The sequence below is a fragment of the Enemella evansiae genome (assembly GCF_002250705.1).
GTDB classification, from domain to species: Bacteria; Actinomycetota; Actinomycetes; order Propionibacteriales; family Propionibacteriaceae; genus Enemella; species Enemella evansiae.
Genome location: NZ_NMVP01000034.1, coordinates 228,721 through 284,948 on the forward strand (window position 1 = coordinate 228,721; position 56,228 = coordinate 284,948).

Annotated in this window: 55 protein-coding genes (2 of these 55 only partly in view); 24 read left to right on the plus strand and 31 right to left on the minus strand. The window is 70.2% G+C overall.

The window, feature by feature from the left end:
• Positions 1 to 233, plus strand: the 3' portion of a protein-coding gene (locus BI335_RS16545; protein ID WP_094432238.1) for a serine/threonine-protein kinase. Its footprint begins 871 nt before the window's first position; only the last 233 of its 1,104 coding nucleotides appear in the window; its start codon lies beyond the left edge, outside the window; its stop codon occupies positions 231 to 233.
• A gap of 18 nt (positions 234 to 251) precedes the next feature.
• Positions 252 to 1,196, plus strand: coding sequence for a formimidoylglutamase (gene hutG, locus BI335_RS16550; RefSeq protein ID WP_094432240.1), 945 nt, complete (start codon positions 252 to 254; stop codon positions 1,194 to 1,196).
• Here the strand turns inward: hutG and BI335_RS16555 are convergent, their stop codons facing one another.
• On the minus strand, positions 1,197 to 3,002 hold the full coding sequence (locus BI335_RS16555) for a DEAD/DEAH box helicase (RefSeq protein WP_094428671.1): 1,806 nt from the start codon (positions 3,000 to 3,002) through the stop codon (positions 1,197 to 1,199).
• A gap of 49 nt (positions 3,003 to 3,051) precedes the next feature.
• Positions 3,052 to 4,365: a helix-turn-helix domain-containing protein gene (locus tag BI335_RS16560; RefSeq protein WP_166646845.1), complete on the minus strand. Its 1,314-nt coding sequence runs from the start codon at positions 4,363 to 4,365 to the stop codon at positions 3,052 to 3,054.
• Between the two features lie 130 nt (positions 4,366 to 4,495).
• On the opposite strand from BI335_RS16560, the gene BI335_RS16565 reads away from it, so the two are divergent.
• The 3 genes from BI335_RS16565 to BI335_RS16575 are packed head-to-tail and all read left to right on the plus strand — an operon-like array spanning position 4,496 to position 6,961.
• Entirely contained in the window at positions 4,496 to 5,302 is an 807-nt protein-coding gene (locus BI335_RS16565; RefSeq protein WP_094432245.1) for an N-acyl homoserine lactonase family protein, read from the plus strand.
• Positions 5,303 to 5,312: 10 nt separating this feature from the next.
• Positions 5,313 to 5,678 carry an FmdB family zinc ribbon protein gene (locus BI335_RS16570; RefSeq protein WP_094432247.1) on the plus strand — a complete coding sequence of 122 codons (366 nt, stop codon included), beginning with the start codon at positions 5,313 to 5,315 and terminating at the stop codon, positions 5,676 to 5,678.
• A complete protein-coding gene (locus BI335_RS16575; protein ID WP_094432250.1) occupies positions 5,675 to 6,961 on the plus strand; it encodes a hydroxyacid-oxoacid transhydrogenase in 1,287 nt (428 codons plus the stop codon). The genes BI335_RS16570 and BI335_RS16575 overlap by 4 nt, the downstream gene beginning before the upstream one ends.
• A 9-nt stretch (positions 6,962 to 6,970) precedes the next feature.
• Here BI335_RS16575 and BI335_RS16580 read toward each other — a convergent pair whose 3' ends face one another.
• Positions 6,971 to 8,356, minus strand: a complete 1,386-nt coding sequence (locus BI335_RS16580) for an MFS transporter (protein ID WP_166646846.1) — start codon at positions 8,354 to 8,356, stop codon at positions 6,971 to 6,973.
• An 88-nt stretch (positions 8,357 to 8,444) separates the two neighbouring features.
• On the opposite strand from BI335_RS16580, the gene BI335_RS16585 reads away from it, so the two are divergent.
• Positions 8,445 to 8,729 (plus strand): DUF3039 domain-containing protein, encoded by a 285-nt coding sequence (locus BI335_RS16585; protein WP_229119651.1) that lies wholly within the window; start codon positions 8,445 to 8,447, stop codon positions 8,727 to 8,729.
• Between the two features lie 96 nt (positions 8,730 to 8,825).
• Complete coding sequence (locus tag BI335_RS16590) at positions 8,826 to 9,317, plus strand: hypothetical protein (RefSeq protein ID WP_094432257.1); 492 nt, start codon at positions 8,826 to 8,828, stop codon at positions 9,315 to 9,317.
• A gap of 66 nt (positions 9,318 to 9,383) precedes the next feature.
• On the opposite strand, the gene ahcY is transcribed toward BI335_RS16590, so the two are convergent.
• The gene (ahcY, locus tag BI335_RS16595) at positions 9,384 to 10,811 is read right to left on the minus strand and encodes an adenosylhomocysteinase (protein WP_407644080.1); all 1,428 of its coding nucleotides are present in this window, start codon (positions 10,809 to 10,811) and stop codon (positions 9,384 to 9,386) included.
• 145 nt (positions 10,812 to 10,956) lie between these two features.
• Between ahcY and BI335_RS16600 the strand changes: the two genes are divergently transcribed.
• Positions 10,957 to 12,231: a hypothetical protein gene (locus BI335_RS16600; RefSeq protein ID WP_094432259.1), complete on the plus strand. Its 1,275-nt coding sequence runs from the start codon at positions 10,957 to 10,959 to the stop codon at positions 12,229 to 12,231.
• Between the two features lie 9 nt (positions 12,232 to 12,240).
• Here the strand turns inward: BI335_RS16600 and BI335_RS16605 are convergent, their stop codons facing one another.
• The 4 genes from BI335_RS16605 to BI335_RS16620 form a co-directional block, all read right to left on the minus strand.
• Positions 12,241 to 13,260 (minus strand): SIS domain-containing protein, encoded by a 1,020-nt coding sequence (locus BI335_RS16605; protein ID WP_094432261.1) that lies wholly within the window; start codon positions 13,258 to 13,260, stop codon positions 12,241 to 12,243.
• Positions 13,261 to 13,275: 15 nt separating this feature from the next.
• Positions 13,276 to 13,467 carry a Trm112 family protein gene (locus BI335_RS16610; protein WP_094355780.1) on the minus strand — a complete coding sequence of 64 codons (192 nt, stop codon included), beginning with the start codon at positions 13,465 to 13,467 and terminating at the stop codon, positions 13,276 to 13,278.
• Entirely contained in the window at positions 13,464 to 14,837 is a 1,374-nt protein-coding gene (locus BI335_RS16615) for a phosphohexomutase domain-containing protein (RefSeq protein WP_094432264.1), read from the minus strand. The genes BI335_RS16610 and BI335_RS16615 overlap by 4 nt, the downstream gene beginning before the upstream one ends.
• Before the next feature lie 84 nt (positions 14,838 to 14,921).
• Complete coding sequence (locus BI335_RS16620) at positions 14,922 to 15,290, minus strand: DUF3499 domain-containing protein (RefSeq protein ID WP_094406812.1); 369 nt, start codon at positions 15,288 to 15,290, stop codon at positions 14,922 to 14,924.
• A 127-nt stretch (positions 15,291 to 15,417) separates the two neighbouring features.
• On the opposite strand from BI335_RS16620, the gene BI335_RS16625 reads away from it, so the two are divergent.
• Positions 15,418 to 15,828: a PPOX class F420-dependent oxidoreductase gene (locus BI335_RS16625; RefSeq protein WP_094432267.1), complete on the plus strand. Its 411-nt coding sequence runs from the start codon at positions 15,418 to 15,420 to the stop codon at positions 15,826 to 15,828.
• Between the two features lie 87 nt (positions 15,829 to 15,915).
• On the opposite strand, the gene BI335_RS16630 is transcribed toward BI335_RS16625, so the two are convergent.
• The 5 genes from BI335_RS16630 to BI335_RS16650 form a co-directional block, all read right to left on the minus strand.
• Positions 15,916 to 16,350 (minus strand): metallopeptidase family protein, encoded by a 435-nt coding sequence (locus BI335_RS16630; RefSeq protein ID WP_094355776.1) that lies wholly within the window; start codon positions 16,348 to 16,350, stop codon positions 15,916 to 15,918.
• A complete protein-coding gene (locus BI335_RS16635) occupies positions 16,347 to 17,768 on the minus strand; it encodes a DUF5719 family protein (protein ID WP_094432269.1) in 1,422 nt (473 codons plus the stop codon). The genes BI335_RS16630 and BI335_RS16635 overlap by 4 nt, the downstream gene beginning before the upstream one ends.
• Positions 17,765 to 20,980, minus strand: coding sequence for a glycosyltransferase family 2 protein (locus BI335_RS16640; RefSeq protein ID WP_094432271.1), 3,216 nt, complete (start codon positions 20,978 to 20,980; stop codon positions 17,765 to 17,767). Before BI335_RS16640 ends, BI335_RS16635 begins: the two co-directional genes overlap by 4 nt.
• Positions 20,981 to 21,093: 113 nt before the next feature.
• Positions 21,094 to 21,357 (minus strand): WhiB family transcriptional regulator, encoded by a 264-nt coding sequence (locus BI335_RS16645; RefSeq protein ID WP_094355773.1) that lies wholly within the window; start codon positions 21,355 to 21,357, stop codon positions 21,094 to 21,096.
• Positions 21,358 to 21,504: 147 nt separating this feature from the next.
• Positions 21,505 to 22,374, minus strand: a complete 870-nt coding sequence (locus BI335_RS16650) for a DUF456 domain-containing protein (RefSeq protein WP_094432273.1) — start codon at positions 22,372 to 22,374, stop codon at positions 21,505 to 21,507.
• A gap of 78 nt (positions 22,375 to 22,452) precedes the next feature.
• Between BI335_RS16650 and cofD the strand changes: the two genes are divergently transcribed.
• The 4 genes from cofD (at position 22,453) to BI335_RS16670 (ending at position 25,306) form a co-directional block, all read left to right on the plus strand.
• The gene (gene cofD / locus BI335_RS16655) at positions 22,453 to 23,559 is read left to right on the plus strand and encodes a 2-phospho-L-lactate transferase (RefSeq protein WP_094432386.1); all 1,107 of its coding nucleotides are present in this window, start codon (positions 22,453 to 22,455) and stop codon (positions 23,557 to 23,559) included.
• Positions 23,556 to 24,401: a coenzyme F420-0:L-glutamate ligase gene (cofE, locus tag BI335_RS16660; protein ID WP_094432276.1), complete on the plus strand. Its 846-nt coding sequence runs from the start codon at positions 23,556 to 23,558 to the stop codon at positions 24,399 to 24,401. Before cofD ends, cofE begins: the two co-directional genes overlap by 4 nt.
• A gap of 105 nt (positions 24,402 to 24,506) precedes the next feature.
• On the plus strand, positions 24,507 to 24,980 hold the full coding sequence (locus BI335_RS16665) for a hypothetical protein (RefSeq protein WP_144009136.1): 474 nt from the start codon (positions 24,507 to 24,509) through the stop codon (positions 24,978 to 24,980).
• Complete coding sequence (locus BI335_RS16670) at positions 24,977 to 25,306, plus strand: transcriptional regulator (protein WP_094432279.1); 330 nt, start codon at positions 24,977 to 24,979, stop codon at positions 25,304 to 25,306. Before BI335_RS16665 ends, BI335_RS16670 begins: the two co-directional genes overlap by 4 nt.
• On the opposite strand, the gene BI335_RS16675 is transcribed toward BI335_RS16670, so the two are convergent.
• Together BI335_RS16675 and BI335_RS16680 are read right to left on the minus strand one after the other, a co-directional pair.
• Positions 25,248 to 26,123, minus strand: a complete 876-nt coding sequence (locus tag BI335_RS16675; protein WP_094432282.1) for an endonuclease domain-containing protein — start codon at positions 26,121 to 26,123, stop codon at positions 25,248 to 25,250. The two genes, BI335_RS16670 and BI335_RS16675, sit on opposite strands and share 59 nt — an antisense overlap.
• Positions 26,124 to 26,305: 182 nt before the next feature.
• Positions 26,306 to 27,391 (minus strand): mannose-1-phosphate guanylyltransferase, encoded by a 1,086-nt coding sequence (locus tag BI335_RS16680; protein ID WP_094432285.1) that lies wholly within the window; start codon positions 27,389 to 27,391, stop codon positions 26,306 to 26,308.
• 94 nt (positions 27,392 to 27,485) lie between these two features.
• Here BI335_RS16680 and BI335_RS16685 point away from each other — a divergent pair, with 94 nt between their 5' ends.
• The 3 genes from BI335_RS16685 (at position 27,486) to BI335_RS16695 (ending at position 29,706) form a co-directional block, all read left to right on the plus strand.
• Positions 27,486 to 28,175, plus strand: coding sequence for a TIGR03089 family protein (locus tag BI335_RS16685; RefSeq protein ID WP_229119668.1), 690 nt, complete (start codon positions 27,486 to 27,488; stop codon positions 28,173 to 28,175).
• Complete coding sequence (locus BI335_RS16690) at positions 28,172 to 29,239, plus strand: glycosyltransferase family 2 protein (protein ID WP_229119652.1); 1,068 nt, start codon at positions 28,172 to 28,174, stop codon at positions 29,237 to 29,239. The genes BI335_RS16685 and BI335_RS16690 overlap by 4 nt, the downstream gene beginning before the upstream one ends.
• Before the next feature lie 98 nt (positions 29,240 to 29,337).
• A complete protein-coding gene (locus tag BI335_RS16695; protein ID WP_094406794.1) occupies positions 29,338 to 29,706 on the plus strand; it encodes a PH domain-containing protein in 369 nt (122 codons plus the stop codon).
• A gap of 81 nt (positions 29,707 to 29,787) precedes the next feature.
• Here the strand turns inward: BI335_RS16695 and BI335_RS16700 are convergent, their stop codons facing one another.
• Positions 29,788 to 31,404 (minus strand): LCP family protein, encoded by a 1,617-nt coding sequence (locus BI335_RS16700; RefSeq protein WP_094432291.1) that lies wholly within the window; start codon positions 31,402 to 31,404, stop codon positions 29,788 to 29,790.
• A 157-nt stretch (positions 31,405 to 31,561) separates the two neighbouring features.
• A complete protein-coding gene (locus BI335_RS16705) occupies positions 31,562 to 32,347 on the minus strand; it encodes a siderophore-interacting protein (RefSeq protein WP_144009137.1) in 786 nt (261 codons plus the stop codon).
• Positions 32,348 to 32,501: 154 nt separating this feature from the next.
• On the opposite strand from BI335_RS16705, the gene BI335_RS16710 reads away from it, so the two are divergent.
• From BI335_RS16710 to BI335_RS16720, 3 genes are read left to right on the plus strand one after another with little or no spacing between them, the layout of a single operon-like run.
• Positions 32,502 to 33,827 (plus strand): LCP family protein, encoded by a 1,326-nt coding sequence (locus tag BI335_RS16710; protein ID WP_229119653.1) that lies wholly within the window; start codon positions 32,502 to 32,504, stop codon positions 33,825 to 33,827.
• A 48-nt stretch (positions 33,828 to 33,875) separates the two neighbouring features.
• On the plus strand, positions 33,876 to 35,165 hold the full coding sequence (locus BI335_RS16715) for a cation:proton antiporter domain-containing protein (RefSeq protein WP_094432294.1): 1,290 nt from the start codon (positions 33,876 to 33,878) through the stop codon (positions 35,163 to 35,165).
• A gap of 31 nt (positions 35,166 to 35,196) precedes the next feature.
• On the plus strand, positions 35,197 to 35,682 hold the full coding sequence (locus BI335_RS16720; RefSeq protein WP_094357941.1) for a hypothetical protein: 486 nt from the start codon (positions 35,197 to 35,199) through the stop codon (positions 35,680 to 35,682).
• 140 nt (positions 35,683 to 35,822) lie between these two features.
• Here the strand turns inward: BI335_RS16720 and BI335_RS16725 are convergent, their stop codons facing one another.
• The gene (locus BI335_RS16725) at positions 35,823 to 36,386 is read right to left on the minus strand and encodes a TetR/AcrR family transcriptional regulator (protein ID WP_094432297.1); all 564 of its coding nucleotides are present in this window, start codon (positions 36,384 to 36,386) and stop codon (positions 35,823 to 35,825) included.
• A 93-nt stretch (positions 36,387 to 36,479) separates the two neighbouring features.
• On the opposite strand from BI335_RS16725, the gene BI335_RS16730 reads away from it, so the two are divergent.
• Complete coding sequence (locus tag BI335_RS16730; protein WP_094426142.1) at positions 36,480 to 36,941, plus strand: nuclear transport factor 2 family protein; 462 nt, start codon at positions 36,480 to 36,482, stop codon at positions 36,939 to 36,941.
• A gap of 76 nt (positions 36,942 to 37,017) precedes the next feature.
• The gene (locus BI335_RS16735) at positions 37,018 to 38,475 is read left to right on the plus strand and encodes an APC family permease (protein ID WP_094432300.1); all 1,458 of its coding nucleotides are present in this window, start codon (positions 37,018 to 37,020) and stop codon (positions 38,473 to 38,475) included.
• A gap of 78 nt (positions 38,476 to 38,553) precedes the next feature.
• Here BI335_RS16735 and BI335_RS16740 read toward each other — a convergent pair whose 3' ends face one another.
• Both BI335_RS16740 and BI335_RS16745 read right to left on the minus strand, forming a co-directional pair.
• The gene (locus BI335_RS16740) at positions 38,554 to 39,177 is read right to left on the minus strand and encodes a protein-L-isoaspartate O-methyltransferase family protein (RefSeq protein ID WP_229119654.1); all 624 of its coding nucleotides are present in this window, start codon (positions 39,175 to 39,177) and stop codon (positions 38,554 to 38,556) included.
• 21 nt (positions 39,178 to 39,198) lie between these two features.
• The gene (locus BI335_RS16745) at positions 39,199 to 40,371 is read right to left on the minus strand and encodes an acyl-CoA dehydrogenase family protein (protein ID WP_166646848.1); all 1,173 of its coding nucleotides are present in this window, start codon (positions 40,369 to 40,371) and stop codon (positions 39,199 to 39,201) included.
• 56 nt (positions 40,372 to 40,427) lie between these two features.
• On the opposite strand from BI335_RS16745, the gene BI335_RS16750 reads away from it, so the two are divergent.
• Complete coding sequence (locus BI335_RS16750) at positions 40,428 to 41,804, plus strand: MFS transporter (protein WP_094432307.1); 1,377 nt, start codon at positions 40,428 to 40,430, stop codon at positions 41,802 to 41,804.
• Here BI335_RS16750 and BI335_RS16755 read toward each other — a convergent pair.
• From BI335_RS16755 to BI335_RS22155, 5 genes are all read right to left on the minus strand, one after another.
• The gene (locus BI335_RS16755; protein WP_094357955.1) at positions 41,782 to 42,435 is read right to left on the minus strand and encodes a DUF1361 domain-containing protein; all 654 of its coding nucleotides are present in this window, start codon (positions 42,433 to 42,435) and stop codon (positions 41,782 to 41,784) included. The genes BI335_RS16750 and BI335_RS16755 overlap by 23 nt on opposite strands.
• 38 nt (positions 42,436 to 42,473) lie before the next feature.
• A complete protein-coding gene (gene purE / locus BI335_RS16760) occupies positions 42,474 to 42,938 on the minus strand; it encodes a 5-(carboxyamino)imidazole ribonucleotide mutase (RefSeq protein ID WP_229119669.1) in 465 nt (154 codons plus the stop codon).
• Positions 42,939 to 43,005: 67 nt separating this feature from the next.
• Positions 43,006 to 44,169, minus strand: coding sequence for a 5-(carboxyamino)imidazole ribonucleotide synthase (locus tag BI335_RS16765; protein ID WP_094432394.1), 1,164 nt, complete (start codon positions 44,167 to 44,169; stop codon positions 43,006 to 43,008).
• Between the two features lie 31 nt (positions 44,170 to 44,200).
• Positions 44,201 to 44,938, minus strand: coding sequence for a GlxA family transcriptional regulator (locus BI335_RS16770; RefSeq protein ID WP_208109330.1), 738 nt, complete (start codon positions 44,936 to 44,938; stop codon positions 44,201 to 44,203).
• The gene (locus tag BI335_RS22155) at positions 44,932 to 45,171 is read right to left on the minus strand and encodes a hypothetical protein (protein WP_208109331.1); all 240 of its coding nucleotides are present in this window, start codon (positions 45,169 to 45,171) and stop codon (positions 44,932 to 44,934) included. The genes BI335_RS16770 and BI335_RS22155 overlap by 7 nt, the downstream gene beginning before the upstream one ends.
• An 82-nt stretch (positions 45,172 to 45,253) precedes the next feature.
• On the opposite strand from BI335_RS22155, the gene BI335_RS16775 reads away from it, so the two are divergent.
• Positions 45,254 to 46,501 (plus strand): APC family permease, encoded by a 1,248-nt coding sequence (locus BI335_RS16775; protein WP_166646849.1) that lies wholly within the window; start codon positions 45,254 to 45,256, stop codon positions 46,499 to 46,501.
• A gap of 2 nt (positions 46,502 to 46,503) precedes the next feature.
• On the opposite strand, the gene BI335_RS16780 is transcribed toward BI335_RS16775, so the two are convergent.
• Positions 46,504 to 48,798 (minus strand): alpha-L-rhamnosidase, encoded by a 2,295-nt coding sequence (locus BI335_RS16780; protein WP_094432315.1) that lies wholly within the window; start codon positions 48,796 to 48,798, stop codon positions 46,504 to 46,506.
• Entirely contained in the window at positions 48,795 to 50,120 is a 1,326-nt protein-coding gene (locus BI335_RS16785) for an MFS transporter (RefSeq protein ID WP_229119655.1), read from the minus strand. Before BI335_RS16785 ends, BI335_RS16780 begins: the two co-directional genes overlap by 4 nt.
• Before the next feature lie 257 nt (positions 50,121 to 50,377).
• Between BI335_RS16785 and BI335_RS16790 the strand changes: the two genes are divergently transcribed.
• On the plus strand, positions 50,378 to 50,809 hold the full coding sequence (locus BI335_RS16790) for a hypothetical protein (protein ID WP_094432318.1): 432 nt from the start codon (positions 50,378 to 50,380) through the stop codon (positions 50,807 to 50,809).
• On the opposite strand, the gene BI335_RS16795 is transcribed toward BI335_RS16790, so the two are convergent.
• The 4 genes from BI335_RS16795 to hglS form a co-directional block, all read right to left on the minus strand.
• Positions 50,810 to 52,831 carry an ATP-dependent helicase gene (locus BI335_RS16795; protein ID WP_094432320.1) on the minus strand — a complete coding sequence of 674 codons (2,022 nt, stop codon included), beginning with the start codon at positions 52,829 to 52,831 and terminating at the stop codon, positions 50,810 to 50,812.
• 146 nt (positions 52,832 to 52,977) lie between these two features.
• The gene (gene amaB, locus BI335_RS16800) at positions 52,978 to 54,525 is read right to left on the minus strand and encodes an L-piperidine-6-carboxylate dehydrogenase (protein WP_229119656.1); all 1,548 of its coding nucleotides are present in this window, start codon (positions 54,523 to 54,525) and stop codon (positions 52,978 to 52,980) included.
• A 30-nt stretch (positions 54,526 to 54,555) separates the two neighbouring features.
• Entirely contained in the window at positions 54,556 to 55,719 is a 1,164-nt protein-coding gene (locus tag BI335_RS16805; RefSeq protein ID WP_094432322.1) for an NAD(P)/FAD-dependent oxidoreductase, read from the minus strand.
• Between the two features lie 31 nt (positions 55,720 to 55,750).
• Positions 55,751 to 56,228: the 3' end of a 2-oxoadipate dioxygenase/decarboxylase gene (gene hglS / locus BI335_RS16810; RefSeq protein ID WP_229119657.1), read on the minus strand. The gene runs 950 nt beyond the window's last position; only the last 478 of its 1,428 coding nucleotides appear in the window; its start codon lies off the right edge, out of view; the stop codon is at positions 55,751 to 55,753.

Here is a 56,228-nt window from a genome sequence, read left to right on the forward strand (position 1 = left end):
GTCAGCTGCCGAGTGGCCCGCCGCCGCACTGGCCGCACTCGGCGTCCATCCCGCCGACCCCGACCAGCCTGCCGCCGACCACCCATCCCTCGGGGATCAGCCAGGTGCACGGCCCGCTGCCGGTGGCAGAGGAGGACGACACCCCGCTGTGGCAGCACTGGACCCTGGTCGGGCTGATCGCCCTGCTGGTCTTCCTCGGGGTGATCGCACTGACGATCGTCGCCCTGGGCTGAGGCCCTAGAGTCCCTTGCATGACAGCGATTCCCGAACCGCTCACCCCCGCCGAATCCTGGACCGGCCGCGACGACGGCCCCGGCACCGGGCCGCGCTGGCACCAGGTCGTGACGGTCGGTGCGGATGCCGGGTCGGGACCGGTGCTGATCGGCTTCCGCAGTGATGAGGGGGTGCGCCGCAACCGGGGCCGCCCGGGTGCGGCCGACGGCCCCGCTGCCCTGCGCCGCGCGCTGGCCCCGCTCGCGGTGCCCGAGGGACTGACGATCACCGATCTCGGCGACGTGGTCGTCGACACCGATCTGGAAACCGGCCAACGGGGGCTCGGCGCCCATACCGGATCGGCGCTGGGCGCGCACCGCCCGGTGGTGGTGCTCGGCGGCGGCCACGAGGTGGCCCGTGCCAGCTATCTGGGCCTGCGGGCGGGCGGGCGGCTGGACGGCCGCCGGCTCGGCGTACTCAATCTCGATGCGCACTTCGATCTGCGTCGGGCTGAGCGGGCGACCTCAGGCACCCCGTTCCGGCAGATCGCCGAGGACGAGCACCGTGCCGGCCGGCGGCTGGACTATCTGGTGCTGGGGATCGCGCGCTCGGCCAACACCAGCGACCTGTTCGCGACCGCGGACCGGATCGGTGCCGAGTACCGCCTGGACGTCGACTGCCAGCAGACCGACCAGGCAGCGATCGCTGAGCAGGTCGGCGGCTTCCTGGACCGGGTGGACGTGGTGCACCTGACCGTCGATCTGGACTGTCTGCCGGCCGCGGTCGCACCCGGAGTGAGCGCCCCGGCCGGCCTCGGCATCCCGCTGACGGTCCTGCTCCAGGTGGTCGCCCAGGTCGCCCGCAGCGGCCGGTTGGCGCTGCTGGACATCGCCGAACTGAACCCGCTGTTCGACCAGGATTCCCGGACCGCGCGGACCGCGGCCCGGATCATCCACGAGGTGGTGACGAACTGGGCGGAGTGATCAGCTCTTCCGACTGATCGCCCACTCGCGGATCAGGTCGATCCGCTGCTGCAGCTGATCCTCGTCGGCGGCGGCGGTCGGCGGGCCGCCGGTGGCCTCGCGGAGCTGGGTGTGGATCACCCCGTGCGGCTGGTTGGTGCGGTGGTGCCAGGCGCCGACCAGGCCGTTGAGCTCCTTGCGCAGGTCGCGGAGTCGGCGGTGGGTGGCCTGCCCGACGGCCCGTTGCTGCTGCTCACCACCGGCGGCCGAGGCGCGGCTGAAGTGCTCGTGCTGGCGGCGCTGCAGCAGGTCGCGGACCTGGTCGGGTTCCAGCAGTCCGGGGATGCCGAGATAGTCCTGCTCCTCGGCGGAGCCGGCCATCGCCTGCAGGCCGAAGTCGGCGCCGTCGAAAACCACCTTGTCGAAGTCGGCCTCGCTGGCCAGCGCGGTGAACTCGCCCTGCTCCTCGACCAGCTCGCTGGAGGCCTCTTCCTCGCGCTGCGCCTCGGCGAGCATCAGCTCCTCCTCGTTGTCCGCGCCCCCGGAGATCTTCAACACGTGGTCGCGCTGCACCTCCATGTCGGCGGCATAGCGCAGCAGATTCGACACACTGGGCACGAACACCGAGGCGGTCTCGCCGCGGGTCCGGGCGCGGACGAACCGGCCGACCGCCTGGGCGAAGAACAGCGGGGTCATCGTGGTGGTGGCGTACACCCCGACCGCCAGCCGCGGCACGTCGACCCCCTCGGAGACCATCCGGACCGCGACCATCCAGCGTTCGTCGGACTCGGCGAACTTCGAGATCTTCTTGCTCGCACCGGCCTCGTCGGAGAGCACCACGGTGGGCTGCTTGCCGGTGATCCGCTTCAGGATGGCGGCGTACGCCCGGGCGCGTTCCTGGTCGGTGGCGATCACCAGTCCCCCGGCGTCCGGGACGTGCCGGCGCACCTCGCTCAACCGGGTGTCCGCGGCCTGCAGCACCGCCGGGATCCAGGCGCCCTGCGGGTCCAGCGCGGTCCGCAGGGCCTGGGATTCCAGGTCCTTGGTGAGCGGGGTCCCGAGCCGGGCGGCGACCTCCTCCCCCGCGCGGGTCTTCCAGCTCATGTCACCGGAATAGGACAGGAACAGCACCGGGCGCACGATGTGGTCGGCGAGCGCCTCCCCATAGCCGTAGGAATAGTCGGCGACCGAGCGCAGCCCACCCCGGCCGTCGGGTTCGTAACGCACGAAGGGAATCGGGTTGGTATCGGAGCGGAACGGGGTGCCGGTCAGCATCAGCCGGCGGCGGGCCGGATCGAAGGCCTCACGCACCGATTCGCCCCAGCTGAGCGCGTCGCCGGCATGGTGCACCTCGTCCAGGATCACCAGCGTGTTCGCCTGCTCGACCCGGATCCGCAGCGCCAGCGGATTGGTGGCCACACCGGCGTAGGTCAGCGCGAACCCGTCGAACTCGCGGGAGCTCTTCCCCTGCTTGCTGCCGAAGTTCGGGTCGATGTTGATGCCGACCCGGTGCGCGGCCTCGGCCCACTGGGTCTTCAGGTGCTCGGTCGGGGCGACCACGATGATCCGCTGGATCACCCGGCGCTGCAGCAGGTCGGCGGCCAGGGTGAGCGCGAAGGAGGTCTTGCCCGCACCCGGGGTGGCGACGGCGAGGAAGTCCCGCGGATTCTCCTCGCGATACTTCGCCAGCGCCGCGGCCTGCCAGGCGCGCAGCGTCTTGACCGTGCCCCAGGCGGCCTTCTGCGGGAACGCCGGGGAGAGGCCCTTGGCCTGCAGATCAGGGACATCGCTGTCGCTGAACAGGTCGGGCTCACTCACTGGCCCCATGTTAGAGCCGCTCCCCCAACCAACTCGAATCGGGCGGGTGGCGGTGAGATCACTCCGATTCGCTGCCCAGCACGCCCTGCAGCCGCCAGATCCGCAGCGCGAACAGCAGGTCGACGCTGCGCGGGGGCGTACGCCAGTCCTCACCGAGCAGGGACCCGATCCGCTCGCAGCGCTGGCCGACGGTGTTCACATGGATGTTCAGGGCCTTCGCGGCCGCCGAGATGCCGTGCTCCAGCACCTCGGCCGCGGTCTCGGTGAGCTGGGTACCGCGGTCGCGGTCGTAGCCGAGCAGCGGTTCGAGGTGGGACTCCAGCAGATCCGCCACGACCTCCGGGGAGACCCCACCGATGAGCAGCGCCGCGATGCCCAGTTCGTCCGCGCCGCGGTGCCCGGGCCCGGTACGCAGGCACTGCTGGACCGCCAGCGCCTGGTGCGCCCGGCGCTGGATCCGGTCGGCCTCGGCGAGCCCGGTGCCGTGCGCCCAGCCGATCTGCGGATGCAGCTCGGCCAGCCGGGACACCAGCAGCCCGGCGATCTCGGCCGGGTCGGCGCCCTGCAGCACCACACAGACCTGCCCCCGGTGCCGGGCCACCACCATCCGGGTGTCGGGGAGCAGCTGCCGCAGCCTGGTCATCGTCTGCTGCTGGCGTTCGGGGGCGACCGCCACCACCAGCACCGCCAACCGCCCCTGGGCGGTGAACCCCATCCGGCGCAACCGGCGCAGCGAGTCCGCCCGGCCGGCGAAGACATCCGCCAGCAGTTCCGGCTCCTGCAGGTGATCCAACCGGTCCCGCAGCCCCTCCACCTGCTCGGTGGCACGGTGCAGCCGCCACGCCATCGCCGCCATCGCGGCCATCGCCTGCACCGCCCGGACCACCCCGGGGCCGAAGATGGTCGGCCGACGCTGGGCGATGAGCAACGCCCCGTGGACCTGACCGTCGAGCCGCAGCGGGGCACCGTGGATGGCCCGGACCCCCTCGCCGCGCACCACGCTGTCGATGTGGGCGAGGTGGTTCAGCTCCGCATCGGCCAGGTAGTCGCGGGTCTGCACCTCGGTCCCGCCGGCGGCGACACTGCCCAGCACTCCGGTCCCCAGCGGCATCCGGATGTTCTGGTAGGCCGGGGTGCGGACGCCGTCCCACAGCTCGATCCAGGTCTCACCGGCGACCAGATCGTTGCGGCTCAGATAGGCCATATCCGCGCCCAGCAGGGTCCGGGTGCGGCGTACCACCGCCTGCAGCACCAACCGGCTGTCGCGGATGCTGGCCATGTCGACCGCGCACCCCTCCAGGGCGGCGGCGAGTGCACCGGGATCCGGGTCGGCCATGGTCGGTTTGCCGACCCGGCTGCGTGTGACGGCCATCACCAGCGATAGTAACCAGTCGGTGTCCGGGGCATACATGGTGCCCGCCCGAAAATGTGTCGCCACCCCATGGTCGGGCCGTCGCCGTTTTCCAAGAATGGAAGGCAACTTCACCGACGAAGGGGGTCCCATGTCAGAGTTCAAGGCACACCTGTTGCGCACCGGGGTGATGGAGGCCGACGCCACCTGGTTGCTGCTGAAACCGGGCAAGGTGATCCGGGATCGCAGCCACAAGAACGATCCGGTGGTCTGGACCGAGGTGCCCACCCACGCGATCCTGATCGACCATCCCGAGGGCAAGATCCTCTGGGACACCGGCGTACCCCGCGACTGGGCCGAACGCTGGGCGCCGACCGGACTGCAGGAGTTCTTCCCGGTGATCGACCCGGTCGACGGCCCGGGCTATCTGGACACCTCACTGGCCGAGATCGGGCTCGGCCCCGACGACATCGACATCCTGGTGCTCTCCCATCTGCACTTCGACCATGCGGCGAACGCGAAGATGTTCCCCAACGCCAAGGTGATCGTGCACGCCGACGAGCTGGCCGGGGTCAAGACCATCGAGGGCGACTTCGCCGGCGCCCACCTGCTCAGCGACTTCCAGGGCCTGCCGATGGACACCGTCAGCGGGGACACCGAACTGGTCGACGGGGTCACCCTGATCTCCACCCCCGGCCACACCTGGGGCACCATGTCGCTGCAGCTGGATCTGCCCGATCAGGGCACCAAGATCTTCACCTCCGATGCGGTCTATCTCAGCGACTCGTGGGGGCCGCCCGCGATCGGCGCGGCCATCGTCTGGGACAACCTGAAGTGGTTGGAATCGGTGGAGAAGCTGCGCGGCATCGCCGAGCGCACGAACGCCGAGGTCATCTTCGGCCACGACGGCGAGCAGGCGAAGACCCTGCCCTTCGCCCCGAACGCCTACTACCACTGAGGCACCGGCGATGATCCTCTACGACTTCCGGTGCAGCACCGGACACGAGTTCGAGGCCGCGGTGGCCTCGATGACCGCCGACAATCCGGCCTGCCCCGCCTGCGATTCCAGTACCAGAAGGGTTTTCTCGCGGATCAACCTCGGCAACTCCGCGTCGGCGGGTCATTCCCGCGAGGAGATGCCGCGCAGTTGGCAGGCCACCGGCGGCGGGGACCGGGACACCATTCGGCACTGGCACAAGCAGGCCAGCCAACGCGAGAAATTGGAACAGAAATATCCCGAGCTGGCCGGGGACCGGCGCCCGGTCCTGGCCCACGAGGGACGCTTCCACGACAAGCCGCTGCGAGCGGGCGACAACCCGGGAGACTGGACATGAGCGAGCAACAGATTCACGAAGAGACCATCTTCACCTGGGGTGCACCGCCCCTGAAGTTCGGCGCCGGGGCGGTCGATGAGATCGGCTTCGACCTCAGCCAGTACGACGTCGGCCGCGTGCTGATCATCACCGACGCCGGGGTCGCCGCCACCGGCATCGCCGACCGGGTGCAGGAGTGCCTGACCCGTTACGACATCAAATCCGAGATCTACGCCGAGTCCCACGTCGAACCGACCGACGAGAGCTTCGAGCGGGCCATCGCGTACGCCAAGGAGAACGGCCCCTTCGACGGTTTCGTCGCCCTGGGCGGCGGCAGTTCCATCGACACCGCCAAGGCGGTGAACCTGCTGACCACCTACCCCGGTGAGCTGATGGACTATGTGAACAAGCCGATCGGGCGGGCCCAGACGCCGCCCGGGCCGCTGAAGCCGCTGATCGCGATCCCGACCACCGCCGGTACGGGGGCCGAGTCGACCGCCGTCTGCATCATGGACATCTTGTCGATGAAGGTGAAGTCGGGGCTCAGCCACTGGCGGCTGCGCCCGACGATGGCGGTGATCGATCCGCTGGTCACCCTCGATCTGCCGCCGATGGTGAGCGCCGCCTCGGGGATGGACATCCTCTGTCACGCGGCCGAGTCCTACACCGCCAAGCCCTACACCCAGGGCCCGCGGAAGAAGCCCGAGGAGCGGGTCACCTACTGCGGGGCCAATCCGGTCTCCGATCTCTGGTCGGAGCGGGCCATGCAGCTGCTGGCCAGCTCGTTCAGGACCGCGGTCCACCACGGCGACGATGTGAATGCCCGCAACGAGATGATGATGGCGGCCACCTTCGCCGGGATGGGGTTCGGCAATGCCGGCGTCCACATCCCGCACGCCAACGCCTACCCGATCGCCGGCATGGTCCGCGACTACACGCCGCCGGACTACCCGCAGGACGAGCCGATGGTGCCGCACGGGATGGCCGTCTCGCTGACCGCGCCGGAGGCATTCCGGTTCTCCTTCGAGGCAGCCCCGGAACGGCATCTGCGGGTGGCCGAGCTGCTGAACCCGGACGCGCCGAAGCAGCAGGATCCGGCCGAGCAGCTGCCGAGCGTGCTGATCGAGCTGATGGCCGACATCGGCATCCCGAACGGCATCGGCGCGGTCGGCTACACCGAGGACGATGTGGCGGACCTGGCGGCCGGCACGATGAAGCAGCAGCGGCTGCTCACCACCTGCGCCCGGACACCCACCGAGGAGGACATCCGCGGCATCCTCAGCCGGTCGATCAGCAACTGGTGAGCGGGGTCGTCAACCGATCGGTGCTGATCCCGGCGCCCTGATCTCACCGATCCGGGAGGAGGTGAGCACGCCGAGCAGGGCGACCAGCACCATCGCGCCGAGGACGGCGGCGAAGGTGGCGTTCGGCAGCGCGGTCAGGTGCAGGGCGGCGAAGATGGTGCCGGCCAGCCCGGTCACGATCGAGTTGCCGAGCGATTCGCCGGAGGTCAGCGCGGAGGCGTTGCGGCCCTGCTCGGCGGGCCGGGAGAGGGTGATCTGGGCGAGCCCGGTGGAGGAGATCAACAGCCCCATGCCGAAGCCGGCGAACGGCCAGATCAGCCAGGCGGTACCGACCCACAGCGACGGCCACCAGGCGACCGCCGCACAGCCGCTCAGGCCCACGGCGACCGAGACGGCGCCCAGGGTGATCATCTGGTGCCGACCCAGTCGGAACCAGCGCCTGGCCTGCAGCCAGGAGCCGACGAACCAGCCGAGCGAGCCGACCGTGAGCATCGCGCCGGCGATCCCGAGCGACTGGCCGCGCAGTTGCACCAGCATCAGCGGGATGAACGATTCGCCGCCGAAGAACGCGCCGGCGACCAGGGCGCGGGAGGAGACCACCGCCGGCAGCCCGCGACCGAGGGTGAGGAAGCCGCGCGGCATCAGCCGGGGCAGGGCGAGGGCCAGGAGCAGTACGCCGGCCAGGGCGGCCACCGCGACCAGCCAGTCGAGGCGGATCGAGACGCGCTGCCCGGCGTACTGCAGCGCGACCGCGGCGGCGGCCAGCACCAGCCCGACCCAGGCCGGTACCGGAGAGCGGTCGCCGGCCTCCCGCGGGCGCCGCTGCAGGCGTACCAGGGGTGGGCCGGCGAGCAGCGCGGCGAGCAGGATCAGCGGCAGGATGCCGAGGAAGACCCAGTGCCAGGACCAGGTGGTGGTCACCCACGCCGAGAGTGGCGGACCGACGAAGGCGGGCAGGATCCAGCAGGCGCTGAACGCGGTCATCATCGCCGGCCGCTGATCCTCGTCGAACGCCTTCGCGATCACCACATAGAGCCCGACGTTCAACGCTCCCCCGCCCAGGCCCTGGATCAGCCGGCCGAGCAGCAGCATCCACATCGCCGGCGCCAGGCCGGCGACCAGCAGCCCGATCGCGAAGCAGGCGGCGCCGAAGGCCAGCGGCGGCAGCGGCCCGCGCCGGTCGGAGAGCCGGCCGGCGGTCACCGACCCGGCGAGCATGCCGACCATGTAGAGGCTGAACGCCCACGCGTACCACTCCACCCGGCCCAGTTGGGTGGCGGCCGCTGGCATCGCCGTGCTGACCGCGATCCCCTCGAAGGCGGTCGCGAACACCCCGGCGAGCATCCCGACCGCCAACGGGCGGCGGTCGATCTCGGTGGTCGGCTGCGGGGGCATGGGGTTCATCCCACCAGTTCGGGCGGGCTCGGCCAAACCGGTTTCCCGCGGCCACGGGGGGCTCGACAGCCCGCGTATGATTCGAGATGTGAGCGAGACCCAGACCGAGACCGAGATCGGCACCGGATCCCAGACGGTGCTCGATGAGCGCACCGAGTATCGCTACGACGAGGGCGATCACGAGCGTTTCTCGCACTATGTGCCCAAGGAGAAGCTGACCGAGGCGATGGTGATGGGTACGCCGGTCGTCGCCCTGTGCGGCAAGATCTGGGTGCCCTCCCGCAACCCGGACCGATTCCCGGTCTGCCCGCAGTGCAAGGAGATCTGGGAATCGATGCGCTCCGGCGACGGTGACGGCGGCGACGCCGAGTAACCACGGTCATCGAGCAGGTCGCGCAGCGACCGTGTCGAGATGACCTCCGGTCGAACAACTGATCAGTGTTGCCCTCCGGGCACGCCACAATGAGGCATGCGCTTCGATGTGCCCGTCGACCACGACCAGCTCCGCCGGACGCGCCGCCGGGCGAAGTACGCGAGCCTGTTCCAGGTGGCCGTCTATCTGATTGCAGCGGTGATCATCGGAACCATGGCCTTGACCATGGATGGGGCGGACGGCTTCCTCGCCCTGGCCCTGCTGTTCCTGACCCTCGGCGTCGCTCTGGCGATGCTGCTGCTCTTCGGCCGATCGAACTGGTACAGCGGCGCGGACGTGCCCCCGGCCGCGCTCACCCTCGATCCGTGGGGCGTCACCGCCTACATCGAGCGCCAGCCGGCCCGACAGATCCCGTGGCCGCAGGCGCGGCTCTCTCTCGGCAGCAAGATGGGCCAACCGATGTTGCGGCTGGACTCCCCCGGCCAGAAGCCGCTGTTCTGGGGTATCAGGATCCTGGCGGTCCCACCGGCGGAGATCGACCGAGCGATCCGTGCGATGACCAACGGGCAGCGCGCCCTCGGTCACTGAGGCGGGGCATCTCGACACGCTCGCTGCGCGAGCTACTCGATGATCGTTGGTGGGATTCGAGCAGCGTCAGTAGCGGTAGCTGTCCGGCTTGAACGGGCCGGCGACGGGTACGCCGAGGTAGTCGGCCTGCTTGGGGGTCAGCTCGGACAGGCGTACGCCCAGCGAGGCCAGGTGCAGCCGGGCGACCTCCTCGTCCAGGTGCTTGGGCAGCACGTAGACACCGACCGGGTACTCCGAGGGCTTGGTGAACAGCTCGATCTGGGCCAGCACCTGGTTGGTGAAGGAGTTGCTCATCACGAAGCTCGGATGCCCCGTCGCGTTGCCCAGATTCAGCAACCGGCCCTCGGAGAGCACGATGATCGAGTGCCCGTCCGCGAAGGTCCACTGGTGCACCTGCGGCTTGATCTCGAGCTTCTCGATACCGGGCAGCTTGGCCAACCCGGCCATGTCGATCTCGTTGTCGAAGTGGCCGATGTTGCCGACGATCGCCTGGTGCTTCATCCGGCTCATCTGCTCGGCGGTGATCACGTCCAGGCAACCGGTGGCGGTGACGAAGATGTCGGCGATCTCGACCACGTCATCGAGGGTCGCGACCTGATAGCCGTCCATGGCGGCCTGCAGGGCGCAGATCGGGTCGACCTCGGTGATGATCACCCGCGCTCCCTGCCCACGCAGGGATTCCGCGCATCCCTTGCCGACATCGCCATAGCCGCAGACGACCGCGACCTTGCCGCCGATCAGCACGTCGGTGGCGCGGTTGATGCCGTCGATCAGCGAGTGCCGGCAGCCGTACTTGTTGTCGAACTTGGACTTGGTGACCGAATCGTTGACGTTGATCGCCGGGAACAGCAGCTGCTGTTCCCGCTCCATCTCATAGAGCCGGTGCACCCCGGTGGTGGTCTCCTCGGTGACACCCTGGAGCGAGTTCGCGAGCGCGATCCAGTCGGTCTTCTGCTCGGCCAGGTTGCGCCTGATCAGCGCGACGATGACCTGCAGCTCCTCGGGATCGTCCTCACCGGCCTCCGGCAGTTCACCGGTCTTGACCGCCTCGACGGCCTTGTGCACCAGCAGGGTCGCGTCGCCACCGTCGTCGAGGATCATGTTCGGCTGCTGGCCGTCGGGCCAGCTGAGGATCTGCTCGGTGCAGTCCCAGTACTCCGCCAGGGTCTCGCCCTTCCAGGCGAAGACCGGTACGCCGGCCGGCTGCTCGGGCGTACCGGAGCCGACCACGATGGCCGCCGCCGCGTGGTCCTGGGTGGAGAAGATGTTGCAGGACGCCCAGCGCACCTCGGCCCCGAGCGCGACCAGGGTCTCGATCAGCACGGCGGTCTGCACGGTCATGTGCAGCGAGCCGGCGATCCGCGCCCCCTTCAGCGGCTGGGAATCGGCGTACCGCTCCCGCATCGCCATCAGCCCGGGCATCTCGTGCTCGGCGAGGGTGATCTCCTTGCGGCCGAAGTCGGCCAGAGACAGGTCTGCTACGCGGTGATCCACGACCAGTGAGCCTATCCGCCGGGTGGTTGGGGTGTCGAAACGTACGCCGCGGTCCCACAAGGCGGAAACTTCCCGGCCCCGGCGCGCGACAAGCGGTCCCCCGGGGCCGCACAGTTGCAGCATCACAGCTTCTCGGGGGAACGACATGAACACCAGGACCAAGCGCATCACCGGCGGGATCGCGGCAGCCGCCGCCCTCACCCTGGTACCGGGCATCTGGTACGCCAGCACCGCCTCGGCGGCGATGAGCCCGGACACCAAGCGACTCTGCGGGCAGAGCTGCTCGATCAACTTTCCGCTGAGCGCCAGCAGCGAGGGTGTGAACGAGGGCAGCGGTGTGAAGACCACCCTGCAGGGCAAGCCCGGTACCTACTCGGTGCGGGTCTTCATCGGTGAGAACCCCGACAAGGAGAACAGGGCGACCAGCCTGCGGGCGGTCGGCCCGGTGACCCGGGTGACCGTGAAGGACAACGGTTATTCGGAGCCGACCGTGGTCAAGGTGGATCCGCTGAAGGCGCCGCTGACCGGCGGCAAGAAGTTCACCGTGCAGCTTGCCGATGCCAAGGACGCCAAGTCGCTCGTCGGCGGGACCGCGGGCAGCAAGGGTGCGGCCCTTTTCACGGTGAACTCGCGCCGGGCGCTGGTGATGGACACCCAGAGTTTCGCCAACGGGTCGAACTTCACCCTGGTGCAGGCGGGGCTGCAGGGCGATCGCTTCCAGATGCAGATCAAGGACCCGAAGAAGGGCTGGGTGTCGATCACCAGGACCGAGTGCGTGATGAACGCCCAGCGCACCTGCAAGATCGAGTGGGCCTACCCCGCCGGCGCCACCCCGGAGTCGGAACTGCGGGTGGTGAACCTGGCGAACCCGAACGACGCGATCTGGAGCTACCGCAAGCAGGGCCCGGGCTCGTCGCCGAAGCCCACCCCGGACAAGACGGCCAAGCCCACCGCGAAGCCGACGCCGGACAAGACCGCGAAGCCCACCGCGAAGCCCACCCCGGACAAGACCGCAAAACCGACCGCGAAGCCCACCCCGGACAGGACCGCGAAACCGACGGCGACCCCGAGCACCGACAAGACGGCCAAGCCGTCGCCGAAGCCGACCACCCCGAAGGGTGGCGAGACGCCGAAGCCGACGACTCCGCCCAAGGGTGGCGAGTCCCCGAAGCCGACCACCCCGCCGAAGGGTGGCGAGACCCCGGCCCCGGAGCCGACGAATCCGCCCGCTCCCGAACCGACCAGCCCGACCGGACCCGACGGCGGCGCCGACCAGGGTGGCGATACCGGCACCCCGGCGGGCGGCACCGACACCGGCACGGATTCCGGAACCGACGCCGGCACGGTGGACGACGGCTTCGGCCCGGACGTCAAGGACAGCAAGGAAACCGTCGGCGGCCTGGCCAGCACCGGGTTCTGACCCGATCGGTCAGCGAGCGCTGCCGTCCAGGCCGACCTCGAGGTATGCCGCGGCGTAGAACCCGGTCTGCAGCAGTGCCGCATACCGGGCCAGTTCGGAACCGTCGTGGTGCTGCACCACGTTGACCCGGACATCGCGGCCCTCGGCCATCGCGACCAGCCGATTGCGGGCCACCTGGACCATCTCGTCGCCGTGGCCGTCATCGAGCACCAGCAGCGTCGGCCGCCGGTCGGTAACGGTCTGCTCGAACGGGTCGGCGAACGGGTCACGGGCCTGCGCGGCGTCGAGCACGATCAGCAGTGCCTCGGCGTCGGCGGCCAGTGCCGGCCGGCCGGACGCGGCCCGGATCGCCTCCGCGACCCGGCGGGAGGCGCGGGCGGCGAGCACCGACCCGCCCCAGACCAGCGGCTGCGCGTCGGCCATGCCGAGCGCCAGATCCTTGCCCGGGTTGGCGGCCAGATCGACGTACGGCGAGCACTCCTCGGCCACCGCATCCATCGCATCGGCCACCGCCAGCAGATCCACCGCCGGCCCCAGCTGCAGCTGCGCGAGCGCGCCGAGGATCAGCGCGGCGGCGGCCAACGGGTCCTCGGTGCTGGTCGGCAGCAGCGTGGTGGCCCGCGAGCCGGCGTACTCGGCGATCGAGGAGACCTGCGGGCAGGCGATCACCAGGCTGCAGCCCCGGCGTACCGCCTCGTGCACAGTGGCAACCAGATCCGGCGTACCGCCCTCGGGCGCCACCACCACGACCAGATCGAGCGGGCCCACCCAGCCGGGCAGGCCGTGCCGCGGCCAGGCGACGAACGGGACCGGGCAGGTCGGCTCCAACATGGCCCGGATCAGCCGCGCCTCCGTCCCGGCGGCGATCACCGCCCGCGGACGCAACGGCTCCAACTGCTGCAACGGCTCGCTCGCCGACCCGTGCTCGATCCGCAACCGGGCACCGGCACCGGCCAACCGGCGCAACAACCCGTCGGACCGCTGCAGGGCCTCGGGATCCTCCAGGCGCGCGTCGTCGAACTCGTCCATCGCTGACTCCCCCGGTTAGCGGTGCCGGGCCTCATCGACCAGCAGCACCGGGATCTGATCGACCACCGGGTACGCCAGCGCGCATTCGGGATTGCTGCAGACCAGCTCGGAGCGCTCGTGGTCGACCGCCAGCCGGGAATGGCAGTTCGGGCAGGCCAGGATCGCCAACAGCTCGGGCGAGAGATGTACGCCGGTCTCCGCGGTCACTGCTGCCCCCTCACCAGCGCGAGCACCTCGTCGCGCAACGCTGCCATCTGCTTCGGATCCTTCGCCTCGACGTTCAGCCGCAGCAGCGGCTCGGTGTTCGACGGGCGCAGGTTGACCCACCAATCGGGCCCGTTGACCATCAGCCCGTCGGGGAAACCGACCTCGCCGCGGCCGGCGAAGGCCTCGGCCACCTTGTCCATCGCCTGCTTGGCGTCGGCGACGGTGGAGTTGATCTCGCCCGAGGAGGCGTACCGGTCGAAACGCTGCACCAGTCTCGACAGCGGCTCATCGCTGCGGCCGAGCATCGCCAGCACGTGCAGGCCGGCGAGCATCCCGGTGTCGGCGCTCCAGAAGTCGCGGAAGTAGTAGTGCGCGGAGTGCTCGCCGCCGAAGATCGCGTCCCGCTCGGCCATCGCGGCCTTCACATAGGTGTGGCCGACCCGGGAGACGACCGTCTCGCCACCCTCCTCGGCGACCACCTCGGCGACCGTGCGGGAGGTGATCGTGTTGATCACGATCGTGCTGCCCGGTTCGCGGCGCAGCTCCTGGCAGGCGATCAGCGCGGTCACCGCGGACGGGTTCACCACCGCACCGGTCTCGTCGATGATGAAGCAGCGGTCCGCGTCGCCGTCGAAGACCAGCGCCAGATCGGCGCCGTTGTCGCGGACCGCGCGCTGCGCGTCGACCAGGTTCTCCGGCTCCAGCGGGTTCGGCTGATGGTTCGGGAAGGAACCGTCGAGATCGAGGAACAGCCCGACCATCTCCACATCCAGGCCGGCCAGCACGCTCGGCACGGTGTGCCCGCCCATCCCGTTGCCGGCGTCCACGACGACCTTGAGCCGGCGCATCCCCTCGGTCGGTACCAACGAGTGCAGGTGGTCCACATAGGCCGGCAGCAGATCCTGCTCGCGCCGGGTACCGGTGACCCGCGCCGCGGGCTTGGTCTCCTTGGCCTCGAAGTCGAACGCCTTGCGGGCGATGTCGATCAACTGCTTCGGGGTGACCGGGCGGGCACCGGAGAGGCAGAACTTGATCCCGTTGTAGGTGGCGGGATTGTGCGAGGCGGTGAACTGTACGCCGGGCAGCTCGAGTCGCCCGGAGGCGAACCAGAGCTCGTCGGTGCTGGCCAGGCCGATGTCGATCACATCGGCACCGCGCGACATCGCCCCCTCGGCGAAGGCCCGGCTCAGCTCCTCACCGGTGACCCGCATGTCGCGGCCGAGTACGAAGGCGCCCTCGGCCTTGGTCAGGTCGAGCGTCTCGACGAAGGCGACCCCCAGGGCGTACGCCCCCTCGGCGTCCCACTGGGCATCCGCACCGCCGGCCAGGCCGCGGATGTCGTTGGCTTTGAAGATCTCTTGGCTCAGCATCACCGGCAGCCTATCGCCCTCACCCAGTCGATTGGGTGTCGCCGCTGGACGTTTCCTCGGAGTTCTCCCGGGGGTTGTTCCGGCTCAGGCGTCCGGATCGGCGAGGACGGTGAGATGGCCCCGCCGGGCGAGTTCGACGACGCGGCCGCCGGCGGTGGCGTCGGCGGGCGGCGGGTCGAGCGCGAACCCCACCTCGCGGACCGCGTTCGCGAGCGCGAGCAGGTCGTCGCTGCTCGGTTCGGCATCGGCGTCCTCGGCGGCCGGCAGCCGGATCACCTCCCAGCCCCGCGGGGCCGACAGGTTGGCCTCATGCCGCTGACAGAGGTCGTAACCGTTCGGGTCGGACTGCAGCGCCAGGGGCCCGAGCACGGCCGTGGAGTCGGCGTACACATAGGTCAGGGTGGCCACGGCGGCGGCCGAGCAGCCGGTGCGGGAACAGACCCTGGATCTCACCCGAAGACGTTAACGCGCAAGTGCAGTGAGCTCACGCGCGGCGCGCCATGACCCCGCTCTTCGGCCCCTTGGCTTCGACTCGCTCGTACCTCGCTCGCTCAGCCGGCGTACCGAGGATGATGGGGGCATGGAGATCTCCGCTGCCCTGTCCTTCGCCGAGAGCAACCACCGAGCCGTGCTGACCACCCGGCGCCGCGACGACGGCGTCCAGTCCTCACCGGTGATCACCGCCGCCCTCGACGGCCGGATCGTGATCTCGAGCCGGGCGTCACTGGCGAAGGTACGCAACCTGCTCCGCGACCCGCGGGCCTCGATCGTCATCACCACCGACGCCTTCTTCGGCCGGTGGGTGCAGATCGACGGCACCGCGACGATCCGCGACCAGTCCGATCCGGCCACCCTGGACCGGCTCGTCGAGATCTATCGCGCGATCGCCGGGGAGCATCCGGACTGGGACGACTACCGGCGCTCGATGGTCGTCGAGGAGCGGGTGGTCATCGAGATCGCCCCGGAGCGGGTCTCCGGTCAACTCGGCTGAGCGGGGCGGGTCGGGTTCATCTCGACACGCCAGCCATTGCTCCGCTTCGCTCCGCATGGCTGGCTACTCGATGAACGTTCTTGGCCGTCAGTCGGCCTCGCCGTATCCCTCGGGGTCGAGTTCGTCCACACCGATACCGGTGAGCGCGGAGAGCTGCTCGATGACCGTGCGGTGCACCAGGATCTTCAACCCGCGCGGGGTGGCGGCACGCAGCTCCAGCGGCCGGCGGTAGATCACCACCCGGGCCGGGCGGTCGTCGGTGGCCTCGACGGCGGCGGCCAGCGGCACCTGGTTGCCGGTCCAGGCGACCTCCAGATGCGGCACCTCTTCCCAGCCGATCTGCACCCGGGCCAGCGCCTCCGGGCGGCGGCGAGCGATCCGCGCCACCGATTCGGCGACCGCGTCGGTGAAGAACGCCTCGCGGTTCCGGGCCCGGTTCAGCGGTACCGGCGGCATCCCGGGCCGGGGCCGGGCCAGCGGTCCGCGCAGGCCGCGGGCATGCCGGTCGCGATGGCTGCTCATCGTCCCACCTCCGGGTCGTGTTCGGGATCGACGTCGACGGTGCCCTCCTCGGGCACCGACAGCGGTGCGGTCGCCAGGCCGGCGAGCGGACCCGATCCGGAGGTCAGCACCACCCCGGCGTACAACTGACTGTCCCGCGGGGTACGCACCTGGACCGCGGCCGGCTGGTCGACCTGCTTGATCTCCCACAGATTGCTGCGGCCCGCCGCCACCGGCAACTCGGTCGCCATCAGCTCCCGGCCGCTGCTGTCCACCAGTCTCAGCGGCACCGTGGCGTCCCGGATCCCGTTGTTGGAGACCACCACCGCGCCGGTGGCCCCGGAGGCGACCGCGATCGCGGCGATGCTGCTGCCGGCCAGCTCCGGCGCCGACGGCTGGACGGCGAGATCGGCCTCGGCGGGGTTGTCGCTGCTGCGCGCCAGCACCGCGGCGACCAGCGGCTGGTCCGCGGTCACCCGGACCGCGCCGATGTCACCGTTGAGCCCGCGGGTGAGCGGCAACCGGACCGTCGACTCGGCGTTCACGTCGACACCCGCCGCATCGGCCGGGGCGAAGGTGCCGTCGGGTCCGATCACCTCGATCTTGGCGGTGGTACGCCGGGCGCCCGGGTTGGTCAGGACGAGTTCGCGCGACCCGGGCCCGTCCGGTACGCCGGGTACGACCTGCAGCGGCGACGGCTCGGTGGAGGCGGTCTGCCAGTCGCTGCCGGCCGGTTGGGCGCCCTCACTGGCGCGCTGGCGTACCGTCGTGAAGACCCGACCACGGCTGGTCCGCACCTCCATCCCGACCGGTTCGACACCGGGGTTCGCGGCACCGGCGAACAGCGATTCCAGCGCGACCTCACGGGTCGAGTGCCCGGGTACGGTCACCCCGCGCCCACCGGCCGCGGCCAGCGGGCCGCTCGGACCGTAGAACCGCAGATCGACCTCGGCCTGCCCGGCGTCGGGGTTGATCAGCGTCAGTTGACTGCGCACGCTCGCCCCGCTCCCCCCGGGATCCCCGGAGAGCCCGGTGAACCAGGCCGAGGTGCTCGGGGCACCGCAGCGCGCCAGGCCGAGTCCCCGATCGGGACCACCGGTCGGGCTCTCGTACGCCGCAGCGGCCGATCCCTGGCTCTGCCGCCCCTCGGCCACCAGCACCATCGGCTGGTCCGCGCTGGCCACGGTCATCCCCTTCCCCGCCGGAATCGGCACCGGATCCCCGGCGGCCAGGGAGCGCAGCCCGAGCGTGCCCCAGCTGGTCGCCGAGACCGCGTTGATGGTCGCCGCGGCCGGGCAGACGGTGACGGTGCGACCCTCGGCCGCCACCGGCGGCAGCGGCCGTGGCTGCTTGACCGGCAGCGCGGCACCGCCGAACACCAGCCCGGCGCCGGCCGCCGCCACGGCGAGCACGGCCAGGGGTCGCAGGACGGTCTTCATCGCTCCTCCTCCGCACGGACCGCCCGGACCGCCCGGGCCGCGACCGGTTCGGGTTCACCGAGCCCGAGCCGCTCCTGGCGCCGCTGCCGGGCCCCGGCGAGCGAGGGCGCCGCGAGCAGCGCGACCAGCACCAGCCCGATCAGCTGGGCCAGCGCCAACCAGCCCCGCCATGGGTCGGCGAGCCGCACCTCGAGCCGGCCCGCCCCGCCCGGTACCTCGAAGCTGGTCCGGTCCACACCGGTCCGGCCGGTCAGTTCGTTGCCGTTGAAGGTGACCCGCCAGCGGGGGTCGGTCGGTTCGCTGAGCACCAGTTGCCGCGGGCCGCCGGCGGCCGGCAGGTCGGCCCCCGCAGCGGCACCGCGGGCGTCCAGCACGACCGGGCGGTCACCGGTGACGACCCAGCGGCCGGCGGTCTGCGGCACGGTCCAGACGGTGGCGGTCTCGTCACCGGAGGCGGTACCCAGGCCGGGGGTGTTGTTGATCCGCGACTTCTGCTCCTCGCTGGCGCCGGTGACCCAGACATGGCCGACGGCCAGCCCGGCCAGATCGTCGGCCACCTGCTCGTCACCGTTGCCGGCGACCAACCGGGCGACGACACCGCGGGTGTGCTGCTGCATGGTGCCGGAGCCGCCGAAGGCGAGCCCCCGGTCGGCGTCACCGAGGCGGAGCTGGTCCCCCGCGATCAGCGACCAGGACATCGACGGGCCCTCGATCCGGATCGCGAGCACCCGGGTCCGGGCCGGGGAGTTCATCGCATTGCGCAGATAGGGCGCCAGCGTGCTGCCGCTCTCCCGATGGACGGGGCCGTGGGCACCCAGCATCGCCCACCAGACCGCGCCGGTACCGACCGCGGCCACCGTCACCGCGACCACCAGCAGGGTGCCCAGGTGCGCCAGCCCGAAGCTGCGCCGCCCGAGCGCCGCCGGCACCAGGTCCAGGCCGAGCGCGCCGGCGTACACCAGTGCCGCGAAGCCGATGAGCAGCAGCGCCACCGGTTCGGGCCGGACCCGGGTGCCCTGCGGCAACGTGGTGGCGAGCTGGCGGGACAGCAGCACCGCCAGCGCGAACGCCGCCAGCGCGGTACCGATCGCGGCCCAGACGGCGGGCGCGGCGGGGCGCAGCGCGACCCCGAGCAGCCCCCACAGCCACAGGGTGCCGAAGAAGATCGCGGCGACCCAGAGGATCGGGGTGCCGGCACCGGGGGTGAGACCGAGCAGCAGCTGCCAGACCGGCCCGACCGCGACGCCGCCGAGGCCGGCATCGGGGCCGACGAACAACCGGGTCCAGCCGTTCAGCACCGCGGGCCACCAGGGCGCCAGCAGCACCAGCGGGACCGCGGCGGCGACCACCAGCCGCAGCACCCGGCCGCGCTCCCGGCGTACCCGGATCGCTGCGATCAGGCCGCCGAGCAACGCCAGCGCCCCCACCGGTGGATAGCAGGCGATCAGCACGGTGAGCAGCAGCCCGCTCGCCCAGGCGGGGCGCCAGGATTCCGGTCCGGTGGTGGGCCGCCGCAGCAGCGCCCGGATGGTGACGGCCAGCAGCGGGAGGAACACCGCGACGGCCAGCGGTGCGATCAACCCGCGGTTCACCGCGCCGAGCAGCGCGACCAGCAGGGCGTAGAGCACGGTGGCGGCGATCCGGACGCGGGTGTCGGCGACGGTACGCCGCAGCAGCGGCTGTGCGGCGAGCGCGGCCGCCGGCACCACGAACAGCAGCCCGAGCGCCACCAGCAGCACCGGGCGGCCGAAGGACAGGGTGGAGAACAGCGCGGTGAACCCCAGCCAGGGCGGCGCCGAGAGCCCCGGGGCACCGACGATCGGGTCGAGATAGGCACGGTAGGCGTCGGTGAGGGTGCTGCGGGCGGGCAGCAGCCATGCCGAGGCGGGACTGCCGGGCCCGATCAGGGTGCGGCCGGCGAACAGCGCGGTCATCGTGAGCAGCAGGGTGAGGACCGCGGTCGGGTTGGTCCACAGGCTGCGGCGATCGGGGTCCGCGCCGGCGGCGAAGTCGTCACCGGTCAGCTCGTCGATCGAGGTACCGGCCTCGGGGCCACGGGCCGGGCCCCGGCCGGGGAGATATTCGCGGACCGCGTCGGCGGCGCTGCGCAGGCCGGCCCAGCGGTCGGGCCGCAACCGGGCCACCTCGGCGGCGGACTCGGCGGAGGCGGCTGCGGGGATCCGGGTGCGCAGCGAGCGGGTCCGCGGGTTGCCGACGAAATCGCCGACCGCGGCCAGTTCGGCGCGGGCCAGGGCGGGCGCCTTGCCGAGCAGATAACCGAGGGCGCGCAGCCAGCCGGCGAGGACGAGTCTGATGCTGGACCAGCCGCCGGCATGGTGGGCGGCCACGGTACGCAGGGCCAGTTCCCGGTCGGTACCGTGCGGGTCGTCACCGATCAGCCCGGATCGGCGCAGCCCGGTACGCCCGGCCTGGCGGTGGGTGATCCGGGCATCGGGGCAGGTCCACACCTGGTAGCCGGCCGCGGTCGCCCGCCAGCCCAGGTCGACCCCGTCGCGGAACAGCGGCAGCTCCGGTGCCAGCCCGCCGAGCTCGGCGTACACCTCCCGGCGGATCAGCAGACCGCAGGTGGAGACCGCCAGCACCCGCCGCGCGGTGTGCTGGCCCTGGTCGATCTCGCCCGGTTCCAGGTCGAGCTCGCGGCGGCCGGAATCGGAGATCGACACGCCGACCTCGCTGAGCCGGGCGGGTCCGTCACCGCGGTGCGGCTGCAGCAGTTTGGGACCCAGCAGGGCCGCATCCGGATGGGCCAGCTGGCCGGCGAGGAGCTGCTGCAGGCTGTCGGGGTCGACGGTGATGTCGTCGTGCAGCAGCCAGAGCCATTCACCGGGTCGGGGTTCGGCGGCTTCCAGTGCCCGCTGCACCGCGGCGCCGAAACCGTCGGTGGTCTCACCGGCAAGGACCTCATCGAACAGGCCGCTGTCGCGGAGCTGGGCCGCGGTGTCGTCATCGGAGCCGGTGTCGACCGCCAGCCAGCGGTCCGGGCGGCGGGTCAGCTGCTGCAGGGAGGTGAGCGCCGGACCCAGCCAGGCCTGCGCGTTGTGGGCGACCAGGATCGCGGTGACCGGGATGCCGGTGGTGTCGACGGGGGTGTCTGCGGGTTCCTCACTGGCCCACGCCCACGGGTCGAGCCGATCCGCATCGAGGGGGGCTCCCAACGATCGCCGGGCGCCGGCCTCGGGCTGCTCAGGCATCGATTCGGAAACCTCACTGCGTACTTGGTGCCGGGGGCGTACGCCACAGACCCCCGAGAACGACGAAGGGGCCGCCGCAGCGCCCCCTCATCGTAACGTCACATCACGGCCGTTCAGACCGCCCGCTTCTTGAGCTTGCGGCGCTCCCGTTCGCTGAGGCCGCCCCAGATCCCGAACCGCTCGTCGTTGCCGAGCGCATAGTCCAGGCACTCGCTGCGCACCTCGCAGGAGAGGCAGACCTTCTTGGCCTCGCGGGTGCTGCCACCCTTCTCGGGGAAGAATGCTTCGGGGTCGGTCTGGGCGCACAGGGCGCGCTCCTGCCAACCCAATGCACCCTCGTCCTCGACGGCCTCCAACACCGTCAGCAGGTCATGCATGTTTCCTCCTCGACCCCTTGGCACACCAAGTTCCATTAGAGGAATTACAACCGTGTAGTTAGCGGGAGTCAAGCCGGAAATTGTCAGATCTCTGCGTTAGAGTAGGAAATTCCGCCCGATCGGGGGGTCTTGACCCCTGAACCGACCTCAGCCGCGGTCCAGCGGCTTCCACTGCGGCGGTTGCCGACGCACCGGTCGATCGGCCTCGCTCTCGACCTGTGGGTCCTCCCGCGGGGCGTCCTCGGCGGCCGGCAGGCGCCGGATCACCGTGGCCTCCTCGTGGTCGTCGTCCACCGTGGCCTCCTCGTGGTCGTCGTCCGGTGACTGGTCGGGCTCGGGAATCTGCTCCATCTCGCGATTGGCCGGCGTCCAGCCACCCCGCTCCCCCGGCCGGCCCCAACCGCTGGCCTGCGCGCCGGCGGCGGCCGCGCCCGCGGTCTGCCAGGCGGCGCCACTGGCCTCATCGGGGCGCCAGGTGGGTTCGGTCTGCGGAGCCTGGTCCGATTCGGCGTCGGCCGGCGCACTGCCCGGGCGGGGCAGTTCGACCGTCATCTCCTGGGCCTCGATCCGGCGGAACTCCTCGCGCCGCAACCCGCCGAGGATCTTGGCCAGTGCGACCACCGCGACCACCGGCAGGATCGTGAAGCCCAGGTAGCCGATCGCGTCGATCACCGCACTGAACACCCCGGCCCGCCGACCGGCGCGCACCAGGCCGATCACGCCGAAGACGAACTGCGCCACGGTACCGATCAGGGCCACCGTCAGGGCGGCGATGGTCAGCTTCCGGGCACCGGGGGTGATCGGTCGCAGCACCGCACACCAGGCCACCGCGAGCAGCAGCACGATGGCGTTCACCGGGCTGAGCAGCGACAGGCCGTGGGCGGCGAAGGCGTCCAACCCGGTCGGCCCGCGGACCGCGAGCACCAGGCGTACGACATCGACGGCCATCAGCACCACGACAGCAACCAGCACCAGCCACGCGGCCGGTTGCCGGAACCGCTTCAACCCCTCGCTCACACCGCCCAGCGTATCCACGCCGGCCGCCGGTCCGATGGACGCCCGCGGTGCGTCGGCACCGGGTGCCAGACTGTGCGCGTGACTGCTTCCCAATCCCCCACCCGGATCGTCGTGCTCGCCGGTGGTGTCGGGGGCTCCCGGTTCGTCCGCGGCGTGCGTGCCGCCTACCCCGATGCCCGGATCGACGTGATCGTGAACACCGCCGACGACATCACCCTGCACGGGCTGCGGGTCTCCCCCGATCTGGACACGATGATGTACGCGCTCGGCGGCGGCATCGACGATGCGAAGGGCTGGGGCCGCGCCGAGGAGACCTGGTCGATCATGGCCGAGTTGAAGGCGTACGCCGTGGAGCCGACCTGGTTCGCCCTCGGTGACCGCGACATCGCGACCCACCTGGTACGCACCCAGCTGATCGCCGCCGGCGCCCGGCCCACCGAGATCACCGCGGCGTTGTGCACGCGCTGGCTGGGTGATGAGCCGGTACGGCTGCTGCCGATGACCGACGACCGGGTGGAGACCCATGTGGTGGTCGCCGACCCCGAGGCGCCGTCGGGTCGGCGGGCGATGCACTTCCAGGAGTTCTGGGTGCGCCACCACGCCGAACCCGAGGTGCTCGAGGTGCTGCAGGTCGGTGGTGAATCGGCGAGCGCGAGCGATGAGGTGCTGGCGGCCATCGGGGCGGCGGAGCTGATCCTGATCGGCCCGTCGAATCCGGTGGTCTCGATCGGCCCGATCCTGGCGACGGGTGGGGTACGCCCGGCGCTGCGGGCGGTGACGGCGCCCGTGGTCGGGGTGTCGGGGATCCTCGGCGGCGCACCGGTGCTCGGGATGGCCGACAAGCTGCTGCCGGCGATCGGGGTCGAGGTGGACGCCGGGGCGGTCGGGTTGCACTACGGCGCGCGGTCCGCTGGGGGCCTGCTCGATGCCTGGCTGGTGGACTCGGGCGATGCGGCCGCGGCCGAGCGGTTGACCGCGGCCGGGTTGCCGACGCTGGCCACGCCGTTGCTGATGACGACGCCGGAGGATACCGCACGGTTCATCCGCGAAGGTGTCGAGCTGGCCGAGCGAGCCGACCCCACGGTGGTTGAGCGAGCGCCCCACCCCACGCCGGCTGAGCGAGCGCCCGACCCCACGCTGGCTGAGCGAGCGCCAGCGAGTCGAAGCCACCAGGACCGCCGGTGATCACCATCGACGCACCGACCGGGATCGGTGAGATCACCCCGGGCTGCGATCTGACCGGCGAACTGCTGCGGGTGCTCGTCCCGCACGATGGCGACATCTGGGTGGTGACCTCCAAGGTCGTCTCGAAGGCCGAGGGCCGTTTCATCGACGAGACCGACAAGGACCGGGCGCGGCGGATCGAGTCGCGGCGGGTGGTCGCGCGGCGCGGCGGCACGACGATCGTGGAGCACCGGCTCGGTCTGGTGCACGCCGCCGCCGGCATCGACTCCTCCAATGTGGAACCGGGGCGCTTGCTGCTGCTGCCGCTCGATCCAGATGCCTCGGCGCGCCGGATCCGGGCCGAGGTGGCCGAGCGCACCGGCGTGCGGATCGGCGTCCTGATCTCCGATACGTCCGGGCGGGCCTGGCGGACCGGGCAGACCGATCTGGCGATCGGGGTGGCCGGGGTGCTCCCGATCGACTCGCACATCGGGCGTACCGATCCGCACGGCAACGACCTCAGGGTCACCGAGATCGCGGTCGCCGACGAGCTCTGCGGTGCCGCCGATCTCGCCAAGACCAAGCTCGGCGGGCGACCGGTCGCGGTGATCCGGGGGCTGGCGACGCTGGTCACCGTCGACGACGGTTCCTCGGCCGGGCTGCTGCGGCCCGCGGCCCAGGACTTCTTCCGGCTCGGCCGGCGGGAGGCGGTGCTCGACGCGGTGCTGCGCGCCACCGGCCAGGCCGATCGCTACGACGAGCTGGTCGAGTTGGACGGCGACGAACTGGTGGCGGCCGTGACCGCCGGCGCCCCCGACGACGCGGACTGGATCACCCGGATCCTCGGGCAATACGCCGGCTGAGCGAGCCTCGGGCACCACGCCGGCTGAGCGAGCGAGGTACGAGCGAGTCGAAGCCCAGGTGACTTTCCGTTGCCGCAACGGAAAGTCATTGCTAGAGTTTCCGTCATGGAAAGAGATGTGTACCCCGCGAGCCAGGCCCTGAACGACATCACCGCCAGCAGGCAGGCAGTCGCCGACCGGCTGATCACTCCCCGTTGGTACCACCCGGTGCTCGCGCTCGGTATCGCCGGCTTCATCCTTGGCGTCGGGCTGCTGCCGGTGCCGTGGTCGGTGCTGCCGTCGCTGCTCCTCGCGATCCTGTGTGGCTGGTTGATCGGCGCCTACAGCAGGCTGACCGGGATCTGGGTGCGGCCGACGATGGGCCAGTGGTCTGGTCGGCTCTGGATCATGCACTCGGTGATCCTCGTCGCGTGCGTCCTGCCGGCGATCCTGGCGCTGTCCCGCCTCGTCCAACCGCCGATCTGGCTGCTGATCGCGGCCGCCGTGGTGGCTGCGGGGGCCACGATGATCATCGGCCCGCGCATCGACGCCGCGATGCGCGCCGAGCTGCGGGCCGGGGTCGCGCGGAGCCGTCGATGAGCGGCTTCGACGAGGTGATCCATGCCCCACACCGGCTCCGGATCACCGCCCGGCTGGCCCAGGTGGATTCGATGGAGTTCGGGGCGCTGCGCGATGACCTCCAGGTCGCCGATTCGGTGCTCTCCAAACAACTCAAGGTGCTCACCGACGCCGGTTACGTGACGCTGGACAAGCCCACCGGCAAGGGCCGGGTGAAGACCTGGGCGAGGCTGACCCCGGCCGGTCGCCGCGCCTTCGAGGGCCACGTCGCCGCCCTGCAGGAGCTGGTCAGCGTTGACCCATCGCCCGCAGCACCGTCCGGACGAACCCGGCCGGATCGTCGGTGACCATCCGCCAGGTGAACTCCAGCACCAACCAGCCGTCGAGGTTGACCTCGTTGCGCCGCTGGTGGTCCTTCTCGAAGGCCTCCCGCCTGCTGTGCCATTCGTACCCGTTGATCTCGATGCCGAGCCTGAGCTCGGGGAACGCCAGGTCGAGGAAGAAGGTCCGGCCGTCGATCTGCACCTCGTGATTGGTGCACCAACCGGTGACGCCCGCCTCCCGGAGCGCACGGTGGGCCATCCGCTCGGCCTCGGACCAGGGCCGATCGCGGGAGTCGGTGAGGATCTCCCGACGGGCGTTGTTGCCGGGCCGATTGGGGTGATCGCTGAAGGCCTGCCAGAGCTGGGCCAGTGCCCAGGCGCCGCGGCGCGGGTGCTCGCGCAGCACGTCGTCGACCAGCTCGCCACCGAGCTCGGGGATCAGGTCGACCGCGGTGAGGAACTTGTTGGTGCAGCGGATGCCGTCGATGGTGGTGATCCACTCCGGGTCGATGCGGTCGTTGGTGAAGAGGAATCCGGGCTGCGGCCTCAGCCGGACAGCGGCCGAGACGATCGTGGGTTCAAGCCGCGACCAACCAAGCAGTCCAGCAGCCGACCGCCCGGTGAGGACCGCGTCAGGTGCATGCCTGGCCAGTGCCAGCACCTTGGTCCGGTGGCTGGTGGCGGTCTCCGCGGGCGCGAACCATCCGGGCAGCACCCTGACCAGATCACCGGATCGAATCATGTGGTGCAGCACGCCAGCGAGCTCACCGGCGTCGCGTCGACCGATGACGCCGCCGTTGTCTTCGATCAGCTGTCGGCCCCGCCGATTCGCACGCTCCATGCGGGCAACATGGTGCGAATCGGGCGATTCGAGCGCCGTGGCGGCCGGCCTGTGGAGAACTCGGCCCGACCGCTCCCCTGTGGGTAAGTCCAGAACGTGTAGCGCGTGGAGCGCCACGGGTCGCTGGCCCGCATTCCATCGTCACCCCCAGAACACCCGCGACACGTTCTGGACTTAAGCCCTCAGGCGTAGGACTCGCCGAGCTCCTCGGCGACCTGCGCGACCAGCGCCTTCACCTGCTCGGCGCGGCCCGACGGGCAGACCAGGGTGATGTCGTCGGTCTGCACCACGATCGTGTCGGTCATCCCGAGCACCGCCACCAGCTTGCCGTCACCACCCTTGTTGATCACCAGGTTGTGCGAAGCGTCCATCACCACGGTGCAGCCCTCGCGGGCGTTGCCGTCGTCGTCGTGCTTCAGGTGTTCGGCCAGCGCGGGGAACCCGCCGACGTCGTGCCAGGTGATCGGCAACCGGACCGCTACCACGTGCGACCCCTCGGTACCGCGGCCCAGGGACACCGGCTCCATCACCGCATAGTCCACCGAGATCTTCGGCAGCTTGGGGAACAGCTCGGCCAGCTTCTCCGGCTCGGCGGCCAGGGTCTGCACGATCTCATAGCAGTCGGGCACCAGCTTCTCCAGCTGCCCGAGCAGCGTCGTCGCCTGCCAGACGAACATGCCGGCGTTCCACCAGTACTCCCCCGAGGCCACATAGCGCTCGGCCGTCTCGCGGTCCGGCTTCTCGGAGAACTCCACCACATGGCGGACGTTCTGATCGCCGTTCACGGCCTTGCCCTGGTGCAGATAGCCGTACCCGGTGTGCGGGGTGTTCGGCACCACGCCGAAGGTGACCAGCGCGGTCGCATCGGATTCGGCGACCTCGAAACCGGTGCGGAGCGCCTGCTGGAAGACATCCACCGGCTGCATGATCTGGTCCGCGGTGACCATCGCGACCACGGCCTCGGGATCCTTCGCGGCCAGCACCGCGGCCGGCCAGGCGACGGCGTTCAGCGAATCCCGGCCGACGGGCTCGCCGAGCACCTGGTCGGCGGGCATCTCGGGCAGCTCGCTCCGCACGGTGTCGGCGTATTCGCCGCCGGTGCACACCCAGACCTGCTCGGCGCCGACCACGTCGACCACCCGCTCGAAGGCCATCCGGAGCAGGCTCCGGTCCCCCACCAGATGCAGCATCTGCTTCGGCATGCCCTGCCGCGACAGCGGCCACAGGCGCTTGCCCGAACCGCCAGCCATGATCACCACGTAACGCATGGCCCACACCCTAACGGCAGATACGCCCACCCGGTTCCTCCCGACACGGGCAGCACAGGCGCCGCTCAGGGAACCTCCCTAGGATGGCCGCGTGATGCAGCTGACCGACCACCTGGCCCGCCGCTCCCGGACCGAGGGTTCGGCTCCCTTCCTGACCCACTATTCCCCCGCCGGGCGGACCGAACTCTCGGTGCGCTCCTACGCGAACTGGGTCGACAAGACCGCGAACCTGATCGTCGACGAGTTCGATCTCACCGAGGGTGACCGGGTACGCCTCGCCGTGACCGAGGAGCATCCCGGGCACTGGATGACGCTGGTCTGGGTGCTGGCCTGCTGGCGGGCCGGAGTGACCGTGACCGACGGCGATGGCGAGTTGACCGTGATCGGCCCAGCGACGGCCACGACCGATGCGGACGGTCCGACGATCTCCTGTTCGCTGCATCCGCTGGCGCTGCCGCAGCGCGATCTGCCCGCGGGGGTGCGCGACTTCTCCACCGAGGCGCTGGCCCAGCCGGACGCCTGGCTCGGTACCGACCCCGACCCCGGTACGCCGGCGGTCGACCTGCCCGAGCACCGGCACACGCTGGCCGAGCTCGCCGAACTGGCCGAGCTGGAACCGATCGGCGGCCGGCTGCTGCTCGCCGATCCGCCGAGCCTGTGGGTCGCGCTGCTCGAGGGTCTGATCCAACCACTGCCGACCGATGGCTCCCGGGTGATCACCGAGGGCATCGAGCACGACGAGCTCACCCGGATCGTGGCCAGCGAGAGGGTGGAGCGCCCGTGACCGATACCCAGACCCCGATGCCGACCTGGCCGGAGGGCAGCTGGCCGGCGGTGTCCTATGTGATGCCGGTGCTGAACGAGGAGAGCTATCTGGCCGACGCGGTCGCCACCGTGCTCGACCAGGACTATCCCGGGGAGACCGAGCTGGTGATCGCGCTCGGCCCCTCCCGGGACAACACCACCGCGCTGGCCGAGCAGCTCGCCGCCCACGACCCGCAGGTCCGGATCGTGCACAACCCCGGTACCGACATCCCGAAGGGCCTCAACCTGGCGATCGCCGCGGCCCGGCACCCGATCGTGATCCGGGTCGACGCCCACTCCGAGCTCCCGCTGGACTACACCCGGATCGGGGTCGAGACACTCCGCCGCACCGGGGCCGCGAACGTCGGCGGGTTGATGGCCGCGGCCGGGCGGACCGACTTCCAGCAGGCCGTCGCGACGGCGTACAACTCCCCGCTGGGACTCGGCGGCGGCACCTATCACAGCGGCACCGAGGCGGGGCCGTGCGAGTCGGCCTATCTGGGCATCTTCCGGCGCGAGGCGCTCGCCGAGGTCGGCGGCTACGACGAGACGGTACGCCGCGGTGAGGACTGGGAGCTGAACCTGCGGATCCGCGAGGCCGGGCATCTGGTCTGGTTCACCCCCGAGCTGAAGGTCACCTACTGGCCCAGGGATTCCCGCGAGCGGCTGGCTCGGCAGTTCTGGTCCACCGGCGTCTGGCGCGGTGCACTGGTCCGCGAGATCGCCGACCGTACCCCGCTGCGCTACTTCGCCCCGCCGGCCCTGGTCGCCGGATTCGCTGCCAGTGCAGCGATCGCGGCGATCGATGCGGTACGCCCGCTGCGCGGCCCGGCGAAGCTGCTGCGCGCCGCCCATCTGGCCCCGGCGGCCTACGCCACCTTCCTGGCCTCGGTGCTGGTCCGCGGCAACGGCACGCTGCGCGAGCGGGCGAACCTCGCCCAGGCGCTGGCCATCATGCACACCAGCTGGGGCGCCGGTTTCCTCTCCGGCCTGCTCAAGGGCGGCGGCGACACCGTCGACACCTCCCGGCACTCTGGCGACTGATCTGCGTTTCAGTCCGATAACAAGGTTCCGGATCCTCGGCGCTCCGCTCGCGCTGGTGCCACACTCATCGCGCACCACCCCGTGACCAGGAGGACATCGTGGAAACCGCTGCCATCACTGCTTGGACCTTCATGGCTGAGTGCCCGATCCCGCAGGACATCGGCTCCGTTCTCGCCCAAGGAGAGCGCCCCGTCGCCGCATTCAAGACCTTCCGTGACACCGCGGTTTTCACCAACAAGCGGCTGATCGTCAGGGACGCTCAGGGCCTGACAGGGAAAAAGGTCGAAATGTACTCGCTGCCGTACTCGGCCATCAACATGTGGTCTTCCGAGAATGCAGGGGCGCTTGACCACAATGCCGAGCTCGAGATGTGGACCCGCGCAGGTCACATCAAGATCAAGATCGGCAAGGGCGTCGACATCCGCCGCCTGGATCAGCTGATCGCCAACGTGGTCCTCACCCACTGAAGTTCGGACCCCACTGTCCCGAGTGAGGGCACGTGGACAGGTCATGTAGACATTACGCCGCCATCCAACGGCCAACTGAACTCAGGTCGCGGTGCACACCTCGACCAGGTCATCGGCACCGGGGATGGCTACCGGAGTCGGACCGGCGGTCGGGGTCGGGGTGGCCTTCGAGGTCGCCTTGCCGGTCGCGCGCCGGGTCGGCGTACTGGTCCCGCCCGGGGCGTTGCCGACCGGCAGCTTGGTCGCCTTCGGCGCCGGGGCACCGGCGGTGGGCTGCCCCTGGGACTGGGCGATCTTGTCGCGGACGGCCTGCCGCATCAGGTCGTAGTCGGGCGCACCGGGTTGGATCATCGGCGGGACGAAGGAGACCGAGGCGATCTTGGTCTGCCGGGCCTTCAGCGCCAGGTCCATCAGCCGGTTCATCTCGCTGGTGGGCACGTTGGTCTCCACGACCTGCTTGCCGGCCGAGGCGATGGCGTTGAACTTGGTGACCACGGTGACCGGGTCGAGCTGGTTCAGCATCGCGCTCATCACGCACTTCTGCCGCGCCATCCGGTCATAGTCGGAGGTCTCCACCCGGGAGCGGGCGAACCACAGCGCATCCTGCCCGTTGAGCCGCTGGGCCTTGCCGGCCGGGATGTGCCGCTTGACCGAGGTCTCCTCACCCCCGACGGCGACCGGCTTGTTGACGTCGATGGTGATCCCGCCGACCGCGTCGATCAGCGCCTTGAAGCCGTTCAGGTCGATCAGCGCGTAGTAGTTGATGTCCAGCCCGGTGGCCCACTCGATGGCCTCGGTGGTGGCCTGCGCGCCCGGATCCTTGACCCCGGGATAGAGGTCCTTGTTCTCCATCGCCTTGGTGTAGACGGCGTTCAGCAGGCACTCGTGGTTGGGGCAGGTGAACCCGTTGGGATACAGCTTCTTCATCGGCGATTCGTCGGGGAAGCCCACGTCCTCGAGGTTCCGCGGCAGCGAGAAGAGCACGGTACGCCCGGTGGTCGCGTCGATGCTGGCGACGGTCATCGAATCCGGGCGCAGCCCCTCGCGGCCCTTGCCGGCATCCCCGCCCAGCAGCAGCACGTTGTAGCGGCCGGCCTTGGCCTCGGTCTCACCACCGCCGGAGAAGACGCTGCCGATCAGGTCACCCTCGGCGTTCACCGCGGAGGCCGAGGCGATCATCCCGCCGCCGAGCCCGAGCGCGAGCACGATGCTGAGCAGGCCGAAACCGAGCCGGTGCCGGCGGGCCAGCGAGGGCGGGTTGGCGATCCGCCAGGCGTCCAGCATCAGCGCCGCCCAACCGATCCCGGCCAGCCCGAGGACCAGCGAGATCAGGATGGTCAGCGGCCGGAAGGTGATGATCGCGATGGCGGCTCCCCGGTCCACCAGCAGCAGCACCACGAAGGCCACCAGCAGGGCGATCAGCGCCGCCCACACGCGTACCGCCCAGCGCCCGACCCGCCGGTCCCCGGCCCGCAGCTGCGCCGACCCCGGCACGACCAGGGTCAGGCCCAGAAAACCGAGCCCACGACGCAGCCGCAACCGGTCGCTGCGCAGCTGTGCAGCCGGCCGGTAGGCGGTGCTCGATCCCTTGTCGGGTGCGGTCGGGGAAGGCTTGCGTCGCTCGTCCACGCTGTCGCCGAGGTTGCCGCTGCCGCGGCGATCGTCGAGGTTGCCGCTGCCGCGGCGTGCATCAGACACGGATGGGCCTTTCGATGCTGTTGTCGGGGAAGGAGACCCCGGAGGGTCCGCGACCAGAGTGCCATCGGCGCCTTCCGGCCGGTCGGTCCGCCACGCCGTCGGTGACCGATTACGACCTTGGGATTTCCTCACCCGGGGGCATCACCCGGAGCCATCGTCAGGCGACGGCGCCCTCCTCGGCCCTGCGCAGTTCGGACTTCCAGACCCGGAAGCCGTCCTCGGTCGCGCCGCGGCGCCAGTAGCCGGAGATCGAGCACCATTCGGCCGGCACCTCACGCTCCTTGCGGATGTAACCGCGGAGGTTCTTCATCACCGCCTGGGCCTCACCGTGGATGAACACCTGCGGCGTACCGGGCAGCCATTCGACCTCGCGGACGGCCGCGATCAGCGGGGCGTTGTCACCGGCGCGATCCTCCCCCACCTGATCGGCCGTACCGCCGCGGTGCACCCAGACCAGGTCGAGGATCGCGTCGGTGGCGATGGTGACCTCGTCCTCCGGGCCGGCGACCTCGACGACGGCCTTGACCGGTGCACCGGCGGGCATCGCCTCGATGGCGGCGGCGATCGCCGGCAGCGCGGACTCGTCCCCGGCGAGCAGGTGCCAGTCGGCGTCGGCGCGCGGGGCATAACCGCTACCCGGTCCGCGCAGCGAGATGGTGTCCCCGATCCTGGCGGCGGCGGCCCACGGGGCGGCGATGCCACTGTCGCCGTGCACCACGAAGTCGACGGCGAGGCACTGCCGCTGCGGGTCGTTCCAGCGCACACTGTAGGTGCGCATCACCTCCCCGTCGTCGGTCGGGAAGATCAGCTTGACGTAGGCATCGGTCATGCCGGGGTCCTGGTAATCGGCGTACCCGGGGCCGCCCAGGAGCAACCGGACCACATGCGGCGAGGGCCGCTCGGTGCCGACGACGGTCAGTTCATAGCTTGGGCGAGCGGCCACGGTGAAACTCCAGCAGGTGCGACGATTGGATAAAGTTAGCCTACCCTAAGCGCCTCGGCCCGTGGGTGGTCGTCTCCCTGACCGGTCCCCGGAGGTACGCCGGACAGGCGCGTTTGCGCCCGGTTCGGCCGCATTGCCCCTGTACCGTGACCGCATGCCCGGCGACGACATGGACTGGTTGTATCGCGGATCCGATCCGCGGCGCGACGGCGACCCCGGACACAGGCCGGCCGACGAATCCGAGATCCCGACCCACCAGGCCTCCTCCGGCGCGCCGTCGGGAGGGGGCCGCAAGCGGGCCTCCTTCGGCGAGCCGAGTACGCCGCCGCGGACCTCGGCACGCCGGACCGGCAATCAGTCCCGCTCGGCGGCCGCCCAGGACGGCCGCACCCGCGCGATGCCGGTCGGCGACATCGAGGCGGCCGGCCAGCCCCGGTCGCGGAACCGGTCCGCGGCTGGTGGCGGACGGCCCCCGGCGCCGCCGACCGGCCGGCGGCCGGGCCGCCCGCGCACACCGCGCCGTCCGGGGCGTACCCTCGCCCGCACGATCGTCCTGCTGCTGGTCGCCTGGCTGGTGTTCCTGATCGGTACGCCGATCTATGCCTGGAGCGCCAGCAACAAGGTCGACGCGATGCCGACCGGTCAGCGGCCCGGGGATCAGCCCGGCACCACCTGGCTGCTGGTCGGCTCGGATTCCCGCGAGGGGCTGAGCGAGGAGGAGCGCCAGAAGCTCGGTACCGGTGACACCGAGGGCCTGCGCACCGACACGATCATGCTGCTCTACGTCCCGCCGGGTGGGCGCCCGGCGCTGATCTCGATCCCCCGCGATTCCTACGTGCCGATCCCCGGGAAGGGCCGGAACAAGATCAACGCGGCGTACGCCCTCGGCGGTCGGGAGCTGCTGGTGCAGACCGTGGAGCAGAACACCGGGCTGCGGGTCGATCATTACGCCGAGATCGGTTTCGGCGGGTTCGTCAACGTGATCGACGCGCTCGGCGGGATCGAGATGTGCCCGAAGACCGCGATCAAGGACAAGAACTCCCACCTCGACATCCCGGCCGGTTGCCAGAACATGGACGGGGTGACCGCACTGGGTTATGTGCGGATGCGTTACGCCGACCCGACCGGTGATCTGGGGCGGATGAATCGGCAGCGCGAGATGATCGCCGGGATCGCGAAGAAGGCCGCCTCGCCGATGACGGTGATCAACCCGTTCCGCTGGTGGGGCCTGAACACCGGTGCCGCGCAGTCGGTGAAGACCGATCCGGGCACCGGCGTGGTCGCCACCGCCGGTGTCGTCGCGCCGATGATGAAGGTCGCCGGTGGCCAGGGGCTGACCCTGATGGTGCCGATCTCGAACCCGAACAAGAGCACCGCCGCGGGCTCGTCGATGATCTGGGACGACGCGAAGGCCAAGGAGATGTTCGGCGAGATCGCCCGCGGAGACACCTCCAAACTGGACCGCTTCGCCAAGCCCTGATCGGATCGGCGCGGTGCGCCCGGACCCCTTTGGTGAGAGGGTCGGCAGGTGAACTGGGGACTCGTGGTGGCGATGGCCCTGCTGATCGTCTGGGCGCTGTTGGCGAAGTGGTTGGCGCGCCGTCGGGTCAGTCTGCCGCTGGTGATGCTGGGGGGCGGGCTGCTGGCCGGGGTGGTGGCGCTGATCCTGCAGGTGACGGGGGTCTCCAGCAACACCATCGACATCGGGATCATCACCGTCGTGCTCAACGAACCGGCCGCCGAGCGCGCGGTCGAACTGGTGCTGGCCCTGGTCCTGTTCGTCGATTCCTTCGAGGTGCGCCGCGGGATGCTCGGCCACCAGCCGGGCATGGCGCTGCGGCTGCTGGCGATCGCGCTCCCGCTGAGCGGCGTACTCGCCATGCTGGTGGGCCTGTGGCTGTTCCCGTTCCTGCCCGTCGCGGTGGTGCTGCTGATCGTCTGCGCGGTGATCCCGACCGACCTCGCACCGACCGCCGGACTGTTCGGCAGCGATCGCCGGATTCCCTTGCGGGTCAAGGATCTGCTCAATGTGGAGAGCGGTTACAACGACGGCATCGTGGCACCGGTCTTCGTCTTCGCGATCACGCTGGCGGGTGCGACCTCCCATGCGAGCACCCCGCTGGCGGCACTCCAGCAGGCGGTGCCGGCGGCCCTGGTCTCGCTGGCCGTCGGCGTGGTCGTCGGCGTCGGCACGGGCTGGCTGATGCGCGGGGCGATCCGGCACCGGCTGACCTCGCGGGCGACGCTGCGCTTCGGCGTGGTCGCGATCCCGCTGCTCACCTATGCGATCGCGGTGCTCGGCCACGGCAACGGGTTCGTCGCGGCGTTCGTCGCCGGGGTGGCGTTCCATGCGGTACGCGGGGATCTGGCGCATTCGGAGATCGACCTCTGCGAGGATCTCACCCAGGTGGCGACCGCGGTGGTCTGGTTCGCGCTCGGCGCCGTGACGCTGACGGTACTGCTCGGCACGCTGACCTGGCAGATCGCGGTGTTCAGCCTGGCGGTGCTCACCGTCCTGCGGATCGTACCGGTGCTGCTCAGCCTGCTCGGCTGCGACTGGAGCTGGCCGGATCGGTTGCTGATCGCGGCCCTGGGTCCGCGCGGGATCGCGACGATGGTCTTCGGCATGCTCGCCATCAACGATCTCGCGGATGAGCAGGTGGTGATCACGATCCTGAGCATCATCGTCACCACGATCATCGGCAGCTTCCTGCTGCATGGTGTCGGGTTGCCGACGCTGGTCGGTTGGTACGCCCGACACGCGCCATCGGAGGACGAGGCGTCCGACGCCGCGGAACCCGCGGGCCCAAGGTCTTGATTCTGTACTTGTGTAATTGTGTAATTGCCGCATGAGTACCGTTGCGGACTGGTTCGGCGGGCGATTGCCCGATGCGTGGTTCACCAGGGCCCCCGAGGTCACCGTCGATCGCGAGGAGATCCTCGTGCTCGGCACCCTGCCCGAGACCGACGAGGGTGGCGCCGCGGCGGCCCGCGGGCGGATCGCCCGGTTCCGCGAGGACACCCGGGCGCAGCGGATGCGGATCGCCGACGAGGCCGAGGAGAGCTTCGGCCGCAAGGTCGCCTGGGGCGCTCGCTGCGGGGAGGTCGAGGAGGTCTTCACCAATCTGTCGATCCCGGTGATGACCCGGCTCCGGCAACCCGAACGGATGGTGCTGGACACCCTGGTCGAGGCCGGCGTGGCCCGTTCCCGCTCGGAGGCCCTGGCCTGGTGCGTACGCCTGGTCGGCGCCAACGAGAAGGAATGGATCGACAGGCTCGCCGACGCCCTCGGCGCGGTACGCGAGGCGCGCAACTCCGGCCCCAACGCGAGCTGAGCACCCCCAGCGACACCGGCTGAGCGAGCGCCAACGAGTCGAAGCCAAGTCGCTCGGCCCACCGGGCACCCGGTTCCGACACCGGGCACCCGATCCAGCGCGACTGAATCGGGTGCCCGGTCGCAGTTCCGGGTGCCCGGTCAGTCGGCGAGCAGGCGGGCGGCCGCGGCCCGGGCGCTGCGTACCCGCGAGAGGTCCCCGTCGATGCCGGCGGTGACGATCGCCCCCTCGACCAGCAACTGGATCGCATCGAGCGTCGCGGGATCGACCTCCCCGGCCCAGCTGGCGAGCTGCTCCCGGAAGGCCTGCTTGTGCGCCAGCACCTCCGCTCGTACCGCCGGTGAGGTGTCGGCGAGTTCGCCGTGCAGGTTGATCCACAGGCAGCCGCGGAATCCGGGTTCGGCGAACCAGTCCGCCAGCCAGTCGAAGACCGCGAGCACCCGACCGACCGGATCGTCGGCGGTCTCCACCCGGGCGGCCAGCGCACCCCGCCAGCGCTGGTCGCGGCGGCGCAGCATCGCCACGACCAGCTCGTCCTTGGTGGGATGGAGCGCATAGATGCGCTTGAGCGACAGCCCGGACGCCTCCCGAACCCGGTCCATGCCCACCGCCCGGACCCCCTCGGCATAGATCAGCGACTCGGCCGCATCGAGCAGCAGCTGGCGATCGGCGGCAATCCGCTCGGCGGTGAGCGCGGCAGGCATGCGTACCCCCATTGACGTTGAGAACTGGCGTTCTCTACGCTACCCGGAGCCGATGGAGAACACTCGTTCTCCACTTCGAAGGGAGCGTACCCGATGTCTGAGACCCGCCCACCCACTCCCCCGTTCACCGAACAGACCGCGGCGCAGAAGGTGCAGGCCGCCGAGGATGCCTGGAACACCCGTGATCCCGAACGGGTCGCGCTCGCGTACACCGAGGACTCGCAGTGGCGCAATCGCGACCTCTTCCTCACCGGCCGCGCCGAGATCGTCGAGTTCCTGACCGACAAGTGGCAGCGCGAGCTCGATTACGCCCTGCGCAAGAGCCTGTGGTGCTTCACCGAGGATCGGATCGCGGTGCGCTTCCAGTACGAGTGGCACGACGGGAGCGGCCAGTGGTGGCGCAGCTACGGCAATGAACTGTGGCAGTTCACCGCGGCCGGATTGATGGCTCGTCGGGAGGCCAGCATCAACGATGTCGCGATCACCGAGACCGATCGACGCATCCGCGGCCCGCGACCGACGAGCGAACACGGTGTGGATCTGCCCCTGCGCTGAGGTCTCAGCGTGGCGACTCTGGGTAACGTCCCACCCGGACGGTCAATTGTCGACACGATAGGTCTAAGGTCACCCCATGGGTAACTCCAGCATCCTGCGTACCAAGCGGGTCGAGACGGTTCTCGAGCAGGACGAGGGCGGCGGTCAGCACCTGACCAAGCGCCTCAAGGCCCGCGACCTGGTCGGATTCGGTGTCGGCATCGTGATCGGTACCGGCATCTTCACCCTGACCGGGATCCAGGCCAAGGAGAACGCCGGCCCCGGGATCGTGGTCTCCTTCCTGATCGCCGGCGTGGTCGCCCTGCTGGCCGCGCTCTGCTATGCCGAGCTGGCCGCCGCGGTACCGACCGCGGGCAGCTCCTACACCTACGCCTACACCACGATCGGCGAGGTGTTCGCCTGGATCATCGCCTGGGACCTGGTGCTGGAGTTCGCGCTCGGTGCGGCGGTGGTGTCCCGAGGCTGGTCGGGTTATCTCCAGGAACTGCTGGGGCTGCCGGAGACCTTCTTCGGGGAGAACTCGGTGGTGAACCTCGGCGCGGTCGCGATCGTCATGGTGCTGGCGGTGGTCGCCGCCCTCGGCATCCGGGAGTCGAAGTGGCTCACCAACCTGCTTGTCGCGGTCAAGGTGCTGATCTGCATCTTCGTGGTGATCGCCGGCTTCTTCTTCGTCAAGGTCGCGAACCTGACCCCGTTCTTCCCGCCGGCCACCCCGAAGGAGTCCGCCGGCGCCTGGCACCAGCAACCGCTGTGGCAGGCGCTGTCGGGGGTCCAGCCGGTGGCCTACGGCGTCGGTGGTCTGCTGGTCGCCGCCGCCGTGGTCTTCTTCGCCTACAGCGGTTTCGAGGCGGTCGCCAACCTCGGCGAGGAGTCGCAGAACCCCGGTCGGGACATGCCGCGCGGCTTGATCGGCACACTGGTCGCCTGCGGCCTGCTCTACATGCTGGTGTCGCTGGTGCTGACCGGGATGGTCAAGTACACCGACATCTCCGAGGGTGCACCGATCTCGGACGCCTTCAAACAGGTCGGCCTCGGCTGGGCGGCGGTGCTCGTCGGCATCGCCGCGATCGCCGGATTGAGCTCGGTGATCCTGGTCGAGATCGTGGCGCTCGGCCGGATCGGGTACGCCCTCTCCCGCGACCGGTTGCTGCCGCCATCCCTCGGGAAACTCAATGAGCGTTACAACACCCCGGTCCGGATGACCATCCTGATCGCGATCCTGATCAGCGCACTGGCGGCCTTCATCCCGCTCACCGCACTGTCGGAGATGGTCTCCATCGGCACCCTGTTCGCGTTCCTGGTGGTCTCGATCGCGGTGCTGGTGCTGCGCCGCACCCGCCCGGACATGGAGCGCCCGTTCAAGACCCCGCTGGTGCCGGTGGTACCGATCCTGTCCGCGGTCACCTGCCTCGGCCTGATGGCCAGCCTCGAGGTCGGCACCTGGCTGCGTTTCGTTGTTTGGTTGGCCGTCGGCATGATCATCTACTTCGCCTACGGCCGCCGGCACGCCGTCGTCGGCCACGACGCTGGTTGAGCGAGCGAGGAACGAGCGAGTCGAAGCCAGGACCCTTCGACTCGTCGCTGCGCTCCTCGCTCAGGGGACGGAGATGAATCAGCGCAACGGCACGAATCTGTACGCCCCAGAGCGTTCGATCCGCGGCGGGCCGGCTGGCACGCGGGTGACCCGGAGCATCTCGCCTGCGACCGGGATGACCAGCACCCCGCCGAGGTCCAGCTGATCGACCAGCGAGGCGGGCAGCGTATCGGCCATCGCCGAGACCAGGATCCGTTGATACGGACCCTCCGCCGGGCGGCCGAGCACACCGGGTTCGGCGGCCTCGAGCCGCGCCCAGGCAGATCCAGCATTCCCTGCCCAGGCTCGAAGATTCGCCGCACCCTGCTCGGCGAGCCACGGTTCCAGCTCCAGCCCGAGCACCCGTCCCGACGGCCCGACCAGCCACGCCAGCAGCGCGGTGGTCCAGCCCGAACCGGCGCCGACGTCGAGCACCGAGGCCCCGACCGGCACATCCAGCAGCCGCAGCATCGCGGCGACGGTGGAGGGTTGGGAGTTGGTCTGTTCGGGCGCGAGCTGGGTCGGGCCGAGGGGCAGCGGCCGGTCCTCTGCGGCGTACCGGCGCTGTGCCTCGGGCAGGAAGCCGACCCGCGGCACGGCCTGCATCGCCTGCGCGACCCGGTCGGCCGCGGGTGTCGACTCGCTCGTCCCTCGCTCGCTCAACCAGCGCCCCCTGACCTCACCTCAGCGGTTCTCCGGCAGCCCCTGCAGCAGCTGGCGCGCCATCACGATCCGCTGCACCTGGTTGGTGCCCTCATAGATCTGGGTGATCTTGGCGTCGCGCATCATCCGCTCCACCGGGTAGTCCTTGGTGTAACCGTAACCGCCGAGCAGCTGCACCGCGTTGGTGGTCACCTCCATCGCGACATCGGAGGCGAAGCACTTGGCGGCGGCACCGAAGTAGGTGAGGTCGGGATCGGTCCGCTCCGAGCGCGCCGCGGCGGCGTAGGTCAACTGTCGGGCCGCCTCGATCTTCATCCCCGCATCGGCGAGCATCCATTGCAGGCCCTGGAAATCGGCGATCGGTTTGCCGAACTGCTTGCGCTCCTTGACGTAACCGAGCGCGAAGTCGAGCGCGCCCTGGGCGACGCCGATGGCCTGCGCGGCGATGGTGACCCGGGTGTGGTCGAGGGTCTTCATCGCGGTGACGAAACCGGTGCCCTCCTCACCGACGAGCCGGTCGGCGGGGATGCGCACGTTGTCCAGGATCACCTGGCGGGTCGGCGAGCCCTTGATGCCGAGCTTCTTCTCCGGCGCACCGAAGGAGACCCCCTGATCGGCCTTTTCCACAACGAAACAAGAGATTCCGCGGGTCCGGGCCTCCGGATCGGTGACCGCGAAGACGGTGTAGTAGTCCGACTCCCCCGCATTCGAGATCCACGATTTGGTGCCGTTCAGCACGTACGCGTCGCCGTCCCTGGTCGCCCGGGTCTTCATCCCGACGACATCGGAACCGGCATCCGGCTCGGACAGACAGTAGGAGAACATCGCGCCATCGCGGGCCATCAGCGGCAGGTACTTCTGCTTGACCTCCTCCGAGGCGGAGAGCAGCAGCGGCACGGTGGCCAGCTTGTTCACCGCCGGGATCAGCGAGGAGGAGACGCAGACGCGCGCGATCTCCTCGATCACGATCACCGTCGCCAGCGCGTCCGCACCGACACCCTCGTAGGCCTCCGGGATGTGCGGGGCGTGGAAGTCGGCCTTGAACAGGGCGTCGAAGGACGCCTTGGGGAAGGTCGCGGTCTCATCGGCCTCGGCCGCATTGGGCTCGATCTTGGCCTCGGCCAGGTCCCGGACCGCGGCCCGGAAGGCGTCGTGGTCCTCCGTTGGACGGTACAACTCATCGAAGTCGCTCACGGGGCCCACTCTACGCCTCAATGCTACTCGTTGGTAACCCCATAGGGTGATCCCCGATGGCGGAGAAGAGCAGCAGTGCGCGGGTGATCCTGGTGCTGTGCCTGTGCGGCACGGCCGCCGCGCTGCAGCAGACCATCCTGGTACCGCTGCTGCCCCAGCTGCCCAGGCTGCTCGGGACCACCGCCGCGAACGCCTCCTGGCTGGTCACCGTCACCCTGCTCAGCGGCGCGGTGGCGACCCCGGTGATCACCCGGTTGGCCGATCTGCACGGCAAACGCCGGATGCTGCTCACTGCGCTGGCCGCGATGATGATCGGCGCGGTCGTCGGCTCGGTGTTCCCCACCCTGATCGGCGCGATCGTCGCCCGCGCCCTGCAGGGCATGGGGCTGGCACTGATCCCGACCGCGATCGCCACGCTGCGCGACGAACTGCCACCGCACCGGGTCTCGCTCGGCATCTCACTGATGAGCGCGACCATGGCGATCGGCGCCGGACTGGGCATGCCACTGTCCGGACTGATCGCCTCGCAACTGCCCTGGCAGGCGATCTTCTGGGTGACGGGGCTGACGGCGGCGGTGATGGCGGTGCTGGTCTTCACCACCGTACGCCCGGGACGGGCGTACGCCCGCGGCAGCTTCGACTGGCCGGGTACCGCGCTGCTCTCGGCGGCCCTGGTGGCCGGGCTGCTGGTGCTCTCCAAGGGCCCGAGCTGGGGATTCCTCACCCCGACCACCCTGATCCTGCTGGTCGGCACCGCGGTGCTGCTGGCGATCTGGATCCCGGTCGAGCTGCGCCGACCAAGCCCGCTGGTGGATCTGCGGACCGCGAGCCGGCCGGCGGTGCTGATGGCGAACACCGCCTCGGTACTGCTCGGGCTGGCGATGATGACCAACATGCTGACCACCTCGCTGGTGCTGCAGGCGCCGCGGGAGTCGGGTTACGGGCTGGGCCTGGACCTGCTGACCACCGGGTTGTGGATGGCGCCGACCGCGATCGCCTTCGGCGCGACCGCACCGGTGTCGAGCCTGATGCTGAACTCGATCGGCGCGCAGACCACGCTGCTGATCGGCGCATCGGTGATGGCACTGGGGTTCTGGACCCGGGCGCTGACCGGGCAGCAGTTGTGGCAGGTGGTGCTCGCCTCGACGGTGATCGGGGTCGGCACCTCGCTCACCTTCGCGGCGATGCCGGCGCTGGTGATGGCCTCGGTACCGCTGTCGGAGACCGCGTCCGCCAACGGGTTGAACACCTTGCTGCGCTCGGTCGGCACCTCGTGCGGGTCGGCGCTGCTGGCGGCGTTCACCACCGCGACCGCGCTCCCGGGCGCCGCAGTCCCGAGCCGGTTCGGGGCCGAGGCGGTGCTGGTGATCGCCGGCTGCGCGGCCGCGCTGGCGGCGCTGCTGGCCTTCCTCATGCGCCGGCTGAGGTCTTGAGCGAGTCCGGGGTCAACGACCAGATGGTGAGGTAGGCGAAGCAGAAGAAGGCCGCGACGGCGACGGCCACACCGGTGGATTCGACGTGGGCGAACGGCGACCGCACCCAGTCGAGGGTGGCGGCGATGACCGCGTCGGGACGGGTCAGCAGATCCCACGAGTTCCAGCGCTGGAAGCGCCCGATGACCACGCCCACCGCGCACAGTCCCACCGATGCGATGACGGTGAGCCAACCCCAGAGGCGGCCGAATTCGCGGTGGATGCGCCGATGCACCAGCAGCAGCGAGACCACGCCGAGCAGGATCCCGGTCCAGGCCGCGAACCCGTACTGCAGCACATGCCGCCACAGATTCTCGCCACCGCCGAGGTGCACCAGGTCGGTCACCAGATAGGGCGCATTGGGCAGGAAGGCCAACCATCCGGCGCCGAGCGGCAGCAGCGCCCAGCGTCGCCGCACCACGGCGAATCCGGCCGCGCACAGCATCGGGATCCAGGCCAGGAACAGGTTCCACACCAGGAATCGGGTGGGGTAGGTCAGCGGCGCCGCCGGGTCGGTGACGCCGAGCGCCACGGTGAGCGCGGTGGTCGCGAGCAGGAATCCGATCAGCAGTGCCCCACGCAGTCTGGTCATGACTCCAGTGTGCCGGGGCGCCGGTCAGCTTCGCCGGCTCAGTTTCCGCGGACCCGCTCCCCCTTCATCCGCGCGGAGTCGGCCAGCGCCTGCTGGAAGGCCAGCACCTGCGCGGTCATCGCCGGGTCGCCGGCGGCCAGGATCCGGATCGCCAGCAGCCCGGCGTTGCGGGCATTGCCGATCGACACCGTCGCCACCGGTACCCCGGCCGGCATCTGCACGATCGAGAGCAGCGAATCCATCCCGTCGAGATATTTCAGCGGCACCGGTACGCCGATCACCGGCAGCGGTGTGACGGCCGCGAGCATGCCCGGCAGGTGCGCGGCCCCGCCGGCACCGGCGATGATCACCTCGAGCCCGCGTTCGTGCGCCCGCCGGCCGTAGTCGAGCATCTCGGTCGGCATCCGGTGGGCGGAGACCACATCGGCCTCGTAGGCGACGCCGAACTCCAGGCAGGCCTCGGCGGCCGCCTGCATCGTCGGCCAGTCGGAATCCGAACCCATCACGATGCCGATTCGTGCGGGGGACGACCCCCGCACCCCCGCGCTCGCGGGGGACGATTGCTGCTGTTCAGTCATGTCCTTCAATCCCCATCAGATAGTTGGCGGCGTGCTCGGCGCGGCGGCGCACCTCGTCGAGGTCGTCGCCGAAGGTGTTCACGTGGCCGACCTTGCGCCCCGGTTTCACGTCCTTGCCGTAGAGCTCGACGCGCAGCCGGCGGTCGCGGGCGAAGCAGTGCAGCAGCGCGCTGGTCAGATCCTCGACACTGCCGCCGAGCACATTGGCCATCACGGTCCAGGGCGCCCGGGTGCTGGGGTCGCCGAGGGGCAGGTCGAGCACCGCGCGCAGGTGGTTCTCGAACTGGGAGGTGTGCGCGCCGTCGATGGTCCAGTGGCCGGTGTTGTGCGGCCGCATCGCGAGCTCGTTGATCACCACCGAGCCGTCGCGGCGTTCCATCAGTTCGACCGCCAGCATGCCGACGACCTCGAGGTCGTGGGCGACGGTGAGCGCGAGCTTCTGCGCGGCGATCGCCTGCTCCTCGGTCAGCCCCGGGGCCGGGGTGATGGTCTCCACGCAGATCCCGCCGCGCTGGATCGACTCGCTGACCGGGTACGCCACCGCCTGTCCGCTGGGTGAGCGGACGACCAGCGCGGACAGTTCGCGGGCGAAGTCGACGAGTTCCTCGGCGACGATCGTGGTGCCCTCGCCGACGCCGTCGAACAGCTCGTCGGCCTCGGCCGGGCCGTCGAGTTTCCAGACGCCCTTGCCGTCGTAGCCACCGCGGGCGATCTTGGCGATGATCGGCCAGCCCTGCTCGTCGCCGAAGGCGCGCAGGGCGGCCGCGTCGGTGACGATCCGGTACGCCGGGGCGTACGCGGAGAGGCGTTCGCGCATCACGGCCTTGTCCTGGGCGTTGATCAGCGCCGCCGGGCCGGGGCGCACCTGGACACCGGTTGCCTCCAGTTCGCGGAGCAACCCGGTCGGGACATGCTCGTGGTCGAAGGTGATCACATCGCAGTCGGCGGCGAACGCCTTCACGGTGTCGGGGTCGTCGTGGTCGCCGACGACCACGTCGTGGGCGACCTGGGCGGCGCTCACCTCCGGCCCCTCGGCGAGCACCCGGACGGTGATGCCGAGCTTGATCGAGGCGGCGTACATCATCCGGGCCAGCTGGCCGCCGCCGATCACACCGACGACGAAAGATCTGGTCTCGGGGGAACTCGGTTCGGGCACCGGCACAGCCTAGCGGGATCGTCACCCCGGCTCAGCGTGCGCGGAAGGTCTCCCGGTAGTGGGCCGGCGTACTGCCGACGAGCCGCCGGAAATGCTGCCGCAGCTGGGTCGGCGAACCGTAGCCGACCCGCTGGCCGATCCGTTCCACCGAGAGGTCCGAGCTCTCCAGCAGTTCCTGAGCGAGCCGGATCCGTTGCTCGGTCAGCCAACGCAGCGGGGTGGTCCCGAGGTCGCCGAGGAACCAGCGGTTGAGCTGCCGCGGGCTCACCCCGGCGTGCTGGGCCAGCGTGGTCACGTCGAGGGGTTCGTCGAGCCGGCCCAACGCCCAGTCCAGGGTCGGCGCCAGGCCGGGACCCGGTGTCGGGATGACCGGCCGCTCGACATATTGCAGCTGGCTGCCGTGGCGTTGCGGCGCGGCCACCATCCGCCGCGCGATCGCCGCAGCGACCGCCTGGCCGAGCTCCCGGCGTACCAGATACAGGCAGGTGTCGACCGCGGCCGCCGTGCCGGCGGCGGTGATCACGTCCCCGTGGTCGATGAACAGTTCGTCGGAGACCACCTCGGTCTTCGGGTACGCCGCAGCGAGCCGGTCGGCGTACATCCAGTGCGTGGTCACCCGCCGACCGTTGAGCAACCCGGCCTGCGCCAGCAGGAACGCGCCCGAGCACAGGGACAGCACGGTGGCACCGGTGGCATGCGCGGCGCGGATGGCGGTGATCTCGGCGTCGGTGCCGGGCGTGGGTTCGGCGGCGGCGCTGACGATCAGCACGTCGGCACCGGTGATGCCATCGAGACCGTGGGCGGCGACCAGGCCGAGCGGGCGGTGTGCTTGGTCGGCACCGGGGCGGAGCGATCGAGCAGGTCGCGGTCGGCGCAGACGCGGTAGTCGATCGCCGGCAGGCCGATCTCGGTGCGGTCGATGCCGAAGACCTCGGCGGTCACCCCGAACTCGAACATCGACATGCTCGGGCGGACCAGCACGGCGACCGAGCGGAGAGGCATACCACCATCATGGCACGAATCCGATGCCTGGTGTCATTCCAGCCACTCACGGTTCGGGGCGGTCTCCCGGCAGGCTCGCGGTGTGACTCGATCCGCACTCGCTCCCCCGACCGGGCTGGGCCGCGCCGGCGGGGTCGCCGCCGGCTTCGCCTCGGTGGTCGGCGCCGGACTGCTCGGCCTGCCGGCCGCGGTGCTGCACGAGACCGGGTCGGCCGCCGTGCTCACCTGGCTGGTCGCCGCGGTGCTCTGCGTGCCGATGATCGTGCTGTTCCGCGACACGGTGCTGCGTACGCCGGGCAGTTCCGATCCGCTGCGCGACGCGGTCCGGGCCGGACTGGGCCGGCGTTGGGGTGACCGGATCCCGCTGATGTTCCCGATGGTGGTGATGGTCGGGTTGCCGACGAACGCGGTGGTCGCGGCCAGCAACCTGGCGGCGGCCACCGGGTTGGCGGTGCCGCCGACCGTGCTGGCCGCGCTGCTGCTCGGACTGGCGGTGGCGACGAATCTGGCCGGCGCCGCCGCGGGCGCGCGGGTGCAGCAGTGGGGTGCGATCGCGCTGGTCGCGGTGCTCACCGCGGTGCTGGTCTGGTTGCTCTCGCAACCGGTGCGCCCGGCCGAGGTGGTACCGACGGTGCCCGCGCTGGGTGCGGTACCGGCGGGGGTACTGCTGGCGTTCTGGGCGTTCGTCGGCTTCGAGAACCTGACCTTCCTGGCCCGCGATCTTTCCCATCCACGCAGGGATTTCACCGCGGTCTCGTTGATCTCGCTCGGGCTGCTGGTCACGCTGGCGATCGGGTTGACGCTGGCCATCGCGGTGCGGTCGGCGCCGGTTGCGGTCGATCCGGTCACCGGGCTGGTGGATGCCGCACGGGGCCTGCCGGGCGGCCCGGTCGGTGCCGTGGTGGTGGCACTGGCCGGCGCCGGCGGGATCCTGCTCAACGCGCTGGCCTGGGTGCGCGGCGTGGGGCTGGTGCTGGACAGCGCGGCCCGGGAGGGCCTGGCACCCGCCTGGATCGCGGGGCCGGATGCCCGCCAGCCGCGCCGCGCGATCGGGGTGCTGGCCGGTGGCTTCGCGGTGACCCTGGCGGTGCTGCAGGTCTTCCCGGGGCTGGTCGTCGATGCGCTCGCCGCCGCCAGCGCGGTGTTCGTGGTGATCTATCTGATCTGCATCGTGGCCTACGCCCGCAGTACCGGCCCGCGGCCCTGGACGCTGGCCAACCTCGCCCTTGTCCCGATCATGCTGGTCGCCCTCTGGCAGTCCGGCCTGCGCAGCGCGTACGCCCTGGTGGTGCTGTTCGTCGCCTCCCTGCTCACCCGCCGTCGCCACTGACGTCACGCCCCGGCGTACGCCTCCTCCGCGGTGAACGTGTGCCGACCCGCGGTGACCGAGCGCCGGGTGTTGTCGGGGAGCACGACCTCCGCGGACACGCCGTCCGGGACGACCACCTCGACCTCGATCCCGGCATCGGTACGCCGCCAGCCGGATTCCACCCGCCCGTGCCGGGTCTCCAGCGCACCGTGTGCCCAGTCGAGCCCGGGCCCGGGTCGCGGTTGCAGCAGCAGCGCGCGGTGGCCGGGTGCGGCTGGTCGGATCCCGGCCACTACCTGGTAGAGCCAGTCGGCCACCGCACCGAGTGCGTAATGGTTGAACGAGGTCATCTCACCGGGGTTGATCGAGCCATCGGGCAGCATCGAGTCCCAGCGTTCCCAGATCGTGGTGGCACCCATCGTCACCGGATACAGCCAGCTGGGGCACCCGGTCTCCAGCAACAGCCGGTAGGCGTGTTCGACGTAACCGTTCTCCGACAGCGCCCAGGTGACGAATGGAGTGCCCGCGAATCCTGTGGAGACACGGAATCCGGCCGCCTCCACCACCTCGGCGAGTCGGGCCGCCGCGCGGGGCCGGATCTGCTCGTCGAGCAGCCCGAAGCAGAGCGCCAGCGCATACACGGTGGCGCAGTCGGAGCGGATGGTGCCGTCCTCGGCGACGTAGGCGTCGTTGAACGCGGTCCGGGTGCGATCGGCGAGCGCCTGCCAGCGTTCGGCATCCGAGTCATGGCCCAGTTCGCGGGCGGCCTCCGCGGCGAAGGCGGCGGAGCGGTAGAGGCAGGCGGTGGCGACCACACCGGAATCGGCCTTGGCGTTCCACGGTTCGTGCGGGGAGGCATCCGGGTCGAGCCAGTCGCCGAACTGGAATCCGGTGTCCCACAGGCCGCTGTCGGAGAGCCGCTGCTCCACCCCGTCGAGGTGCACGACCATCCCCGGGTAGTGCGCGGCCAACCGGTCCCGGTCGCCGTAGGCGTACCAGAGGGCCTGCGGCACCCAGACCGCCGCGTCACCCCAGATCGCGGTCGGGCCCTGCCAGCCCTCCATCGCGGCGGTGAACTCCGGGGAGAACTGCGCGTGCTTGGTCAAGACGTCGGGCACCACGTGCGGCACCCAGCCGTTCGGACTGTTGCGGGCCTCCTCGGCCAGGTCGAGCAGCCAGCTGTGCAGGAAGTCCGCGACATCGAACTGGTACGCCGCAGTGGCGGCGTAGGCGGCGATGTCACCGGTCCAACCCAGGCGTTCGTCGCGCTGCGGACAGTCGGTGGGGACATCCAGGAAGTTGCCCTTCTGCCCCCACACCGAGTTGGCGACGAGCTGATTCACCCGGTCATCGGAGCAGCTGAACCAACCGGTTCGGGTCATCGCCGAGTGCACCACCACCGCCTCGAGATCGTCGGCGGTGAGCTCCCCCGGCCAACCGGTGACCTCGGCGTACCGGAAACCGTGGAAGGTGAAGGTCGGTTCGAAGAAGTCCTCACCACCGGAGAGGGTGAAGGTGTCGGTCTGCTTCGCCGAGCGCAACGGCCGGGTGCCCAGTTCGCCGTCCTCGAGCACCTCCGCATGCCGGATGGTGATCACCGTACCCTCGGGGCCGATGACGGTGAAGCGGAGCCAACCGACCAGATTCTGGCCGAAATCGACCAGCGTCGCACCCGAAGGGGAACGCCAGATCTCCTGCGGGCGCAGGGTTTCCTGGCGGGTGACCGGCGGACCGGAGTGCGGCACCAGCCTGGTGCGATCGATCTCGGCCTCCCGGACCTGGAGCGGATCGGGGTTGCCGCGGCGCCGGGCGTCGATCGCCTGGCCGTCGTAGAGACTGTTGGCGAGGGTGTCGGTGGTCTGCGCGGACCAGTCCGGGCCGGTCGCGATGACCTGTTCGCTGCCGTCGTCGAAGCCGATCACCAGGGCGCCCAGGAATGCCAGTTCTTCACCGTAGTTGGCGTGGGCACCCTCGAACCCCAGGTCGCCGCGCCACCACCCGTTGCCGAGGCGCACGGTCACCCGATTCTCTTCCTCGGTGAGCAATGCGGCGACATCGGTCGCGGTGACCGGCAGCCGCCATTCATAGCTCGACCAGCCGGGGTTGAGCACGGAATCGTCGATCGGGCGATCGTTGACCGCGACCTCGAAGACGCCGTGCGCGGTCGCCCACAGCGTGGCGGACCGGACGCGGTCGACCGGTTGGTCCAGTCGGAAGGCGGTCGTCAGGGCGACGACTTCGTCGCGGCCGACGTCCGCGGTGATCGCTACGGCGGTGTTCGGGGCGTCGGTGTTGAGGGCGTCGGTGCGGGTGGTCATCGAAGGGCCTCCGGGGTGTTCGATCCGTGCGGGGATGAGGTGTCGAGGTCGTGGGTGGTCTCCAACCGCTCCTCGGCCTCGAACTCATTGCGCTGCCGGCCGGCGAAGCCCCACCAGGCGATACCGAGGCCGGCGGCGACGATGACGCCGAGGGTCGCATACAACGGCCGCGGGCCCATGTCGGTGAGCAGGTTCGGGGTGAACAGGGCGAGTACGCCGGCAGCGATCCGGGCGAAGGAAATGATCGCGCCCTGCGCCGAGGAGCGCAGCATGGTCGGGAACGATTCCTGGGTCCAGACCTTCATGATCCCCTCGAAGGCGAAGGCACCGCCGAACCCGCCGAGGACACCGGAGAGGATCCACATCGGCAGCGAGAATCCGAACAGGGCGGGCACGAAGTAGCTGCCGATCATCAGCGCCGCACCGAAGACGAAGTAGTGCATCCGGTAGCGGGTACCGACGATCCGCATGAACCAGATGGCGCCGACGATGCCGACCGGGAAGCCCAGCATGCCGAGCAGGGAGGCCTGGGAGATGCTCAGCCCGACGATGTCGACGCCGATCTTGGTGCCGAACTGGCCACCGGTGTTGGCCGCCAGGTTCGTCAGGCAGTAGAAGAACAGCAGCGCGATGAACGGCTTGGCGTACGGGCCCTTCACGAGTTCGCCGAGTGCCACCTTCTCGGCGCGGATCGTGCTGACACCGCGGCGCCGCTCCTCGCAGGCCTTCAGCCAGCTCGGGGTCTCCGGGAGCGAGATCCGCAGCACCAGTAACAAGAACGCCACCACGCCGATGTGGGCGTACATGATCTGACCGCCCAGGCGGCCGAGGTCACCGACCAGGCCGCCGAGCAGGATGGTCACCAGGACGCCGACGCTCCACAGCATGTTGGAGAGACCGAGGATCGCGCCGCGGTTCTTGTCGGTGGCATTCTCTGCGATCGTCGCCAGCGAGACCGGCAGATCCGCACCGGAGCCCACGCCGACCAGGATGGTCCCGATCAGCAGGGTCGGGAAGCTCGCGCCGAAGATGAGGAACGCGGTGCCCACGACGATCATCGCCATCGTCGCCATGAACACCCGCCGACGCCCGAACGCATCACCCAGCTTGCCGCCGGTCATCGCTCCGAGGGCGATGCCGAAGGTGAGGATTCCCGACAGCACCCCGAACTGGGTGTCCGAGAGTCCGATGGTCTGTTGATAGACCACGAGCGCGATCCCGTTGGAGACGATCGCCGCGGAGTCGATGTAGGACGCCATGCCCGACACCACCCCCACCCACCACGGATTGGGCGCCTTCGCGACACCGGTTGACTGCGACACAGGGTTCCCCTTTGAACGATGTGGTTGTCGATTGAATCGACTCAATTTCGTTCAAACGTAAGGGCCCCGGTTCGAGTTGGCAAGAGGTCGACACGGATTGGAATGCCGAACCGGCGCACCACCCAGGCGTCGCGCCCCTGGAGAATGATCATGGAATATTCGCCCCTAGAGCTGCACTATTCAAATATAAGAACGAATATTCCATGATCATTCTTCACTCCCGAGGGCTGACCGTCGGTAGGTCTAGGGTGAGGCCCATGCGGAGGTTCTTGGCACGCTTCGGCTGGCCGCTGGTCGCACTGGCGCTGCTCGTCGGACTGATCACCCAGTGGGGACTGGCCCGCTACGGCCCCGACCGCAAGGTCTCGCCCGACGAGGTACGCGCGGTGTCGGGCACGCTCGAGGCGGCGGCCGCCGCGTACATCACCGCGCTGCTGGCCCAGGACTGCGGCATGGCGAAGGCATTGGTGATCTACCACGACCGGGATGAACCCCGCACCTGTCGAACCAATCGGCTCACCGGCGTCCGGCAGCTCAAACCGCCGCGCTCGACCTCGTATGGGTGGTGCATCCTCTACCAGCTGTGGAACGAAGGTGACCAACCCGAGCAACCGGACGGGCGGTTCTGGCACTACTGCTTCGCGGAGACACCCGAGGGCTGGCGCCTCTCCAGCCAGGGCCTGCCCTGATCAGCTGAAGAGGTCGTCCATCGAGGGGACGGTGACCGGGGCCGGCCGCGCCGGCACGCCTCCCCCGACCCTGTTCGCAGACTGCTCGGCCGGTGTGCTGGTGTCGATGACGTCCACCCGGTCCATCGCCGCCGGGGTGAGGAAGCGGCTCGGTTTGGCGATCACGTGCCGGGCGCGGAAGCTGGTCGGGTGGGTCGGCAGCCGGTCGGGGGTGTAGATCCGCAGCGAGTCCCGGGCCCGGGTGAGCGCGACATAGAACAGCCGGTGCTCCTCGGCCAGACCGGCGTCCGAGGTGAGCGCCATGTCCGAGGGGACGGCGCCGTCGCAGGCGCGGATCAGGTGCACCGAATCCCACTCCAGCCCCTTCGCCGAGTGGATGGTGGACAGGATCACGTAGTCGTCGTCGAGGTAGGGCTTCTTGGCCCAGTCGGCGCTGACCCCGGCCGGGTCGATCGTCGTCTCCGCGATGAACGCGCCCAGATCGGTCTGCTGCGCGGCGGATTCGGCGAGCCGTTCCACGTCGACCGCCCGGCGCGACCAGTCGGCGTAATGCGCGCGCAGCAACGGGCGTACCGCGCCGTGACAGGCCTCCACCACCGCGGCCACCGCATCCGCGGACTGCGCCCGGCGCACCTCCTCCAGGGTGGCAGCCAAGCCGGAGCGGGCCTTCGGTGGCGCGGCGGCGACCGCCTCGGCGAACCGCGACTCGTCGTCCGATCCGGCGAGCAGCCCGGCGAGCGAACGGGCATGTGTCTTGCCGATCGAGCGGTGCCGGGTGAGCAAGCGGTACCAGGACACTTCATCGGCCGGGTTCAGCGCGACCCGGAACGCGGCGATCAGATCCCGCACGTGCGCGGTCTCCAGGTAGCCGATCCCGCCGAACTTCACGAATGGGATGTCGCGGACCTTCAGCTCGATCTCCAGCTGGTGGGAGTGCGTGCCGGTCCGCATCAGCACCGCCTGCTCGCGCAGCTCCATCCCGTCCTGGTGGGCGGCCAGGATGGCGTCGGCGACCTGGCGGGCCTCGTCGTCGGCGTTGGCGCAGCGCACCACGGCGGGCCGGCTGCCGCCGTCGGTGCGGTCGGCGGCGAGTTCGAGGCGCAGCTCGCTCGGCCGGACCACGTTGGCCAGGTCCAGCACCGGCTGGGTGGAGCGGAAGTTGCGCTCCAGGCGTACCAGCGTCGCGTCGGGGAACTGGTCCTGCACCTCGAGGAGGTGTTCGGCGTTCGCGCCGCGGAAGCCGTAGACCGCCTGGGCGTCGTCACCGACCACGGTCAGCCCGGCACCGTCGGGGCAGAGCGCGCGGACGATGTCGACCTGGATCTGGTTGACGTCCTGGTATTCATCGACGAGCACCCAGTCCCATCGCCGCCGCAACCGCGCACCCACCTGCTCATCGGCCAGCAGCGCCAGCCAGTAGCGCAGCAGATCATCGAAGTCGAGCAAGCCCCGCTCACGCTTGCGGGCAGCGAAATCGCGCAGCAGACCGTTGATCGCTGCCGCATGGTCGAGGCACCAGGGGAACTGTTCGGCCATCACCTCACGAGCCGGGGTGGCGGTGTTGATCGCCCGCGAGCAGATGTCCGCGATCGCCTGCGAGGTGGGAAACCGGCGCTCGGTGCCGACCAGGCCGTGCTCCTCACGGAGCAGGTCGAGCAGGTCGACCACGTCACCGGGGTCGAGCACGGTGACATCCCGCAGGCCCACGTGCTGCGCATGCTCGGAAACGATCCGATGCGCGACCGCATGGAAGGTGCCACCCCAGATTCGCTGTGCTGCTTGAGGATCCGCGCACAGGGCTGCCGCGCGCGTGGTCATCGCGGCCGCGGCGCGGCGGGTGAAGGTGAGCAGCAGGATGCGCTCGGGTGGTACGCCGGACTCCAGCAACCGGGCGACCCGCGCGGTCAGCGTACGCGTCTTCCCCGTCCCCGCACCGGCCGCGACCACCAACGGACCCGCGTCGTGCTCCACCGCGATCCGCTGCGCCTCGTCCAGCCCCTCCGACCACCCGATATCAACCATGCGGCGAGGCTAGGGAACCCCACTGACAGTGTTGTGCGGCTCGCGCCCATCCGCGGCGAGCGCGGTTCAGCTCAGTTCATCTCGACACGCCCGCCTTTGCTCCGCAGGCTCCGCATGGCTGGCTACTCGATGAACGTGGGTTCCACTCAATCAACGTCGAAGTTCACGCCCTGGGCCAGCGGCAGCGCGCCGGAGTAGTTGATGGTGTTGGTGGCGCGGCGCATGTACGCCTGCCAGGCGTCCGAGCCGGATTCCCGGCCGCCGCCGGTCTCCTTCTCGCCACCGAAGGCGCCGCCGATCTCCGCACCCGAGGTGCCGATGTTGACGTTGGCGATGCCGCAGTCCGAGCCTGCCGCGGAGACGAACAGCTCCGCCTCCCCCAGGTCGCTGGTGAAGATCGCCGAGGACAGGCCCTGCGGGACGTCGTTGTTCAGCGCGATCGCCTCGGTGACGTCACCGTCGTAGGTGAGCACATAGGTGATCGGGGCGAAGGTCTCGGTGCGGACCACCTCGGACTGGCCCGGCATGATGATCAGCGTCGGCTGCACGTAGAACGCCTCCGGCGCCTCGGTCGCGAGCTCCCGCGCGCCGCCGACGACGACCTCACCACCCTGTTCGCCGGCCTGCTGCACCGCGGCATCGAAACCGGTGAAGGAACGCTCGTTGATCAGCGGGCCGATCAGCGTGCCCTCGCGCTGCGGATCACCGATCGGCAACCGCTCGTACACGGCCTTGAGCCGCTGCACCAGTTCCTCGGCGATCGAGGAGTGCACGATCACCCGGCGCATCGTGGTGCAGCGCTGCCCGGCGGTGCCGGCGGCCGCGAAGACGATCCCGCGGACGGCCAGATCCAGATCGGCCGACGGGGTGACGATCGCGGCATTGTTGCCGCCCAGCTCCAGCAGCGAACGCCCGAACCGCTCGGCGACCAGCGGGCCGACGGTGCGCCCCATCCGCGTGGACCCGGTCGCCGACAGCAGCGCGATCCCGGGGTTCTCGACCAGCGCCTGGCCGACGTCGGCCCCGCCGATCACCACCTGCGACAGCCCCTCGGGGGCGTCCTCGGTCTCGGCGATCGCCCGCTGCAGCAGCGCATTGCTGGCCAGCGCACACATCGGCGCGGTCTCCGAGGGCTTCCAGATCACCGGGTCGCCGCAGACGAGTGCCAGGGCGGTGTTCCAGGACCAGACCGCGACCGGGAAGTTGAACGCCGAGATCACCCCGACCACGCCGAGCGGATGCCAGGTCTCCATCAACCGGTGACCGGCGCGCTCGGAGACCATCGTCTTGCCATAGAGCTGACGCGACAGCCCGAGCGCGAACTCGCAGATGTCGATCATCTCCTGCACCTCGCCGCGGGCCTCGGAGGTGATCTTGCCGACCTCCGCGGAGACCAGTTCGGCCAGATCGTCCTTGTGCTCGGTGAGCAGTTCCCCGAGGCGCTTCACCAGGGCGCCACGTACCGGGGCCGGCACCGTACGCCACTGCAGGAACGCGTCGTTGGCGGTCTTGATCGCCGCATCGACACTCGCCGAATCCTGCCAGGCAACCGAATACAGCGGCTGGCCGTTGATCGGTGAGATGACGTCGTGGTCACCGCTCACCTGGTTGAGGTCCACACCGCAACGTTCGGCCGCCGCGCGGGCCCGCTCGGCGAGTTCGGTGGCGGAGGGGATGGTGCTCTGCTGATTCACGATCACTGCTTTCGACTAGACGACTTGATTTCAGACGATATTGAACTCGGGCCGCCGGTCGGCGGAGTGGAAACGGTCGGCGCTCAGCGCGGAGACGTCGACGAAGGGTCGCTGTTCACGGTAGAGGTCGCGGAGCACCTCGCCAACCGCGGGCCCCTGCAGGAACCCGTGGCCGGAAAACCCGGTGGCATAGAGAAAACGGGACACCCCACGCGCCTCGCCGATCAGCGCGTTGTGGTCGGGGGTGTTCTCGTACAACCCTGCCCACCCCGAACTCATCCCCACCTCGGCCAGCGCCGGTACCCGCCGATCGATGGCCGCCGACAGCGGTTCCAGCCAGTCGTCGGTGACGGTCTGATCGAAGCCCGGCTGCTGGTCGGCATACGACATCCCGACCAGCAGCCCCCTGCCCTCGTTGTGGAAATACAGCGTGGAGGACTGATCGATGGTGAACGGGGTGTCCGGCGCCAGGCCCGGCATGTCCTCGGTGATGAGCAGTTGCCGTTTCAGCGGTTCGACCGGCAGGTCGACCCCGACCCAGCTCGCGATCTCGCCGGACCAGGCGCCGGCGGTGCAGATCACCGTATCCGTGGCGATCGTGCCGGCGGCGGTGCATACGCCGGTGATCCGCGCCCCGGCCGCTTCGTCCGCGACGTCGATGCCGGTCACCGCGCAGTTCGGGAGCAGGGTCGCTCCGGCCCGCCGGGCGGCGCGGGCGTACCCGGAAACCACCGCCTCGGGGGTGCAGTGCCTATCGCGCGGGGTCCAGGCCGCGGCGATCAGCCCGTCGGTATCGATCAGCGGCGAGAGCCGCTTCGCCTCGGCGGGGCTGATGATCCGGCTCTCCAAACCGAGGCTCTGCTGCAGTCTCGCGTTGTTCTCGAAGGTGGCGACGGCCTCGTCGTTGTCGATCAGAAACAGATAGCCGACCTGATGCAGGTCGATCTCGGTGTCGAACAACCGGCCGAAGTTCTCGAAAGTGGCCAGGCTGCGGGCGCCGAGCTGGATGTTCAGTTCGTCGGAGAACTGCGCGCGGACGCCGCCGGCGGCTCGGCAGGTGGAGCCGGCGCCGAAGCTGCCCCGATCCAGCAGCACGACCTCAGCGATGCCGCTGCGGGCGAGTTCGTACGCCGCAGCAACACCCATCACCCCGCCGCCGATGATCACCACCGACGCACGTTGCGGAACAACCACGATGTCGCCCCTTTCCCTTGCCGTGTTCGGATCAGCTGGCGGACCGTGCGCCGGTCAGGGCCAGCGCGTCGGCGGGTAGTCCGAGCGCGGCCGCCGCGTCCCGAAGGGAGGCGTCGCGCTCTGCGGCGTACAACTCGAAGGGTTCGGCGATCGGCCGCCCGATCACCTCCGCGAGCCAGGCCTGGTCCCGTTCGGCCGCGTCCTGGGTGGTGTCCCGGCTGCCCGAGTCGCTCAGGTTGGAGTTGAAGATGCCGGCCGCCGACCGGGGCAGGAAGTCCTCGTAGACGATGGGTTCGGCGACCAGCCAGCCGCCGGTCAGCAGCGCGTCGAGATCGGCCGGCGGATCACCGGCCGGTCGGGAATCGCCAACCACGTAACGGAAATAGGCCAGTCCCTCGCGCTCCAGCTCGGCCTCGGTCCCGGGCAGTCGTTCGGCCCAGACCTCCCGCGCGAGGTCCACCCGGGTCCGCCCCTGCTGCTCGGCGAGCCGCCGGTCGGTCGCGGCCACC

Excerpts from the sequence above, each read along its gene's own strand:
- hutG (WP_094432240.1), top strand. The coding sequence starts at position 252 with ATGACAGCGATTCCCGAACCGCTCACCCCCGCCGAATCCTGGACCGGC.
- BI335_RS16555 (WP_094428671.1), bottom strand. The coding sequence starts at position 3,002 with ATGGGGCCAGTGAGTGAGCCCGACCTGTTCAGCGACAGCGATGTCCCT.
- BI335_RS16560 (WP_166646845.1), bottom strand. The coding sequence starts at position 4,365 with ATGGCCGTCACACGCAGCCGGGTCGGCAAACCGACCATGGCCGACCCG.
- BI335_RS16565 (WP_094432245.1), top strand. The coding sequence starts at position 4,496 with ATGTCAGAGTTCAAGGCACACCTGTTGCGCACCGGGGTGATGGAGGCC.
- BI335_RS16570 (WP_094432247.1), top strand. The coding sequence starts at position 5,313 with ATGATCCTCTACGACTTCCGGTGCAGCACCGGACACGAGTTCGAGGCC.
- BI335_RS16575 (WP_094432250.1), top strand. The coding sequence starts at position 5,675 with ATGAGCGAGCAACAGATTCACGAAGAGACCATCTTCACCTGGGGTGCA.
- BI335_RS16580 (WP_166646846.1), bottom strand. The coding sequence starts at position 8,356 with ATGCCCCCGCAGCCGACCACCGAGATCGACCGCCGCCCGTTGGCGGTC.
- BI335_RS16590 (WP_094432257.1), top strand. The coding sequence starts at position 8,826 with ATGCGCTTCGATGTGCCCGTCGACCACGACCAGCTCCGCCGGACGCGC.
- BI335_RS16600 (WP_094432259.1), top strand. The coding sequence starts at position 10,957 with ATGAACACCAGGACCAAGCGCATCACCGGCGGGATCGCGGCAGCCGCC.
- BI335_RS16605 (WP_094432261.1), bottom strand. The coding sequence starts at position 13,260 with ATGGACGAGTTCGACGACGCGCGCCTGGAGGATCCCGAGGCCCTGCAG.
- BI335_RS16615 (WP_094432264.1), bottom strand. The coding sequence starts at position 14,837 with ATGCTGAGCCAAGAGATCTTCAAAGCCAACGACATCCGCGGCCTGGCC.
- BI335_RS16625 (WP_094432267.1), top strand. The coding sequence starts at position 15,418 with ATGGAGATCTCCGCTGCCCTGTCCTTCGCCGAGAGCAACCACCGAGCC.
- BI335_RS16630 (WP_094355776.1), bottom strand. The coding sequence starts at position 16,350 with ATGAGCAGCCATCGCGACCGGCATGCCCGCGGCCTGCGCGGACCGCTG.
- BI335_RS16635 (WP_094432269.1), bottom strand. The coding sequence starts at position 17,768 with ATGAAGACCGTCCTGCGACCCCTGGCCGTGCTCGCCGTGGCGGCGGCC.
- BI335_RS16640 (WP_094432271.1), bottom strand. The coding sequence starts at position 20,980 with ATGCCTGAGCAGCCCGAGGCCGGCGCCCGGCGATCGTTGGGAGCCCCC.
- BI335_RS16645 (WP_094355773.1), bottom strand. The coding sequence starts at position 21,357 with ATGCATGACCTGCTGACGGTGTTGGAGGCCGTCGAGGACGAGGGTGCA.
- BI335_RS16665 (WP_144009136.1), top strand. The coding sequence starts at position 24,507 with ATGGAAAGAGATGTGTACCCCGCGAGCCAGGCCCTGAACGACATCACC.
- BI335_RS16670 (WP_094432279.1), top strand. The coding sequence starts at position 24,977 with ATGAGCGGCTTCGACGAGGTGATCCATGCCCCACACCGGCTCCGGATC.
- BI335_RS16675 (WP_094432282.1), bottom strand. The coding sequence starts at position 26,123 with ATGGAGCGTGCGAATCGGCGGGGCCGACAGCTGATCGAAGACAACGGC.
- BI335_RS16680 (WP_094432285.1), bottom strand. The coding sequence starts at position 27,391 with ATGCGTTACGTGGTGATCATGGCTGGCGGTTCGGGCAAGCGCCTGTGG.
- BI335_RS16685 (WP_229119668.1), top strand. The coding sequence starts at position 27,486 with ATGCAGCTGACCGACCACCTGGCCCGCCGCTCCCGGACCGAGGGTTCG.
- BI335_RS16710 (WP_229119653.1), top strand. The coding sequence starts at position 32,502 with ATGCCCGGCGACGACATGGACTGGTTGTATCGCGGATCCGATCCGCGG.
- BI335_RS16720 (WP_094357941.1), top strand. The coding sequence starts at position 35,197 with ATGAGTACCGTTGCGGACTGGTTCGGCGGGCGATTGCCCGATGCGTGG.
- BI335_RS16725 (WP_094432297.1), bottom strand. The coding sequence starts at position 36,386 with ATGCCTGCCGCGCTCACCGCCGAGCGGATTGCCGCCGATCGCCAGCTG.
- BI335_RS16730 (WP_094426142.1), top strand. The coding sequence starts at position 36,480 with ATGTCTGAGACCCGCCCACCCACTCCCCCGTTCACCGAACAGACCGCG.
- BI335_RS16735 (WP_094432300.1), top strand. The coding sequence starts at position 37,018 with ATGGGTAACTCCAGCATCCTGCGTACCAAGCGGGTCGAGACGGTTCTC.
- BI335_RS16750 (WP_094432307.1), top strand. The coding sequence starts at position 40,428 with ATGGCGGAGAAGAGCAGCAGTGCGCGGGTGATCCTGGTGCTGTGCCTG.
- BI335_RS16755 (WP_094357955.1), bottom strand. The coding sequence starts at position 42,435 with ATGACCAGACTGCGTGGGGCACTGCTGATCGGATTCCTGCTCGCGACC.
- purE (WP_229119669.1), bottom strand. The coding sequence starts at position 42,938 with ATGGGTTCGGATTCCGACTGGCCGACGATGCAGGCGGCCGCCGAGGCC.
- BI335_RS22155 (WP_208109331.1), bottom strand. The coding sequence starts at position 45,171 with ATGCCTCTCCGCTCGGTCGCCGTGCTGGTCCGCCCGAGCATGTCGATG.
- BI335_RS16780 (WP_094432315.1), bottom strand. The coding sequence starts at position 48,798 with ATGACCACCCGCACCGACGCCCTCAACACCGACGCCCCGAACACCGCC.
- BI335_RS16790 (WP_094432318.1), top strand. The coding sequence starts at position 50,378 with ATGCGGAGGTTCTTGGCACGCTTCGGCTGGCCGCTGGTCGCACTGGCG.
- BI335_RS16795 (WP_094432320.1), bottom strand. The coding sequence starts at position 52,831 with ATGGTTGATATCGGGTGGTCGGAGGGGCTGGACGAGGCGCAGCGGATC.